The sequence below is a fragment of the Streptomyces sp. 147326 genome (genome assembly GCF_045000215.1).
In the GTDB taxonomy this organism is placed as follows: domain Bacteria; phylum Actinomycetota; class Actinomycetes; order Streptomycetales; family Streptomycetaceae; genus Streptomyces.
The window spans coordinates 3,181,866-3,237,142 of record NZ_CP134201.1 but is presented as its reverse complement, the minus strand read 5'-3'; the positions used below and the strand labels follow the sequence as shown (position 1 = coordinate 3,237,142).

The 55,277-nt window shown below is 71.2% G+C and carries 54 protein-coding genes, 2 tRNA genes, 2 pseudogenes and 1 riboswitch (1 of these 59 only partly in view); of the genes and pseudogenes, 31 read left to right on the top strand and 27 right to left on the bottom strand.

Translation table 11 applies throughout. The features are described from left to right. The first annotated feature begins 79 nt into the window (after nt 1-79). The 3 genes from RIU97_RS14110 (at nt 80) to RIU97_RS14100 (ending at nt 5,135) form a co-directional block, all read left to right on the top strand. Nucleotides 80-2,959 carry a UPF0182 family protein gene (locus tag RIU97_RS14110; protein ID WP_404962838.1) on the top strand — a complete coding sequence of 960 codons (2,880 nt, stop codon included), beginning with the start codon at nt 80-82 and terminating at the stop codon, nt 2,957-2,959. A 53-nt stretch (nt 2,960-3,012) separates the two neighbouring features. After that, nucleotides 3,013-3,086 (top strand) — tRNA-Met (locus tag RIU97_RS14105). 192 nt (nt 3,087-3,278) lie between these two features. Continuing rightward, nucleotides 3,279-5,135, top strand: a complete 1,857-nt coding sequence (locus RIU97_RS14100) for a tetratricopeptide repeat protein (protein WP_404956715.1) — start codon at nt 3,279-3,281, stop codon at nt 5,133-5,135. A gap of 178 nt (nt 5,136-5,313) precedes the next feature. On the opposite strand, the gene RIU97_RS14095 is transcribed toward RIU97_RS14100, so the two are convergent. Beyond that, on the bottom strand, nt 5,314-5,577 hold the full coding sequence (locus RIU97_RS14095) for a hypothetical protein (protein ID WP_404956713.1): 264 nt from the start codon (nt 5,575-5,577) through the stop codon (nt 5,314-5,316). A gap of 44 nt (nt 5,578-5,621) precedes the next feature. Between RIU97_RS14095 and RIU97_RS14090 the strand changes: the two are divergent. Next, nucleotides 5,622-5,804 (top strand): annotated as a pseudogene (locus RIU97_RS14090) (TetR family transcriptional regulator); the annotation flags it as partial. Between the two features lie 125 nt (nt 5,805-5,929). Continuing rightward, nucleotides 5,930-6,003, top strand: a tRNA-Met gene (locus tag RIU97_RS14085). A gap of 116 nt (nt 6,004-6,119) precedes the next feature. On the opposite strand, the gene RIU97_RS14080 is transcribed toward RIU97_RS14085, so the two are convergent. Then, nucleotides 6,120-6,536 (bottom strand): Fur family transcriptional regulator, encoded by a 417-nt coding sequence (locus tag RIU97_RS14080; protein WP_031144892.1) that lies wholly within the window; start codon nt 6,534-6,536, stop codon nt 6,120-6,122. A gap of 130 nt (nt 6,537-6,666) precedes the next feature. On the opposite strand from RIU97_RS14080, the gene RIU97_RS14075 reads away from it, so the two are divergent. Beyond that, entirely contained in the window at nt 6,667-8,136 is a 1,470-nt protein-coding gene (locus RIU97_RS14075; RefSeq protein ID WP_404956710.1) for a catalase, read from the top strand. 91 nt (nt 8,137-8,227) lie between these two features. On the opposite strand, the gene RIU97_RS14070 is transcribed toward RIU97_RS14075, so the two are convergent. Together RIU97_RS14070 and hisN are read right to left on the bottom strand one after the other, a co-directional pair. Further along, a complete protein-coding gene (locus RIU97_RS14070) occupies nt 8,228-8,620 on the bottom strand; it encodes a cyclic nucleotide-binding/CBS domain-containing protein (RefSeq protein WP_404956708.1) in 393 nt (130 codons plus the stop codon). A 237-nt stretch (nt 8,621-8,857) separates the two neighbouring features. Next, nucleotides 8,858-9,661 (bottom strand): histidinol-phosphatase, encoded by an 804-nt coding sequence (hisN, locus tag RIU97_RS14065; RefSeq protein WP_404956706.1) that lies wholly within the window; start codon nt 9,659-9,661, stop codon nt 8,858-8,860. Between the two features lie 124 nt (nt 9,662-9,785). Here hisN and RIU97_RS14060 point away from each other — a divergent pair, with 124 nt between their 5' ends. Beyond that, complete coding sequence (locus tag RIU97_RS14060; RefSeq protein WP_404956704.1) at nt 9,786-10,337, top strand: TetR/AcrR family transcriptional regulator; 552 nt, start codon at nt 9,786-9,788, stop codon at nt 10,335-10,337. Here the strand turns inward: RIU97_RS14060 and RIU97_RS14055 are convergent. The 4 genes from RIU97_RS14055 to RIU97_RS14040 form a co-directional block, all read right to left on the bottom strand. Then, complete coding sequence (locus RIU97_RS14055; protein WP_398561655.1) at nt 10,303-10,626, bottom strand: DMT family transporter; 324 nt, start codon at nt 10,624-10,626, stop codon at nt 10,303-10,305. The two genes, RIU97_RS14060 and RIU97_RS14055, sit on opposite strands and share 35 nt — an antisense overlap. Before the next feature lie 101 nt (nt 10,627-10,727). Further along, a complete protein-coding gene (rsgA, locus tag RIU97_RS14050; RefSeq protein WP_404956702.1) occupies nt 10,728-11,738 on the bottom strand; it encodes a ribosome small subunit-dependent GTPase A in 1,011 nt (336 codons plus the stop codon). Between the two features lie 8 nt (nt 11,739-11,746). After that, a complete protein-coding gene (gene aroA / locus RIU97_RS14045; protein ID WP_404956699.1) occupies nt 11,747-13,129 on the bottom strand; it encodes a 3-phosphoshikimate 1-carboxyvinyltransferase in 1,383 nt (460 codons plus the stop codon). A 64-nt stretch (nt 13,130-13,193) separates the two neighbouring features. Continuing rightward, nucleotides 13,194-13,907, bottom strand: a complete 714-nt coding sequence (locus RIU97_RS14040; protein WP_404956697.1) for a M50 family metallopeptidase — start codon at nt 13,905-13,907, stop codon at nt 13,194-13,196. A gap of 82 nt (nt 13,908-13,989) precedes the next feature. Here RIU97_RS14040 and RIU97_RS14035 point away from each other — a divergent pair, with 82 nt between their 5' ends. From RIU97_RS14035 to def, 8 genes are all read left to right on the top strand, one after another. Then, nucleotides 13,990-14,808, top strand: coding sequence for an SOS response-associated peptidase (locus RIU97_RS14035; protein ID WP_404956695.1), 819 nt, complete (start codon nt 13,990-13,992; stop codon nt 14,806-14,808). A gap of 26 nt (nt 14,809-14,834) precedes the next feature. Continuing rightward, entirely contained in the window at nt 14,835-15,479 is a 645-nt protein-coding gene (locus RIU97_RS14030) for an alpha/beta family hydrolase (RefSeq protein ID WP_404956693.1), read from the top strand. Nucleotides 15,480-15,765: 286 nt separating this feature from the next. Next, nucleotides 15,766-16,410, top strand: coding sequence for a sigma-70 family RNA polymerase sigma factor (locus RIU97_RS14025; protein ID WP_030709911.1), 645 nt, complete (start codon nt 15,766-15,768; stop codon nt 16,408-16,410). Then, the gene (gene rsrA, locus RIU97_RS14020) at nt 16,407-16,712 is read left to right on the top strand and encodes a mycothiol system anti-sigma-R factor (RefSeq protein ID WP_326588104.1); all 306 of its coding nucleotides are present in this window, start codon (nt 16,407-16,409) and stop codon (nt 16,710-16,712) included. The genes RIU97_RS14025 and rsrA overlap by 4 nt, the downstream gene beginning before the upstream one ends. A 191-nt stretch (nt 16,713-16,903) precedes the next feature. After that, nucleotides 16,904-18,547 (top strand): HD-GYP domain-containing protein, encoded by a 1,644-nt coding sequence (locus RIU97_RS14015; protein WP_404956690.1) that lies wholly within the window; start codon nt 16,904-16,906, stop codon nt 18,545-18,547. Beyond that, entirely contained in the window at nt 18,544-19,806 is a 1,263-nt protein-coding gene (locus tag RIU97_RS14010) for an HD-GYP domain-containing protein (protein WP_404956688.1), read from the top strand. Before RIU97_RS14015 ends, RIU97_RS14010 begins: the two co-directional genes overlap by 4 nt. A gap of 120 nt (nt 19,807-19,926) precedes the next feature. Continuing rightward, entirely contained in the window at nt 19,927-20,928 is a 1,002-nt protein-coding gene (locus RIU97_RS14005) for a tetratricopeptide repeat protein (RefSeq protein WP_404956686.1), read from the top strand. A gap of 82 nt (nt 20,929-21,010) precedes the next feature. After that, nucleotides 21,011-21,646, top strand: a complete 636-nt coding sequence (gene def / locus RIU97_RS14000) for a peptide deformylase (protein ID WP_319722992.1) — start codon at nt 21,011-21,013, stop codon at nt 21,644-21,646. Nucleotides 21,647-21,658: 12 nt separating this feature from the next. Here def and RIU97_RS13995 read toward each other — a convergent pair whose 3' ends face one another. Beyond that, nucleotides 21,659-22,624, bottom strand: coding sequence for a helix-turn-helix domain-containing protein (locus tag RIU97_RS13995; protein ID WP_319722991.1), 966 nt, complete (start codon nt 22,622-22,624; stop codon nt 21,659-21,661). An 81-nt stretch (nt 22,625-22,705) separates the two neighbouring features. Here RIU97_RS13995 and RIU97_RS13990 point away from each other — a divergent pair, with 81 nt between their 5' ends. Further along, nucleotides 22,706-22,930 (top strand): hypothetical protein, encoded by a 225-nt coding sequence (locus tag RIU97_RS13990; RefSeq protein WP_404956683.1) that lies wholly within the window; start codon nt 22,706-22,708, stop codon nt 22,928-22,930. A 138-nt stretch (nt 22,931-23,068) separates the two neighbouring features. Here the strand turns inward: RIU97_RS13990 and RIU97_RS13985 are convergent, their stop codons facing one another. The 3 genes from RIU97_RS13985 to RIU97_RS13975 all read right to left on the bottom strand — a co-directional run bounded on the left by RIU97_RS13985 (nt 23,069) and on the right by RIU97_RS13975 (nt 27,287). Continuing rightward, nucleotides 23,069-24,085: a ribonucleotide-diphosphate reductase subunit beta gene (locus RIU97_RS13985; protein WP_361753023.1), complete on the bottom strand. Its 1,017-nt coding sequence runs from the start codon at nt 24,083-24,085 to the stop codon at nt 23,069-23,071. Beyond that, nucleotides 24,085-26,472 (bottom strand): ribonucleoside-diphosphate reductase subunit alpha, encoded by a 2,388-nt coding sequence (locus tag RIU97_RS13980; RefSeq protein ID WP_404956680.1) that lies wholly within the window; start codon nt 26,470-26,472, stop codon nt 24,085-24,087. The genes RIU97_RS13985 and RIU97_RS13980 overlap by 1 nt, the downstream gene beginning before the upstream one ends. A gap of 144 nt (nt 26,473-26,616) precedes the next feature. Then, a riboswitch (cobalamin riboswitch) is annotated at nt 26,617-26,748 on the bottom strand. 41 nt (nt 26,749-26,789) lie between these two features. Next, nucleotides 26,790-27,287, bottom strand: a complete 498-nt coding sequence (locus RIU97_RS13975) for a GNAT family N-acetyltransferase (RefSeq protein WP_404956678.1) — start codon at nt 27,285-27,287, stop codon at nt 26,790-26,792. Nucleotides 27,288-27,364: 77 nt separating this feature from the next. Between RIU97_RS13975 and RIU97_RS13970 the strand changes: the two genes are divergently transcribed. Further along, a complete protein-coding gene (locus RIU97_RS13970; protein ID WP_404956676.1) occupies nt 27,365-27,949 on the top strand; it encodes a Uma2 family endonuclease in 585 nt (194 codons plus the stop codon). A 62-nt stretch (nt 27,950-28,011) separates the two neighbouring features. Here the strand turns inward: RIU97_RS13970 and RIU97_RS13965 are convergent, their stop codons facing one another. From RIU97_RS13965 to RIU97_RS13955, 3 genes are all read right to left on the bottom strand, one after another. Beyond that, nucleotides 28,012-28,209 carry a CstA-like transporter-associated (seleno)protein gene (locus RIU97_RS13965; RefSeq protein ID WP_397729155.1) on the bottom strand — a complete coding sequence of 66 codons (198 nt, stop codon included), beginning with the start codon at nt 28,207-28,209 and terminating at the stop codon, nt 28,012-28,014. Then, nucleotides 28,206-30,425, bottom strand: a complete 2,220-nt coding sequence (locus RIU97_RS13960; protein WP_404956674.1) for a carbon starvation CstA family protein — start codon at nt 30,423-30,425, stop codon at nt 28,206-28,208. The genes RIU97_RS13965 and RIU97_RS13960 overlap by 4 nt, the downstream gene beginning before the upstream one ends. A 163-nt stretch (nt 30,426-30,588) precedes the next feature. Then, the gene (locus RIU97_RS13955) at nt 30,589-31,353 is read right to left on the bottom strand and encodes a GntR family transcriptional regulator (RefSeq protein WP_030709888.1); all 765 of its coding nucleotides are present in this window, start codon (nt 31,351-31,353) and stop codon (nt 30,589-30,591) included. Nucleotides 31,354-31,642: 289 nt separating this feature from the next. On the opposite strand from RIU97_RS13955, the gene RIU97_RS13950 reads away from it, so the two are divergent. The 4 genes from RIU97_RS13950 to RIU97_RS13935 all read left to right on the top strand — a co-directional run bounded on the left by RIU97_RS13950 (nt 31,643) and on the right by RIU97_RS13935 (nt 36,457). Continuing rightward, entirely contained in the window at nt 31,643-32,926 is a 1,284-nt protein-coding gene (locus RIU97_RS13950; RefSeq protein WP_404956671.1) for an extracellular solute-binding protein, read from the top strand. Nucleotides 32,927-33,051: 125 nt separating this feature from the next. Beyond that, on the top strand, nt 33,052-34,071 hold the full coding sequence (locus RIU97_RS13945; protein ID WP_404956669.1) for a carbohydrate ABC transporter permease: 1,020 nt from the start codon (nt 33,052-33,054) through the stop codon (nt 34,069-34,071). Then, nucleotides 34,068-34,949, top strand: coding sequence for a carbohydrate ABC transporter permease (locus tag RIU97_RS13940; protein WP_404956667.1), 882 nt, complete (start codon nt 34,068-34,070; stop codon nt 34,947-34,949). The genes RIU97_RS13945 and RIU97_RS13940 overlap by 4 nt, the downstream gene beginning before the upstream one ends. A gap of 8 nt (nt 34,950-34,957) precedes the next feature. After that, entirely contained in the window at nt 34,958-36,457 is a 1,500-nt protein-coding gene (locus RIU97_RS13935) for a glycoside hydrolase family 3 protein (protein ID WP_404956665.1), read from the top strand. Between the two features lie 156 nt (nt 36,458-36,613). Here the strand turns inward: RIU97_RS13935 and nagB are convergent, their stop codons facing one another. Beyond that, nucleotides 36,614-37,399, bottom strand: coding sequence for a glucosamine-6-phosphate deaminase (gene nagB, locus RIU97_RS13930; RefSeq protein WP_404956663.1), 786 nt, complete (start codon nt 37,397-37,399; stop codon nt 36,614-36,616). Between the two features lie 197 nt (nt 37,400-37,596). Further along, complete coding sequence (locus RIU97_RS13925) at nt 37,597-38,358, bottom strand: SDR family oxidoreductase (RefSeq protein ID WP_404956661.1); 762 nt, start codon at nt 38,356-38,358, stop codon at nt 37,597-37,599. Between the two features lie 83 nt (nt 38,359-38,441). On the opposite strand from RIU97_RS13925, the gene RIU97_RS13920 reads away from it, so the two are divergent. Both RIU97_RS13920 and RIU97_RS13915 read left to right on the top strand, forming a co-directional pair. Next, on the top strand, nt 38,442-39,038 hold the full coding sequence (locus RIU97_RS13920) for a TetR/AcrR family transcriptional regulator (protein ID WP_404956659.1): 597 nt from the start codon (nt 38,442-38,444) through the stop codon (nt 39,036-39,038). Between the two features lie 383 nt (nt 39,039-39,421). Continuing rightward, on the top strand, nt 39,422-40,891 hold the full coding sequence (locus RIU97_RS13915) for a sensor histidine kinase (RefSeq protein WP_404962837.1): 1,470 nt from the start codon (nt 39,422-39,424) through the stop codon (nt 40,889-40,891). A gap of 180 nt (nt 40,892-41,071) precedes the next feature. On the opposite strand, the gene RIU97_RS13910 is transcribed toward RIU97_RS13915, so the two are convergent. Both RIU97_RS13910 and RIU97_RS13905 read right to left on the bottom strand, forming a co-directional pair. Further along, complete coding sequence (locus tag RIU97_RS13910; RefSeq protein WP_003953983.1) at nt 41,072-41,329, bottom strand: WhiB family transcriptional regulator; 258 nt, start codon at nt 41,327-41,329, stop codon at nt 41,072-41,074. Between the two features lie 324 nt (nt 41,330-41,653). Further along, nucleotides 41,654-42,619, bottom strand: a complete 966-nt coding sequence (locus RIU97_RS13905; RefSeq protein ID WP_404956657.1) for a diacylglycerol/lipid kinase family protein — start codon at nt 42,617-42,619, stop codon at nt 41,654-41,656. A gap of 84 nt (nt 42,620-42,703) precedes the next feature. Here RIU97_RS13905 and RIU97_RS13900 point away from each other — a divergent pair, with 84 nt between their 5' ends. Further along, a complete protein-coding gene (locus tag RIU97_RS13900) occupies nt 42,704-43,153 on the top strand; it encodes a hypothetical protein (RefSeq protein ID WP_404956655.1) in 450 nt (149 codons plus the stop codon). A 21-nt stretch (nt 43,154-43,174) separates the two neighbouring features. Here the strand turns inward: RIU97_RS13900 and RIU97_RS13895 are convergent, their stop codons facing one another. The 3 genes from RIU97_RS13895 to RIU97_RS13885 all read right to left on the bottom strand — a co-directional run bounded on the left by RIU97_RS13895 (nt 43,175) and on the right by RIU97_RS13885 (nt 45,061). Continuing rightward, nucleotides 43,175-44,173 (bottom strand): RNA polymerase sigma factor SigF, encoded by a 999-nt coding sequence (locus RIU97_RS13895; protein WP_404962836.1) that lies wholly within the window; start codon nt 44,171-44,173, stop codon nt 43,175-43,177. An 11-nt stretch (nt 44,174-44,184) separates the two neighbouring features. Then, a complete protein-coding gene (locus RIU97_RS13890; protein WP_030012703.1) occupies nt 44,185-44,598 on the bottom strand; it encodes an anti-sigma regulatory factor in 414 nt (137 codons plus the stop codon). A 202-nt stretch (nt 44,599-44,800) separates the two neighbouring features. Continuing rightward, nucleotides 44,801-45,061 carry a UBP-type zinc finger domain-containing protein gene (locus RIU97_RS13885; RefSeq protein ID WP_404956653.1) on the bottom strand — a complete coding sequence of 87 codons (261 nt, stop codon included), beginning with the start codon at nt 45,059-45,061 and terminating at the stop codon, nt 44,801-44,803. Between the two features lie 54 nt (nt 45,062-45,115). On the opposite strand from RIU97_RS13885, the gene RIU97_RS13880 reads away from it, so the two are divergent. Continuing rightward, nucleotides 45,116-46,696 carry a Na+/H+ antiporter gene (locus tag RIU97_RS13880; RefSeq protein ID WP_404956651.1) on the top strand — a complete coding sequence of 527 codons (1,581 nt, stop codon included), beginning with the start codon at nt 45,116-45,118 and terminating at the stop codon, nt 46,694-46,696. 163 nt (nt 46,697-46,859) lie between these two features. Here the strand turns inward: RIU97_RS13880 and RIU97_RS13875 are convergent. Continuing rightward, nucleotides 46,860-47,888, bottom strand: a pseudogene (locus RIU97_RS13875) (1-aminocyclopropane-1-carboxylate deaminase/D-cysteine desulfhydrase); the annotation flags it as partial. Nucleotides 47,889-47,912: 24 nt separating this feature from the next. On the opposite strand from RIU97_RS13875, the gene RIU97_RS13870 reads away from it, so the two are divergent. Next, nucleotides 47,913-48,107, top strand: coding sequence for a superinfection immunity protein (locus RIU97_RS13870; protein WP_404956649.1), 195 nt, complete (start codon nt 47,913-47,915; stop codon nt 48,105-48,107). Between the two features lie 60 nt (nt 48,108-48,167). Here the strand turns inward: RIU97_RS13870 and RIU97_RS13865 are convergent, their stop codons facing one another. The 3 genes from RIU97_RS13865 to RIU97_RS13855 form a co-directional block, all read right to left on the bottom strand. Continuing rightward, nucleotides 48,168-48,758 (bottom strand): N-acetylmuramoyl-L-alanine amidase, encoded by a 591-nt coding sequence (locus RIU97_RS13865; RefSeq protein WP_404956647.1) that lies wholly within the window; start codon nt 48,756-48,758, stop codon nt 48,168-48,170. A gap of 128 nt (nt 48,759-48,886) precedes the next feature. After that, complete coding sequence (locus tag RIU97_RS13860; RefSeq protein ID WP_404956644.1) at nt 48,887-50,083, bottom strand: globin domain-containing protein; 1,197 nt, start codon at nt 50,081-50,083, stop codon at nt 48,887-48,889. Between the two features lie 172 nt (nt 50,084-50,255). Next, on the bottom strand, nt 50,256-50,711 hold the full coding sequence (locus RIU97_RS13855) for an RrF2 family transcriptional regulator (protein WP_404956642.1): 456 nt from the start codon (nt 50,709-50,711) through the stop codon (nt 50,256-50,258). A 236-nt stretch (nt 50,712-50,947) separates the two neighbouring features. Here RIU97_RS13855 and RIU97_RS13850 point away from each other — a divergent pair, with 236 nt between their 5' ends. From RIU97_RS13850 to RIU97_RS13830, 5 genes are all read left to right on the top strand, one after another. After that, nucleotides 50,948-52,354 (top strand): family 2B encapsulin nanocompartment shell protein, encoded by a 1,407-nt coding sequence (locus RIU97_RS13850; protein ID WP_404956640.1) that lies wholly within the window; start codon nt 50,948-50,950, stop codon nt 52,352-52,354. Nucleotides 52,355-52,359: 5 nt separating this feature from the next. After that, nucleotides 52,360-53,403, top strand: a complete 1,044-nt coding sequence (locus tag RIU97_RS13845; protein ID WP_404956638.1) for a family 2 encapsulin nanocompartment cargo protein polyprenyl transferase — start codon at nt 52,360-52,362, stop codon at nt 53,401-53,403. A gap of 133 nt (nt 53,404-53,536) precedes the next feature. Next, the gene (locus RIU97_RS13840) at nt 53,537-54,130 is read left to right on the top strand and encodes a GNAT family N-acetyltransferase (protein WP_404956636.1); all 594 of its coding nucleotides are present in this window, start codon (nt 53,537-53,539) and stop codon (nt 54,128-54,130) included. Nucleotides 54,131-54,232: 102 nt separating this feature from the next. After that, the gene (locus RIU97_RS13835) at nt 54,233-54,817 is read left to right on the top strand and encodes a dihydrofolate reductase family protein (RefSeq protein WP_404956633.1); all 585 of its coding nucleotides are present in this window, start codon (nt 54,233-54,235) and stop codon (nt 54,815-54,817) included. Nucleotides 54,818-54,878: 61 nt separating this feature from the next. Then, nucleotides 54,879-55,082, top strand: a complete 204-nt coding sequence (locus tag RIU97_RS13830) for a hypothetical protein (protein WP_404956631.1) — start codon at nt 54,879-54,881, stop codon at nt 55,080-55,082. Between the two features lies 1 nt (nt 55,083). Here the strand turns inward: RIU97_RS13830 and snpA are convergent, their stop codons facing one another. After that, nucleotides 55,084-55,277 carry the 3' portion of a snapalysin gene (snpA, locus tag RIU97_RS13825; protein WP_404956629.1) on the bottom strand. Its footprint extends 475 nt past the window's final position, so only the last 194 of its 669 coding nucleotides appear in the window; the start codon falls outside the window, past its right edge; it ends in the stop codon at nt 55,084-55,086.

Below are 55,277 nucleotides of genomic sequence, written 5' to 3'. Positions count from 1 at the left end.
CATGAATGGGCTCTACGATCGGGGGTCCGTTCAATACCAGTACTCAGCGACTTTCGAGGTGCGCACCTTGGCTTTCCAGATGCCGGACCGTGGCGGAGGCCCGTCCGGGCCACGGATGAGAGTCGGCCGCCCTTCCCGGCGGGCCCGCACTCTCCTCATGACCCTGGGCGTGCTGGCCGTCCTAGCCATGCTCTTCATCATGTTCGCGGGGTTCTGGACGGACTGGCTCTGGTTCCGCTCCGTGAAGTACTCCACCGTCTTCACCACGACCCTGTGGACGAAGATCGGTCTCTTCGCCGTCTTCGGTCTGCTGATGGCCGGTGCCGTCGGGTTCAACATCTGGCTGGCCCACCGGCTGCGGCCGCCGCTCAGCGCCATGTCGATGGAGCAGCAGAGCCTCGACCGCTACCGGATGAGCATCGCCCCGTACAAGAAGTGGCTGCTCCTCGGTATCGCCGTGCTCGTCGGGCTGATCGCGGGCGCCTCGGCGGCCGGTCAGTGGAAGACCTGGCTCATGTACGTGAACGGGGTGACCTTCGGAACGAAGGACCCGCAGTTCCACATGGACGTGTCCTTCTACACCTTCGACCTGCCGTGGTACCGCTTCTTGCTCGGCTTCGGCTTCGCCGCGGTCGTGCTCTCGGTGATCGCCGCGGCCGTCGTGCACTACCTGTACGGCGGACTGCGCGTGACCAGCCCGGGCGCCCGGGCCACGGCCGCCGCCACTGGGCACCTGTCGGTGCTGCTCGGCCTCTTCGTCACGCTCAAGGCGGTCGCGTACTGGCTCGACCGGTACGGGCTCGCCGTGAAGTCCAGCGACTTCAAGGCAGCCGACAACTGGACGGGCCTGCGGTACGTCGACGCCAACGCCTACCTGCCGGCGAAGACGATCCTCGTCGCCATCGCCGCGATCTGCGCCGTGCTGTTCTTCGCGACGCTGTGGCGCCGCACCTGGCAGCTGCCCGTGATCGGTTTCGGCCTGATGGTGCTCTCGGCGATCCTGATCGGCGGGCTGTACCCGGCGATCGTGCAGAAGTTCCAGGTCCAGCCGAACGAGCAGGCCAAGGAATCGCCGTACGTCCAGAAGAACATCAAGGCCACGCGCGACGCCTACGGGATCGCCGGCTCCGAGGTCACGGACTATCCGGGATCCCCGCAGACGGCCGACCGGACCAAGCTGCGGACGCAGGCCGACACCACGGCCAGCATCCGGCTCCTGGACCCGAACATCGTCTCGCCCGCCTTCCAGCAGCTCCAGCAGGTCAAGGGCTACTACGCCTTCCCGTCCACGCTCGCCGTGGACCGGTACACCGGCCAGGACACGGTCATCGGGCTGCGCGAGCTGAACATCGGCGGCATCCCGAAGAACAACTGGATCAACGACCACTTCAAGTACACGCACGGCTACGGCGTGGTCGCGGCCAAGGGCACCACCGTCGGTGACCAGGGGGCCCCGGACTTCACCCAGTCCGACCTGCCCTCCAAGGGGATGTTCGGCACGGACTTCGAGCAGCGCATCTACTACGGCGAGCAGACGAAGCAGTACTCGATCGTCGGCGGGCCGCAGAAGGAGCTCGACTACTCGGACGACAAGGGCGAGAAGGAGACGAGCTACAAGGGCGACTCCGGCGTCAATCTCGACAACCCGGTCAACCGCGCCGCCTACGCGCTCTCCTTCAGCGAGCCGCAGATCCTCTACTCGGGCGCCATCGGCGAGGGCTCGCGGATCCTCTACAACCGCACGCCCAAGCAGCGCGTCGAGGCGGTCGCCCCGTGGCTGACCATCGACGGCGCGCCGTACCCGGCCGTGATCGGCAAGCGGGTCGTGTGGATCGTCGACGCCTACACGACGACCAACGGGTACCCCTACGCCTCGCGCACGACGCTGGGCCAGAGCACCGCAGACTCGCTGACCAACAGCCAGCGCGCGGTGGTGGCCCAGGAGAACCAGGTCAACTACATCCGCAACTCGGTGAAGGCTACCGTCGACGCGTACGACGGCTCGGTCAACCTGTACCAGTGGGACACCGAGGACCCGGTCCTGAAGACCTGGATGAAGGCGTTCCCCGGCACGGTGAAGCCCAAGAGCGACATCGCCAAGCCGCTCATGGACCACCTCCGCTACCCGCAGGACCTCTTCAAGGTCCAGCGCGAGCTGCTGACCCGGTACCACGTCACGGACCCGCAGACCTTCCTCAGCGGCAGTGAGGCCTGGGCGGTCCCGGACGACCCGACGACCAAGGCCGGCACGGCGGTTCCGCCGTACTACCTGTCGATGAAGATGCCGGGCCAGAAGGAGAAGGACCAGGTCTTCTCGCTCACCACGACGTTCACGCCGAACGAGCGGCCCAACCTGAGTGCCTTCATGGCGGTCAACGCCGATCCCGGGACCCCGGACTACGGCAAGATCAGAATCCTGAAGATGCCGACCAGCAAGCCGCCGGACGGCCCCGGTCAGGTGCAGAGCAAGTTCCAGTCCGAACCGAAGATCGCTGAGTCGATCCGCCTGCTGCGCGGTGGTGACTCGGAGATCGAGTACGGCAACCTGCTCGCGGTGCCGCTCGACGGCGGAATGCTCTACGTGGAGCCGGTCTACGTGCGCAGCTCCGGGCTGAAGTACCCGCTGCTGCGCAAGGTGCTGGTGACCTACGGCGGCCAGACGGCCTTCGAGGACACGCTGGAGAAGGCGCTGAACGTGGTCTTCGGGGCCGAGGCCCCGACCACACCGGTGCCTCCGGTCCAGCCTCCGGGCGAGGGCACCGTCACGCCCCCGGTCAACCAGGACCCGACGGTCAAGGCGGCCCTCGCCGACGCGCAGAAGGCCATCGAGGACGCCGAGAAGGCCAGGCAGTCCGGCGACTGGGCGGCCTTCGGCAAGGCCCAGGACGAGATCAAGGCGGCGCTGAAGCGGGCGATCGACGCGGAGGCGAAGGCGACGCCGCCCCCGCCGGGCGGCTGATGAATCAATGGGTAATGGCTCCGTCCCGTGTCGTGATACTGTGGTTTCACCGACGCGGGGTGGAGCAGCTCGGTAGCTCGCTGGGCTCATAACCCAGAGGTCGCAGGTTCAAATCCTGTCCCCGCTACTGAAGATGAAGGCCCGGATCCATGGGATCCGGGCCTTCGTCATGCCCGGGGCGGACACGCGTTAGCTGGGGCGGGTGAGTTGGGGTAGGAGCGTGTTTGACTTGACTCACTGTGGGCATGTCGACAAAACGCTGTAGTGACCTCACTGGCTGCGACATACCAGGTGTACGCGGGTAGCAGGTGATGCGACGATGGGATTTATGGGGGACAGGTCAACTCTGCTGGAGACAGGGCGGTTTGTGAGGGCGGAGACCGAATTGGGCGCAGAGGCCCAGGGGGCGGTTCCGGTAGCCGACGCGCAGACCGCGCTGACCGATGCGGATTTCGCGCAGGAACTGTTCGCCGAGACCGACGCGGCGAGCGACGCCGAGCTGGAGGCCCGGCACCGGGTGGCCGCCGACAAGGGCGACCCCGGCGCCATGAGCGTGCTCGGTGCGCTGCTGCTGCGCCGCGGTGACCTCGACGGAGCCGAGCCCTACCTGCGCGGGGCCACCGGTGAAGGGGACCGTGCCGCCGCGAACAACCTGGGCGTGCTCCTGCACCAGCGCGGCTACCCCGAAGAGGCCGCCGGCTGGTGGCGGGTCGCCGCCGTGGCCGGATCCGCGCCGGCCGCGCACGCCCTCGGCCGCCACTTCCGCGAGCGCGGGGACGAGCCCGCGGCCGAGTACTGGATGCGGCAGGCGGCGGAATCCGGCCATGCGCTCGGCGCGTACGGGCTGGCCGACCTGCTGGAGCACCGCGGGGACAAGGGCGTCGAGCGGTGGTTCCGCGCCGCCGCCGAACAGGGGCACCGCGAAGCCGCGTACCGGCTGGCGAGGCACCTGCGCAAGGGCGACCCCACCGAGGCCGAGCAGTGGTACCGGCAGGCCGCCGCGCGCGGGCACCGGCGCGCGGCCCTGCACCTGGGCGCGCTGCTGGAGGCGCGCGGGGAGCTCAAGGAGGCCGGGCGCTGGTACCTGACCTCCGCCAAGCAGGGGGAGGCCCGCGCCGCGTGCGCGCTCGGCTTCCTGCTGCGCGACGCCGGGGACGAGGAGAGCGCGGCGACCTGGTGGCACCGCGCCGCCCAGGACGGCGACGGCAACGCCGCGAACGCGCTGGGCGCCCTGCACGCCGCGCGCGGCGAGACCCAGACCGCGGAGCGCTGGTACCGGACCGCCATGGACGCGGGCGACCAGAACGGGGCGTACAACCTTGCTCTGCTGTGCGCCGCACAGGACCGGACCGCGCAGGCCGAGCAGTGGTACCGGCGGGCGGCCTACGCGGGACACCGCGAGGCGGCCAACGCGCTGGCCATCATGCTGCTGCAGGTCGGCGACGCGGCGGGCGCCGAGCCGTGGTTCTCGAAGGCCGCCGAGGCGGGCAGCGTCGACGCCGCGTTCAACCTCGGGATCCTCTTCGCCAGCCGGGACGAGGACCGCACGGCGCTGAAGTGGTACGAGCGTGCCGCGTCGGCCGGACACACGGACGCGGCGCTGCAGGTCGGCATCGCGCTGGTCCGCGACGGCGAGGAGCGGGCGGCCGAGCGCCACCTGCGCTGCGCGGCGGGCGGCGGCAGCGCGGAGGCCGCCTTCCGGCTGGCCGCGCTGCTGGAATCGCTGGCCCCGCCGCCGGAGCCGGTCGCGCTGGGCGAGCCGGTGGGCGGCGCCCCGCGCACCGAGAGCGAGGAGTGGTACGAGCGGGCCGCCGAGCTGGGGCACCGCCGGGCCCAGGTGCGGGTCGGCATGCTGGCCGCCGCCCGCGGTGACCTGGCGGTGGCCGCGCGGTGGTACCGGGAGGCGGCCGAGGCCGGGTCCCGCAACGGGGCGTTCAACCTGGGACTGCTGCTCGCCCGCGAGGGGAGCGAGCCGGAGGCCGCGCTGTGGTGGACGCGGGCTGCGGTGGCGGGCCATGGCCGTGCGGCGCTGCGGCTGGGGCTGCTGGCGGCCCGGCACGGGGACCTGGCGGAGGGGCAGAAGTGGTGCGTGCGGGCCATGGAGCTGGGGCCGGCGGAGGTTTCGGAGCGCGCGGCTCGGCTGCGGGAGGCTTTGGCGGAGGAACTCTCGGCCTGACCCTGGCCGGGGGCTCAGCCGTCTCCGTGGCTCCGGCCCCGCGTCCTGGGCTCTGCCCGGACCCGCGTCTCGAACGCCGGCGGGGCGCAAAGATCGGGGCTCCGCCGCGGACCCCGCGCCTCAAACGGGCGGGGCTGGATTGTTGCGGCGGGGCTGGGAATCGCGGGGCTGAACGGTGTCAGCGGTAGAGCCAGGTGGTGGCTCGCGGGTAGGCGTGGCGGAGGATCAGGGGCATCAGGAGGTCGTTGACGCGGCGTTGCACCGTGCCCGGTGTCTTCGCGTCGCGGTTCGACGCTGCCGCCTTGGTCATCCGGGCCACGCGGGGGCGGCGTAAGCGGCTGCATTCGGCCAGGGCGTTGCGGACTCCCGGCACCGCTGACACGCAGCGCGCCAGGGCCACCGCGTCCTCGATCGCCACCGACGCGCCCTGTCCGGCGCCCACGGGGTGGGCCGCGTCGCCGAGCAGGACGTTGACGGGTGGTCGCGGTGGGAGTGCGCAAGGAGCGGGCGGCCGGTACGGAGGCCGCGCTCAAGGAGGCCGCGCGGGCGCTCTTCCTGGAGCGCGGCTACGCGCAGACGAAGATCACCGACATCACCAAGGCCGCCGGCCGCTCCACCGGGTCCTTCTACGAGCACTTCGCCGGCAAGGACGAGCTGTACGCGGCCATGACCGGCGGGGCGGCGCCCGACGACGGTGAAGTGGTCGAGACGCTGACCGCTCTGCTGCACCGCGGACTGGCCGGTTAACCGATTTGCATCTGCCGGGGCGCCTCACGTAACGTTGGGTTTACCGACGCGGGGTGGAGCAGCTCGGTAGCTCGCTGGGCTCATAACCCAGAGGTCGCAGGTTCAAATCCTGTCCCCGCTACTGAAGGCCCAGGGCCCGGATCCAATGGATCCGGGCCCTGAGCCGTTTCCGGGAGTGAAGTGTAGGCAGAAGGGCCGGACCCCCGTGGGGTCCGGCCCTTCTCACGCTTTCCCGGGTCAGGCGGCCGCGCAGTTCGGGCAGACGCCGCGGTAGGTCACCTCGACCGCGGACACGACGAAGCCGAAGCGCTCCGTGTCCGGCAGGTCGGCCAGCGGGTTGCCCGCCGGGTGGACGTCGCGGATCGCGCCGCACTGGGCGCAGACCAGGTGCTGGTGGGGCCGGTGGGCGTTCGGGTCGTACCGCTTGGCGCGCCGGTCCGTGGAAACCTCCAGGACCTCGCCGAGGGTGACGAGCTCGCCCAGCGTGTTGTAGACGGTCGCCCGCGAGATCTCGGGAAGTTTGGCCACGGCGCGCGCGTGCACCTCGTCGGCCGTCAGGTGCACGTGGTCACCGTCGAGCACCTCGGCCACGACACGCCGCTGCGCCGTCATGCGCCAGCCGCGTCCGCGGAGTCGTTCCAGCAGGTCACTCATAGACATCAGCCTAACAGCGCGGGGATTCGGTGTAACTCCCGAACCGGTGCGGAATTGGATGCTTACTTGACTTAGACAAAGTCCATCGTAGGATCGGGTACGGCGAACGCCAAGGACAGGACATCCAGGAATGACGCAGGAGGCGCACGTGACGCAGGGACCGCTCACCACGGAGGCCGGGGCTCCGGTCGCCGACAACCAGAACAGCGAGACCGCCGGCCTCGGAGGTCCCGTTCTGGTCCAGGACCAGCTGCTGCTGGAGAAGCTCGCGCACTTCAACCGCGAGCGCATCCCGGAGCGCGTGGTGCACGCCCGCGGCGCCGGCGCCTACGGCACCTTCACGCTGACCCGTGACGTCTCCCAGTGGACCCGCGCCAAGTTCCTGTCCGAGGTCGGCAAGGAGACCGAGACCTTCCTGCGCTTCTCCACCGTCGCGGGCAACCTCGGCTCGGCCGACGCGGTGCGCGACCCCCGCGGCTGGGCGCTGAAGTTCTACACCGAAGAGGGCAACTACGACCTCGTCGGCAACAACACCCCGGTGTTCTTCATCAAGGACGCCATCAAGTTCCCCGACTTCATCCACACCCAGAAGCGCGACCCGTACACGGGCTCGCAGGAGGCGGACAACGTCTGGGACTTCTGGGGTCTGTCGCCCGAGTCGACCCACCAGGTGACCTGGCTGTTCGGCGACCGCGGCATCCCGGCGTCCTACCGCCACATGAACGGCTACGGCTCGCACACGTTCCAGTGGAACAACGAGGCCGGCGAGGTCTTCTGGGTCAAGTACCACTTCAAGACCGACCAGGGCATCAAGAACCTCACCCAGGCCGAGGCCAACCAGCTCGCCGGCGAGGACCCCGACTCCCACCAGCGCGACCTGCGCGAGTCCATCGAGCGCGGCGACTTCCCGACCTGGACCGTGCAGGTCCAGATCATGCCGGCGGCCGAGGCGGCGACCTACCGCTTCAACCCGTTCGACCTCACCAAGGTGTGGCCGCACGAGGACTACCCGCCGATCGAGATCGGCAAGCTGGAGCTCAACCGCAACCCGGAGAACGTCTTCGCCGAGGTCGAGCAGTCGATCTTCTCCCCGGCGCACTTCGTTCCCGGCATCGGTCCGTCCCCGGACAAGATGCTCCAGGGCCGCCTCTTCGGCTACGGCGACGCCCACCGCTACCGCGTCGGCATCAACGCCGACCACCTGCCGGTGAACCGTCCGCACGCCACCGAGGCGCGCACCAACTCCCGCGACGGCTACCTGTACGACGGCCGCCACAAGGGTGCGAAGAACTACGAGCCCAACAGCTTCGGCGGCCCGCACCAGACCGACCGCCCGCTGTGGCAGCCCATCGACGTGACCGGTGGCACGGGCAACCACGCCGCCGCCGTGCACAGCGAGGACAACGACTTCGTCCAGGCCGGCAACCTCTACCGCCTCTACTCGGAGGACGAGAAGGCCCGTCTGGTCGAGAACCTGTCCGGCTTCATCGCCAAGGTCTCGCGCGACGACATCGTCGAGCGCGCGATCAACAACTTCCGCCAGGCGGACGGCGACTTCGGCAAGCGGCTGGAGGCCGCGGTCCAGGCCCTTCGCGGCTGAAACGGATCGCTTGCCGTTGCGTGACGCCGGGCCGGAACCCTCCTCGGAGGGTTCCGGCCCGGCGCCGTTTCGTGAAGAGGTGCCTACGTGGCTACGCGGAGACCGTGCGCCGGGCCGGTACCCAGCAGCGGATGACGTCGCGCACGGACACGATGCCCACCGGGCCGCCGTTCTCCAGCACGATCAGGTGCCGGAAACCGCCGTGCGTCATCGCCTCGGCCGCCTCCTGCACGGTGGCGTCCGGAGTACAGAAGACGACGTTGTTGGTGGTGTGCGCGCCCACGGACTCCCGGTCGGGATCGTGACCCGCGCCGATCGAGTTGAGGATGTCGCGCTCGGTCAGGATGCCGATTCCGCTGTGGTCGGGGTCGAGGACGACGGCCGCGCCGACGCGCCGGCCGGACATCAGGCAGGCCGCCTGCCGGAGGGTGTGTGCGGGTCCGAGGGTGAGGATCACGGTGCTCATTGCGTCACGGACGAGCATGAAGAGAGCCACCTCCTGGGGTGAGCCCCCCGCTTGGGCGGGTGTGCCCGTGAAGCTCCCTTAGAGAAAGGCTTCACAAGCGCACAAGCGTGGGGAGTCTCAGATTCCCATGGACACGGAGGGTCAGCAAGAAGGCGTGCAAAGGAGCGTGCCGGCGCACACGTGCCCCCGGGTGCGGCCCCCGGGCCCCGGGCGCACAGGAGCCTCAGGGGCGCGGGGCCCCCGGGGCGCAGGACTTCACGTGCGCGGGCGCAGCAGGCCGAGCATCTCCTCGTGGAGCAGCCCGTTCGAGGCCGCCGCGTTCCCGCCGTGCACGCCGTCCACCCCGTCCAGGCTGGTGAACCGGCCGCCCGCCTCCTGGACCACGACCGCGATGGCGGCCATGTCCCAGAGGTTCAACTCGGGCTCGGCGCACAGGTCCAGCGAGCCCTCCGCGACCATCATGTACGGCCAGAAGTCCCCGTAGCCGCGGGTACGCCAGCACGCGCGGGTCAGGTCCAGGAACCCGGCGAGCCGGCCCTGCTCCTCCCAGCCGCTCAGCGAGGAGTACGCGAACGAGGCGTCGCCCAGCCCGGCCACCTTCGAGACGCCGATCGCGGTGGTCTCGCCGAGCGCGCCGCCCGCGTACGCCCCCTGCCCCTCGGCCGCCCACCAGCGGCGGCCCAGCGCCGGCGCGGACACCACGCCGACCACCGGCCGGAAGACGCCGTCGGCGCCCTCGGCCATCAGGGAGATCAGCGTCGCCCAGACGGGCACCCCGCGCACGTAGTTCTTCGTGCCGTCGATCGGGTCCACGACCCAGCGGCGCGGGCCGCTGCCCTGCAGGCCGTACTCCTCGCCCAGGATCGCGTCGCCGGGCCGCGCGGCCGCGATGCCCGCCCGGATGATCTCCTCGGCGGCCTGGTCCGCCTCGCTCACCGGGGTCATGTCCGGCTTCGTCTCGACCTTCAGGTCGAGGGCGCGGAACCGCTCCATCGTGGCGGCGTCCGCCGCGTCGGCGAGTTCGAGGGCAAGGCGCAGGTCATCGTCATACTCGGGCATGCCCGAACAGTATCGAGACTCCCGGACCCGGGCGAACGACGTCCACAGTGCGGCCCCGACGCGCCCTTGACAGGATCTGTCGGCCCGTCAACTCTGGCCGGAGAGCCGATCGGGGAGGCGAGGGATGCCGGCAGCCCGGGAGTCCTTACTGGAGGCGGCGGGGGCGGCGCTGTCCGCGCGCCCCTGGCCGTCCGTGCGCATGGTCGACGTGGCCGCGGCCGCCGGGGTGTCCCGGCAGACCCTCTACAACGAGTTCGGCGGCAAGGCGGGTCTGGGCAGCGCCCTGGTCCGGCGCGAGGCCGACCGGTACCTCGACGGTGTGGACCGGGCCCTGTCCGCCCCGGCGCAGGCCGCCGAACGGCTCGCCGCCGTCGCGGAGTGGACCGTACGCGCGGCCCGCGCCCATCCCCTCGTACGGGCCCTGCTCACCGGCAGCTGGGACGCGGGCCTGCCCGCCGCGGGACGCCGGGCGCCCGGTCCCGGTGAGCTGGCCCGGGCCGTCCGCGACCGGGCAACCGTCGCGCTCACGCCGGGGGAGGGCCCCCAGCGGTGCGAGCTCGCCGTGCGCCTCGCCCTCTCCTACGTGATCGCCCCGGGGGAGGAGCCGGGGGCGGCCGAGCTGCTCGGGCTGCTCCGGCAGCTCAGTGCGACGACCCGGACAGCTGCAGTCCGATGACCCCCAGGATGACCAGCGAGATCGAGACGAGCTTGAGGGTGGAGACCAGGTCGCCGAGGAAGACCATGCCGTAGATCGCGGTCCCGGCCGCGCCGATGCCCGTCCAGACCGCGTACGCCGGTCCCACGTCCAGCTTCTTGAGGGCCAGCGTCAGCAGACCGAAGCTGCCGAGCGCGAAGCACGCGAAGGCGACGGTCGGCCACAGCCGGGTGAATCCGTGGGAGAGCTTGAGGCAGACCGCGAATCCGGTCTCCAGGAGTCCCGCGACCACGACCAGCAGCCACGCCATGTCGAATGCCTCCCCGCATCACGTGACATCACGTCACTTGGTGGGATTATGCATTTATCCAGACTGGGCCCTCGACAAACACAGCGAACCCCGCCGGACGGTCAGTCGCCTTCGCGACGCTCCCGCGTCTCCAGCAGCCGCCGCAGCGAATACAGCCGCGCCGGGTCCGCGTGTCCGTCCTCCACCCACTTGTCGAGCGCGCAGTCCGGCTCGTCGTGGCTGCACGCGCGCGGGCACCCCTCCGTCCCCGGCACCAGCTCCGGGAAGGCCAGAATCACCCGGGACGGGTCCACGTGGTGCAGGCCGAAGGAGCGCACGCCCGGGGTGTCGATGACCCAGCCGTCGCCGCCCGGCAGCGGCAGCGCCAGCGCCGAGGTGGTGGTGTGCCGGCCGCGGCCGGTCACCGCGTTGACCACTCCGGTGGCGCGCTGGCGGCCCTCGGCGACCAGCGAGTTCACCAGCGTGGTCTTGCCGACGCCCGAGTGGCCGACGAAGGCGGTGATCCGGCCGTTGAGGTGCTCGCGCACCCGGTCGGCCGCGTCGCCCGCCGCCAGCTCCTCGCGGTTGGTCACCACGTACTTCAGCCCGAAGGTCGAGTAGATCTCCAGGATCTTGTCCGCGGAGGTCAGATCGGACTTGGTGAGCACCAGCAGCGGCTCCAGCCCGGCGTCGTACGCCGCCACCAGGCAGCGGTCGATCATCCGGGGCCGCGGCTCCGGGTCGGCCAGGGCCGTGACGATGGCCAGCTGGTCGGCGTTGGCGACGACCACCCGCTCGTACGGGTCGTCGTCGTCGGCGGTGCGCCGCAGGACGGACTTGCGCTCCTCGATCCGCACGATGCGGGCCAGGGTGTCCTTCTTGCCGGACAGATCACCGACGATCCAGACCCGGTCGCCGACGACCGCGGCCTTGCGGCCCAGCTCGCGGGCCTTCATCGCGTGCACGGAACGGCCCTCGACCAGGCAGGTCAGCCGGCCGCGGTCGACGGTCAGGACGAAGCCCTCGGCCGCGTCCTCGTGCTTGGGCCTGATGGTCGTCCGCGGCCGGTTGCCCTTGGGGTTCGGGCGCTGCCGGATGTCGTCCTCGTCGGTGTGCTTGCCGTACCTGCGCATGACGGGCCCTACGCTCCCGCACCCGCTCCGGGCGTCCCGGAACCACCGGCGTCCCCGGCGAGCATGTCCGTCCACATCTGGGGGAAGTCCGGCAGGGTCTTCGCGGTCGTCGCCACGTTCTCGATCTGTACGCCCTCCACCGCCAGGCCGATCACCGCGCCCGCGGTGGCCATCCGGTGGTCGTCGTACGTGTGGAACACGCCGCCGTGCATCCGGCGCGGCCGGATGCGCAGGCCGTCCGCGGTCTCGGTGACGTCGCCGCCGAGCGCGTTGATCTCCTCGGTCAGCGCGGCCAGCCGGTCCGTCTCGTGCAGCCGCAGGTGCGCGACCCCGCGCAGTACGGACTCGGAGTCGGCCAGGGCCGCCACCGCCGCGATGCCCGGGGTGAGCTCGCCGACCTCGCTCAGGTCCACGTCGATGCCGTGGATCTTGCCCGTGCCGGTGAAGACCAGGCCCGCGTCGGTCAGCTCGCAGGAGCCGCCCATCTCCGTGAAGATCCGGCGCAGCGCGTCACCGGGCTGGGTGGTGCGGCGCGGCCAGTCCGGGACGGTGACCGTGCCGCCGGTGATCAGGGCCGCGGCCAGGAAGGGCTGGGCGTTGGACAGGTCCGGCTCCACGACCATGTCGCGGCCGAGCAGCGCGCCGGGGGAGACCCGCCACACGTTCTTCTCTCCGCCGGCCTCGGGGGTGTCGACCTGGGCGCCCGCAGCGCGCAGCATCTCCACGGTCATCCGGATGTGCGGCATCGACGGCAGGGTGGCGCCCACGTGCCGGACCTCGACGCCCTGGTTGAAGCGCGGGGCGGAGAGCAGCAGCGCGGAGACGAACTGCGAGGAGTTGCTGGCGTCGATCTCGACCGTCCCGCCCTCCAGGGCCCCGCCGCCCTGGACGGTCATGGGCAGCGCGCCCCGGCCGTCGTCGTCGATCCGGGCGCCGAGCGTGCGCAGGGCGCTGATGACCTGGCCGAGCGGGCGCTCGTAGGAGCGGGGGTCGCCGTCGAAGCGGATGTCCCCGTCGGCGAGGGTGGCGACGGGCGGCAGGAAGCGCATGACGGTGCCGGCGTTGCCGACGTCCACGGTCGTCGGACCATGCAGGGCCGCCGGGATGATCCGCCAGGCCTCGCCGCCCACTGCGCCGTTGGTGGAACTGGCGGAACTGGAGGAGACGGTCTCCTCGATGCCGACGCCCAGCGCGCGCAGCGCGTCGGACATCAGCTGGGAGTCGCGCGAGCGCAGCGGGCGGCGCACCCAGCCCGGCTCGGCGGCGAGCGCGGCGAGCACGAGGGCACGGTTGGTGACCGATTTGGACCCCGGCACCGTGACGGTGGCGTGGACGGTCCCATCGGCGAGCGGAGCGGGCCAGAGGGCAGGGAGCGCGCGGGTCTCGGTCATGGCCCCCACTTTAGTGGCTCCCTCCGGTCCCAGATCTTGATCGCGGGCCGGTCTCACGGGGTGGTCACAGGGCGAGCAGCCAGCGGCCGCCGCCGACCAGTGAACACAGCGCGACGATGTGGAAGAACAGGAGCCACACCACCGGATGCAGGTGGGTGAGACGGCCCAGCTGGTCGGCGTCGGAATCCGGGGCTCCGCCGTTCCTGCGCTTGGCCCCCAGCTCGAAGACCGGCCGGACCCCGCCGAGCAGCAGGAACCACACCACCAGGTAGGCGAAGGCGGCCTGCACCTCGGCCGGCGTCAGCCAGGACACCAGCAGGAAGGCCCCGCCCGTCAGCACCACGGTCAGCGCCCCGTACGCGTTCCGGATCATCACCAGCATCACCAGCAGCAGGGCGGTGGCCGCCCACAGCAGCAGCGTGATCCGGTGCGCGGACAGCAGCGCGGCCCCGCCGAGCCCGAGCAGCGAGGGCGCCGTGTACCCGCCGGCAGCGGTCAGGATCATCCCGAGCCCGGTGGGCTTGCCCCGGCTGACGGTGACCCCGCTCGTGTCCGAGTGCAGCCGTATCCCGCTGAGGCGCCGCCCGGTCAGCAGCGCCAGCAGGCCGTGCCCGCCCTCGTGCGCGATGGTGATGGCGTTGCGCGAGAGCCGCCACAGCGGCCGGGGCCCCACGGCGGCCAGCGCGACCAGGCCGGTCACGATCACCAGCCACCGGTCGGGCGGGGTCTGTATGCCCGTGAGCCGGTCCCACAGGCCGGCCGTCGTGCTGCTGTCCATGAGGTGGCGGACTCCTTGCGTTGGTGGCGTGGGGGTACCTCCCAGCGGTAGCTGGGGGGAGTGACATGGCAGTGTGGCAGCCATGTGCGGACGGTATGCGGCGAGTCGTAGGCCCGAGGACCTCGTGGAGGCATTCGGCATCGAGAAGTGGGAGCCGGAGGAGGCCCTGGCCCCCGACTGGAACGTGGCCCCGACGAAGGAGGTCCACGTCGTCCTCGACCGTCCCCTGAAGGACGCTTCGCACCTGCGTCCGGTTCGCCAGCTGCGCACGCTGAAATGGGGCCTGGTCCCCTCCTGGGCGCAGAACCCCGAAGGCGCCGCCCGGATGATCAACGCCCGGTCCGAGACCCTGCACGAGAAGCCGTCCTTCCGCCGCCCCTTCGCGCAGCGCCGCTGCATCGTCCCCGCCGACGGCTACTACGAGTGGGTCACCGCCCACGACGAGCGCCAGCTGGAGGTGGAGGGGAAGAAGAAGAGGGCCCGCAAGCAGCCCTACTTCGTGCTGCCCTCCGACGGCTCCGTCTTCGCCATGGCCGGGATATACGAGTTCTGGCGCGACCGGACCCTGCCCGACGAGCACCCGCTCGCCTGGTGGGTCACCTGCTCGGTGATCACCACCGAGGCCGAGACGGCGCCCCTGGGCGTGCCCCCGGCCGAGGGGCCCCGCTCGCTGTCCGAGATCCACCCGCGGATGCCGCTGATGCTGACCCCGGACCGCTGGGACGCCTGGCTGGACCCCGCGAACACCGACACCGAGGGCTCCCTGCGGGAGCTGCTGGCGCCGCCGCCGGGCGGGCTGATGCGGGCCTACCCGGTGTCCACCGCGGTGAGCAACGTCCGCAACAACGGGCCGGAGCTGCTGGAAGAGCTGGCCGCGCCGGAAGAGGCGACCCTCTTCTAGGCCCCGCCCCGGGCAGGATGGGGCGCATGACCACGCGTACCGAGAGCGTAGACACCCCGGTGGGCGAGGCCCGCATCACCTGGCACACCGCCCGCGCGGCGAAGCTCGTGCTCGCCGTGAGCCACGGCGCCGGCGGCGGCATCGAGGCCCGCGACCTCCAGGCGCTGGCCGCCGCCCTGCCCGCCCGCGGGATCACGGTCGCGCTGGTCGAACAGCCCTGGCGGGTCGCCGGGAAGAAGGTCGCCGCCGCGCCCAAGGTGCTGGACGGGGGATGGCGCGCGCTGTGGCCCGCGCTCGCGAAGCCCGGGCTGCCGGTGGTCGCGGGCGGTCGCAGCGCCGGGGCCCGGGTGGCCTGCCGGACCGCCGTCGAGCTCGGCGCCGCCGGGGTACTGGCGCTGGCCTTCCCGCTACACCCGCCGGGCCGGCCGGAGAAGTCCCGCGCCGCGGAGCTCACCGGGGCCGGCCGGCCCACGCTCGTGGTCCAGGGCGGCCGGGACCCCTTCGGCCGGCCCGGGGAGTTCCCCGCGGGAGAGCACGCGCTGGTGGAGATCCCGTACGGCGATCACGGTTTCGCGGTCCCGAAGAAGGCGGACCTCACCCAGGACGAGGCCCTCGGGAAGATCACCGCGGCGGTCGCGGAATGGCTCCTGGCGCTCCCGGCCGGGAAGTAGCGGGAGCGGGGAGGAAGCGGATGGCCCGAAAACCCTTCCGGTACGCGGGAATGCGCCGCCCGGCCCTTCTGTTGTCTCGGATGTCGGTACGTACGGGAACTTGTCGGAGGAGAGGGAGCGCATGACCCAGGTCATCAGTCAGAACCGTCGGCAGGCCGCTGACCTGGACTGGACTGTTCTTCCTGCCCCCAAGCGCAGCACGCTTCGGGCGGCGGAGGGCCGGGATGGTCGACTATTCTCCGATTCGAGCGGATCCGCTTTCGGAGCCGCCACGCAGTCGGAGGAGGTGGGTCCTGTCGCTGGGACCGACGAAGGCCACGCGGAGGAGACGACCCCGGAGCGCAATGCGCGCTTCGAGCGGGACGCCCTCGGCTACCTCGACCAGATGTACTCGGCCGCGCTGCGCATGACGCGCAACCCGGCCGACGCCGAGGACCTGGTCCAGGAGACGTACGCGAAGGCATACGCGTCGTTCCACCAGTTCCGCGAGGGCACCAACCTGAAGGCGTGGCTGTACCGCATCCTGACCAACACGTTCATCAACTCCTACCGCAAGAAGCAGCGCGAGCCCCAGCGCAGCGCGGCGGAGGAGATCGAGGACTGGCAGCTGGCGCGCGCCGAGTCGCACATGTCGACCGGACTGCGCTCCGCCGAGTCGCAGGCGCTCGACCACCTGCCCGATTCGGACGTGAAGGAAGCGCTCCAGGCCATTCCCGAGGAGTTCCGCATCGCGGTCTACCTTGCCGACGTAGAGGGCTTTGCGTACAAGGAGATCGCGGACATCATGGGTACACCCATCGGTACGGTCATGTCACGACTGCACCGTGGCCGCCGTCAACTCCGCGGAATGCTGGAGGACTATGCCCGCGAGCGCGGGCTGGTTCCCGCGGGCGCGGGAGAGTCGAACGACCGGAAAGGCTCGGGCTCATGAGTTGCGGAGAGCCGCACGAGACAGAGTGCTCTGAGGTCCTGGACCACCTGTACGAGTTCCTCGACCATGAGATGCCCGACAGTGACTGCACCAAGTTCGAGACCCACTTCGGCGAGTGCAATCCCTGTCTGGAGAAGTACGGCCTGGAGAAGGCCGTGAAGAAGCTGGTCAAGCGCTGCTGCGGGTCGGACGACGTGCCGACCGACCTGCGGTCGAAGGTGATGGGCCGCATCGAGCTGATCCGGTCGGGGCAGGCGGTGCCCGATCACGACGTCACCGCCGACAACCCCGCCCCCGGCTGACCTGATCGGCGAAGCACGGAACAACCGCCCCCGGAAGGGCACTTCGTTCACCCGAATGTGCTAATCCGGGGGCGTCCGCATGGCGTAATACGAAAATGTGGCCCACCTCGCTCGGGGCCCCACTTATTCTCCCCATTCGGTACTGGTTTGATTCGGTACCCGGCTCTAACGGCCCACGGGAGGAGAGCGCCATGCGGGTACTTCCGCCGATGGCGCGCGGATACATCCTGTGCGCCGTCCTCGCGGCCGCGGCGTGCGTCACCCCGGCCCTCACGGATTCCGGTACGTCCTGGGCGGCCGTCGTCCTGCTCGCCCTGCTCTACCTCGGCTGCGAACTCGTCAAGATCTGCCCGCTGCTGGGCAGCCGGGTGCCCGAGGGCATCGGCCCCTTCTTCCCCGTGGTGCTCGCCGCCGTCTTCCTCCTGCCGCCCGCCGCCGCCGCGCTCGTGGCGCTGCCCGGCGGATTCGCGGGGACCGTGGCCGAGCGGCCCGCCCGGGTGCGCCGGGTGTGGCACGGCGCGCAGCAGGCCATGGCCGCCTGGGCCGCCTGCCAGGCGTACGGGCTGCTGCGCGGTCCGGCCGCCCTCGGCGGAGGCCCTTCCGTGGGGTCCGGTCCCCCCGGGTGGGTGGCGGACTTCCCCTACGTGATGCTCCCCGCGGCGGCCGCGGACGTGGTCTTCTGCCTGGTGCTCACCGCCCTCGACGGCGGCATCCTGGCCACCGCCGAACGCCGCCCCGCCGCCACCGCCTGGCGCGGACCGCTCACCCTCTCCCTCGCCCCGCACTGCGTCCACGGCCTCGCCGGACTGATGATGGCCGTCATGTGGCGCAGCCCGTACGGGCTCCCGGCGGCCCTGCTCGTGCTGCTGCCGATGTACATCTCCTGCTGGGTCTTCGCCCAGTACCACCGCGAGCGCGCCGCCCACCGGGCCACCATCCGCGCCCTCGTCCAGGCCGTCGACATCAAGGACCGCTACACCCGCGGCCACAGCGAACGGGTCGGCCAGGCCTCCGCGATGATCGCCCGCGAGCTGGGCATGGCCGACGACCGGATGGAAGTCGTGCGGATCGCCGGGATCCTCCACGACGTCGGCAAACTGGGCGTCCCCACCCGGCTGCTGCGCAAGGACGGGCCGCTCACCCCGGAGGAACGCCGGATCATCGAGCTGCACCCCGAGTACGGGCACGAGATGGTGCGCGGCATCGGCTTCCTCGGCGAGGCCCGGTCCGCGATCCTGCACCACCACGAGCGGGTCGACGGCTCCGGCTACCCGTACGGGCTGACCGGCGAGCAGATCCCGGTCCTGGCCCGGGTGGTGGCGGTGGCCGACGCCTTCGACGCGATGACCTCGACCCGTTCCTACAGCCGGGCCCGGCCGGTGCCGGTGGCCCTGGCCGAGCTGGACCGGTGTGCCGGGGCCCAGTTCGACCCGGCGATGGTACGGGCCCTGACGGGCGCCATCGGCCGGCACGGCTGGCACCCGGTGGTCACCTCGGACGAGGACCTCCAGGTGATCAGCGGAAACGCTCTCGCTGGGGTCGCGGGTGCCGGGGTGCCGGGGCCGGGGCTGTCCGTACCGCCGGGCCAGGACCCCTGCCCGGCCGCACCGGCTCCGCCCGCCGACGGGGTCCGGGCGGCTCCCGGCCCGGCCGACGGGAACGGCGGCCCCCTTCCCGAGGGTGCCCGCACCGCCCGATCGGCTGCGCGGACGGCGTTGCGCGCCCTGCCCGCGCAGGACGCGCCGCCCGCCGGGGGCGACGGCCCCGGGAGCGAGGCTCCGCCCGCCGCCGGGCGGCGCGGTCGCGGCGCGGACGGTGCCGGGGCGGGCGGATGAGGGCCGCGGCCGTGTGGACGGTGCGGGGGGCCGCGGCCGTGCTCACCGTCGTCGCCCTCGGGCACACCCTGTGGAACGGCGTCGTCGAACCCGGTGCCGCCCTGGCCTTCGGCGCGCTGATCGCCGTCGGCGAGCTCGCCCGCCGGGACCAACAGGACGGCTCCCCCGACCGGCTGCCCGCGCCCCTCGGCTCCGCCGGCGCCCTCGCCTACGCCCTGCTCGGCCAGAACGCCGGCCAGCCCACCCGCCACGGGGCGCTCCAGATCGTCGCGGTCGTCGTCGCGGCGGCCCTCGCCGGGATCGTCCCGCACATCGCCCGGGGCCGCGGCCCGGCCCTCGACCACCTGTCCCGCCGGGTGCTCACCGTCGGCTTCGCCGCCGTCTGTTTCCAGCCGCTCTACAACTCCGGCCGGCTGGAGGAACGGGTGGGCCAGGGCCCGTACCTCGTCGTCTTCCTGCTCGGCCTGCTCGGCCTCACCGCCCTGTGCGACGCCGTCCTCGCCGCCGCGCTGGCCGGGGCGCGCACCGGCTGGCCGTACGGGCCCCTGCTGCGCGACGAGCTGGGCGCCCAGCTCGGCATCGGTGCGGCGATCTGCGCCACCGGGGTCGTGATGGCGCTCGGCGCGGCCGTCGCGGGCCTGTGGGCCATACCCGTCTTCAGCGTGCCCCTGCTGCTGACCCAGCTGTCCTTCCACCGGATCACCGCGATCCGCACCACCTACCGCCAGACCATCACCTCCCTGGCCCGCGCCACCGAGATCGCCGGCTACACCCGGCCGGGCCACTCCCGCCGGGTCGCCGCCCTGAGCTGCGCCGTCGGCCGGGAGCTGGGCCTGTCGGAGCGGGAGCTCACGGTGCTGGAGTACGCCGCCCTGATGCACGACATCGGCCAGCTCTCCCTCGTCGACCCGGTTCCGGACGGGGCCACCGCCGGGCTGCCCGCCTACGAGGCCCGCCGGATCGCCGGGCTGGGCGGCGAGGTGGCCCGGCAGACCGGGGTGCCCGCCGAGGTCGCCGTGGTGGTGGAGCGGCAGGCGGACCCCTACCGGCAGCAGCCCGTCCTGGCCCGCATCGTGCGTACGGTGAACGCGTACGACGACCTGGGCGGCGGGAGCCGTCACCCGGGCGGCTCACTGGCCGCCCTGGAACAGCTCCGCCTGGGCACCGGGCACGATTACCAGCCGGAGGTCGTGGAGTGTCTGGCGAGGGTTCTGGCCAGGGGTGGACGTGACAGAGTTGTTCCTGTCCGACCGGGGTAACCCATGGGTAATGAGCGGCCGTCCGAGTGGGCATGGTTGGATGCCAGTAAGAGTGTCCGCAAGGCTGCACCGTTGTCCCCCAGCCACCGCTGGGAGGGTGCCCCCAGGCAGGCGGGAATCGTGAGGATCTTCGGGAAGGTACGGCATCGGCCCTCCGCCTCGTGGCGGCAGGCCACCGACCGCGCGTTCACGCTGATCGGCGACGGGCGGTACGAGGACGCGGGCGCGCTCCTGACCAGAGCCGCGGACCTGGAGCCCTGGCTGTCCGAGTCCTGGTTCAATCTGGCCCTGCTGCACAAGTTCCGGCACGACTGGGAGCAGGCACGGGCCGCCGGACTGCGCGCCGTGGCCCTGCTGGACCGTGAGACCGGCGCCCCGGACTGGTGGAACGTCGGCATCGCCGCGACCGCGCTGCAGGACTGGCCGCTGGCCCGGCGGGCCTGGCAGGCGTACGGGCTGAAGGTGCCCGGCGACGCGCACGGCGCGGGCGGCAAGGGCAGTGGCGAACCGGTCGGCATGGAGCTCGGCAGCGCCGCCGTGCGGCTCTCGCCGGAGGGCGAGGCCGAGGTGGTCTGGGGCCGCCGGCTGGACCCGGCCCGGATGGAGGTCCTGTCGATCCCGCTGCCCTCCTCGGGGCGGCGCTGGGGCGAGGTCGTGCTCCACGACGGGGTCCCGCACGGCGAGCGGGTCACCGCGGCCGGCCCCTCGTACCCCGTCTTCGACGAGATCGAGCTGTGGGCGCCGTCGCCGGTGCCGACCTGGGTGGTGCTGCTGGAGGCGGCCACCGAGGCGGACCGCGACGCGCTGGAGCAGCTGGCCTCGGACGCGGGCTTCGCCGCCGAGGACTGGTCCTCGTCGGTGCGGCTGCTGTGCCGGACCTGCTCGGAGAGCGAGATGCCCAGCGACGAGGGCGACGGCGAGCACCTGGATCCGCACGACCACAGCGAGCCGGGGCACCCCGGACCGCTGGGGCACCGTACGGCCGGCTCCGGCTCCCTGTGGGTGCCCGAGCGCGAATGCGGTATCGCGGCGCCGGCCGGTCTGGTGCGCGGACTGCTCGACGGCTGGGTCGCGGACAGCCCGGGCACCCGTGAGTGGCGGGATCTCGAAGAAGTCTGCTGAGCCGGGCCGTAGGCTGTACGGGCACATCGGTGGCCATTGGCGACCACCGGTGACTTGGACTTACGGAAGGCGTACGGCGGACATGTCGCAGCAGGAGAACGAGGTTGTCGAGGTCGTGAACGACGGGTACGTAGTGGACACGGAGGACTGTGCGGAGCGCGAGCTCGCCCACCGTGAGCGCGGCACCGCCCGCCCGATCACCGTCGTCGGCAACCCGGTCCTGCACAGCGAGTGCAAGGACGTCACCGAGTTCGGCGACGAGCTGGCCCAGCTGATCGACGACATGTTCGCCAGCCAGAAGGCCGCCGAGGGCGTGGGCCTCGCCGCGAACCAGATCGGCGTGGACGCGAAGGTCTTCGTCTACGACTGCCCGGACGACGACGGCGTGCGGCACACCGGTGTCGTCGTCAACCCGAAGCTCGTCGAGCTGCCCGCGGGCACCCGGGTGCTGGACGACTCGAACGAGGGCTGCCTGTCGGTCCCGACGGCGTACGCCTCGCTGGCCCGCCCGGACTATGCCGAGGTCGAGGGCCAGGACGCCCAGGGCAACCCGATCAAGGTGCGCGGCACCGGCTACTTCGCCCGCTGCCTCCAGCACGAGACCGACCACCTGTACGGCTACCTCTACATCGACCGCCTCTCGAAGCGGGACCGCAAGGACGCCCTGCGGCAGATGGAAGAGGGCACCCCGCGCTACGAGACCGTCCCGAACGCGTAGCCCCTCGGCCGGCTAGGCGGCCTGCGGGCCCCGGAAGGCGCGCCGGAAGGAATTCGGCGTGGTGCCCAGGGTCCGCAGGAAGTGGTGGCGCAGGGCGGCCGCGTTGCCGAAGCCGGAGCGGCCGGCGATCGCGTCCACCGTCTCGTCGGTCGACTCCAGCAGTTCCTGGGCCAGCAGGACCCGCTGCCGCAGCACCCACTTGTACGGGGTGGTGCCGGTCTCCTGGAGGAAGCGGCGGGCGAAGGTGCGCGGTGACATGTGCGCGCGCTCCGCGAGCTGCTCGACGGTGATCTCCTCCTCCAGGTGGCGGGCCATCCACTCGATCACCTCGCCCACGGTGTCGCAGGAGGTGCGCGGCAGCGGCCGCTCGATGTACTGGGCCTGCCCGCCGTCCCGGTGGGGCGGTACGACCATCCGCCGCGCGATGGTGTTGGCCACCTCGGCCCCGTGCTCCTGGCGGACGAGGTGCAGGCAGGCGTCGATGCCGGAGGCGGTGCCGGCGGAGGTGATCACTGGGCCCGCGTCGACGTACAGCACGTCCGGGTCGACCAGCGCCCGCGGGAAGCGCCGGGCCAGCGTCGCGGCGTGCATCCAGTGCGTGGTGCAGTGCCGGCCGTCCAGCAGCCCCGCCGCCCCGAGCACGTACGCGCCGCTGCACACACTGACCACCCGCGCTCCCCGGTCCACCCCGCGGCGCAGCGCCTCCAGCAGCGGTTCCGGGAACGTGCGCTCGCCCGCGTCACGGAAGGCGGGCACGCAGATCAGGTCGGCGCTCTCCAGCCGCTCCAGCCCGTGCTCGGGGGAGACCGTGAATCCGGTGCCGGACATGGCCAGCGGACCTTCCTGCGCCGCGCACACGGCGAAGTCGTACACCGGCAGTCCGTGATCGCTGCGGTCGATTCCGAAGACTTCGCAGAAGATCCCGAACTCGAAGGGGGCGATCTCGTCGAGGAGGGCCACGGCCACGTTGGTCAGCATGGCTCCAGTGTGGCAGTAATTCGCTCTTTCATGACAGTCCTGCCACTGTGCGAGTTTTCCCCACGGGAGGAGAGTGGAGACATGAACACCTTCCTGAGCTACCTCACCGTCCTTGCCGTCGCCGCCCTGGTGCTCGCCCCCAGCCTGTACGGGGTCCTGCGCGACCGTCGGATCGACCGGCAGCTGCGGGCCGTCGAGACCCGGCTCGTGTGGCTGCCGCGCCAGAAGGCCGGCGGCCTGCCGCCCACCGTCCGCCGGCCCCGCCCCCGGCACAGCGGGATGCACTGGGGCCCCGTCGCCCACTGAGCCGGGGGCGACCGTGCACACGGGCAGCCGGACGATCGGGCGCCGGAAACGCGAGAAGCCGGGACGCGGTGGTGATACCGCATCCCGGCTTCGCGGCGTTACCGCGTCCCGGCCGGGGGCCCTGGAAGACCGGGGACCCTAGAAGTCCTCGTCCAGGTCGACCGTGCCCTCGACCGCGACCTGGTAGGCCGACGGACGGCGCTCGAAGAAGTTGGTCAGCTCCTGGACGCCCTGCAGCTCCATGAAGGAGAACGGGTTCTGCGAGCCGTACACCGGGGCGAAGCCGAGGCGGACCAGACGCTGGTCCGCGACGCACTCCAGGTACTCGCGCATCGACTCGGTGTTCATGCCCGGCAGGCCGTCGCCGCACAGGTCGCGGCCGAACTGCAGCTCCGCCTCCACGGCCTCCTTGAGCATGTCGGTGACCTGCTGCTGGAGGGCGTCGTCGAAGAGCTCCGGCTCCTCCTTGCGGACCGTGTCCACGACCTCGAAGGCGAAGTTCATGTGCATGGTCTCGTCACGGAACACCCAGTTGGTGCCGGTGGCCAGGCCGTGCAGCAGGCCGCGCGAGCGGAACCAGTACACGTACGCGAAGGCGCCGTAGAAGAACAGGCCCTCGATGCACGCGGCGAAGCAGATCAGGTTCAGCAGGAAGCGGCGGCGGTCGGCCTTCGACTCCAGCCGGTCGATCTTCTCGACCGAGTCCATCCACTTGAAGCAGAACTGCGCCTTCTCGCGGATGGACGGGATCTCCTCGACCGCGTCGAACGCGGCCGCGCGGTCGTCCGGATCGGGCAGGTAGGTGTCGAGCAGCGTCAGGTAGAACTGGACGTGCACGGCCTCCTCGAACAGCTGGCGCGACAGGTACAGGCGCGCCTCCGGGGAGTTGATGTGCTTGTAGAGCGTCAGCACCAGGTTGTTCGAGACGATCGAGTCACCCGTCGCGAAGAACGCGACCAGGCGGCCGATCATGTGCTGCTCGGCCGGCGTCAGCTTCGCGAGGTCCGCGACGTCCGAGTGGAGGTCGACCTCCTCCACCGTCCACGTGTTCTTGATCGCGTCCCGGTAGCGCTCGTAGAAGTCCGGGTAGCGCATCGGGCGGAGCGTGAGCTCGAAGCCCGGGTCCAGGAGGTTCTTGTTGTCGGTGGAGCTCATTACTGGCAGGCCTCGCAGGACTCGGGGTTCTCAAGGGAGCAGGCCAGAGCGTCGGCGTCGACGGCCTGCGGGAGCGGGGTGGCGGCGGCCGGAACGGCGGACGCGGACGCGGCGCGGGCGATCTTCGTCGCGGGGCGCGAGCGCAGGTAGTAGGTGGTCTTCAGACCCTGCTTCCAGGCGTACGCGTACATCGAGCTGAGCTTGCCGATGGTGGGCGTCTCCAGGAACAGGTTCAGCGACTGCGACTGGTCCAGGAACGGCGTACGGGCCGCCGCCATGTCGATCAGGCCGCGCTGCGGGATCTCCCACGCCGTGCGGTACAGCTCGCGGACCTCGGCCGGGATCCAGCCGAACCCCTGGACCGAGCCGGAGGATTCGCGCAGCGCCTCGCGGGTCTGGGCGTCCCACACGCCGAGCGCCTTCAGCTCCTCCACCAGGTAGCCGTTCACCTGGAGGAACTCACCGCTGAGCGTCTCGCGCTTGAAGAGGTTGGAGACCTGCGGCTCGATGCACTCGTACACGCCGGCGATCGAGGCGATGGTGGCCGTCGGGGCGATGGCGAGGAGCAGGGAGTTGCGCATGCCGGACTTCGCGACCCGGGTGCGCAGTGCGTCCCAGCGCTCCGGCCAGTTCAGCTCCACGTCGTAGTGGTCCGGGTGCAGGACGCCGCGCGCGGTGCGGGTCTGCTCCCAGGCCGGCAGCGGGCCGCTGCGCTCGGCCAGGTCGCACGAGGCCTCGTACGCCGCGAGCATGATGCGCTCGGAGAGCTTGGTGGAGAGGGCCTTCGCCTCGGGGGAGTCGAAGGGGAGCTTCATCTTGAAGAAGACGTCCTGGAGGCCCATCGCGCCCAGGCCCACCGGGCGCCAGCGGGCGTTGGAACGGCCGGCCTGCTCGGTCGGGTAGAAGTTGATGTCCACCACGCGGTCGAGGAAGGTCACGGCGGTGCGGACGGTCTCGTCCATCCGCTCCCAGTCGATCTCGCCGTCGACGACGAAGGCGCCGAGGTTGACCGAGCCGAGGTTGCAGACGGCCGTCTCGCCGTCGTTGGTGACCTCGATGATCTCGGTGCACAGGTTCGAGGAGTGCACGACCGTGCCCGGCTCGGCGGTCTGGTTCGCCGTGCGGTTGGAGGCGTCCTTGAAGGTCATCCAGCCCTGGCCGGTCTGCGCGAGGGTGCGCATCATCCGGCCGTACAGGTCGCGGGCGGGCATGGTCTTGCGGGCCAGGCCCTCCGCCTCGGCCTTGCGGTAGGCGGCGTCGAACTCGTCGCCCCACAGGTCGACCAGCTCGGGCACGTCGGCCGGGGAGAACAGCGACCACTCGGCGTCCGCGTTCACGCGGCGCATGAACTCGTCGGGGACCCAGTGGGCGAGGTTCAGGTTGTGCGTACGGCGCTGGTCCTCACCGGTGTTGTCGCGGAGCTCCAGGAACTCCTCGATGTCCGCGTGCCAGGTCTCCAGGTAGACGGCGGCGGCGCCCTTGCGGCGGCCACCCTGGTTCACGGCGGCGACGGAGGCGTCGAGGGTCTTCAGGAACGGCACGATGCCGTTGGAGTGGCCGTTGGTGCCGCGGATCAGGGAACCGCGGGCGCGGATGCGGGAGTACGACAGGCCGATGCCGCCGGCGTGCTTCGACAGGCGCGCCACCTGGTGGTAGCGGTCGTAGATCGAGTCGAGCTCGTCCAGCGGGGAATCCAGCAGGTAGCAGGAGGACATCTGCGGGTGCCGGGTGCCGGAGTTGAAGAGGGTGGGGGAGGAGGGCAGGTAGTCGAGGCGGCTCATCAGCCGGTACAGCGAGGTCACTTCCTCGAGGGCCTGGACGCTCTCGTCCGCGGCGAGGCCGCAGGCCACGCGCAGCATGAAGTACTGCGGGGTCTCGATGACCTGACGGGTGATCGGGTGGCGCAGCAGGTAGCGGCTGTGCAGGGTGCGCAGGCCGAAGAAGCCGAAGCGGTCGTCGGCGCCCTCGGCGAGGGTGTGCTCGACCAGCGCGTCCAGCCGGTTCGCGTGCGTGCGCACGAACTCGGCGGTGCGGTCGGCGATCAGGCCCTCGCGGTGACCGACCTCGACCGAGGCCGAGAAGGAGGTGGAGCCCTGACTCGCGGCCTCGTCGCGCACGGCCAGCGTCAGCAGCCGGGCGGCGAGCTTCGAGTAGGCGGGGTCCTCGGAGATCAGACCGGCGGCGCCCTCGGTGGCGAGACCGCGGAGTTCGGCCTCGTCGGCGGCGGAGCTGCGGCCGCGGAGCGCGGCGGCGGCGACGCGCCCGGGGTCGGTGTCGGGGAGGTCCGCCGTCAGTTCGGTGAGGGTACGCAGCAGCGTGGCCCCCGGGCCCTCGGTGTTGTCGCCAGAAACGGACTCGGCGCGCGGTGCGGAAGGCGCGATGGTCACGGCGGGAGCTCTCCCTCGCTCGGCCCGGTCATCGGCGGAGCGGGGCGCGAGCGGGCGCATGCGGGCGTGGTAGGAACGCGTACACACCGCATGGCGTCCACCGGCCCAACCGCGAGGCCCGGACGTGTCGGCACCCGGTTCGGTCGAGCCGGGCGCGCTGTCGGCAGGTCATCGGACTTGGTGTCCGGTAGGCGGACACTTCATACCGTTGCGGGACAGTTCCGGATTCACACCGGATTCCCCTGCGCGACAGCAGCCTTGAGCATACATGTGGGGGCGGCCGTATGCGGCAACCCCCACATGTAGTGTCGGCGCGGCTACAGCTTGAGCCGATACGCGAGGAGTGTCAGGCCCGGGATCGGCGCCCAGTCCCGCTCGGGAACGCGTACGAAGCCCAGTTGCGCGTAGATCCGGTGGGCGCCGGCCATGCTGCGCTGGGTGGAGAGCACGACGCCCGTCACCCCCTCGATGGCCCGCGCCCGCTCGACGCACGCCCGCACCAGAGCCTCACCGGCGCCCTGGCCGCGCGCCGCCCGGGCCACCGCGAGCATCCGGAACTCCGCCTCGTCGGGGGCGGCGATGTCGGCGAGCGGGCTGCCGGGGGCGGCGAAGGTCACCCCGCCCAGGATCCGCCCGTCCCGCTCGGCGACGAGCACCTCGGCCCGGGCGGCCCGGCCGGCCACGTCGCGCAGCACGTTCAGGTAGCCGTCGTCCTCGTTGAAGTCCAGGTGCCCGTCGGCGAGGTAGGCCTGCGCCGTGATCTCACCCAGTTCCGCGTATTCGGCGGGCAGCGCCGTTCTGATCACCATGTCCATGCGGTCGAGTGTGCAGGACGGGTGTCGGCGGGCGGCGCTATGGTCGAAGAAGCACCGTCGAGGAAGGCGAGCGAGGCATGACCGTGATGACCGACAGGCCCCACATGACGATCGCAGAGTTCGAGCACCTGGCCCGGATAGCGGCCCGCGAGGCGGAGGGGCTGCGACTGGAGTTCATCGGTGGGGTGCTGAGGAGCAAGGCCATGCCAGACGGGGACCACGGGCGGATCATTCTGTGGCTGACACGGATCTGCATGCAGCACCACCCGGATTTCTGGCTGCACCCAGGGCAGGGGATCAAGGCGGAACAGTACCGGGAGGGCCGTGCTATTCCGGACGGGGTTCTGGCGCACGAGGACGCGTTCGTGGGACAGGGCGACTGGGTGGATCCGAGCCCGATCCTGATGGCTGTCGAGGTGACCTCGTGGGACTCCGACACCGAGCGGCGCGACCGGATCGAGAAGCCGCGCGCTTATGCGCAGACCGGTATTCCCGTGTACCTGCTCATCGACCGGCTCAAGTGCCAGGTTCTCGTCCACAGCGACCCGGATGGCGACCGCTACGAAACTGTGCGCACCGTTCCCTTCGGCAAGGAAGTCAAGCTTCCCGACCCCGTCGGCATCACGCTCCAGACAGAGGTCCTCAAGGACTGGGTGCGCTGACCCCGTCCAGGCCGAAGGCCCCGCCGGAAGCATCCGGCGGGGCCTTCGGGGTGCGGGGCGGCTCAGCAGCAGCGGAAGCCCTCGCGGGGGTCCGCCTCGCGGGCGTCCGTACGGGCGCGTTCGAAGGCGCGGCGGGTGAGGACCTCCGCGTCCGGGTCGTGGGAGCGGGCGTGGGCCACGTAGCGGTCGTACGCGGCCTCCCCCGAGAACTCCCGGACGTAGAACCGGGCCCTGGCCAGCGCGCTCCGTACGGTGCTCACGCCACGGGCTCCTTGACGTGTCCGCCGCCCGCCTCCGGGCCCGCCGCGGCGAGCTCCGCCCGCTCCTCGGCGGTCGCGATCAGTCCGGCCGGGGCGACGATCTTCGACTCGGTCCACGGGACCTCGGAGAGGGTCGCCGACTCCGGGTTGCGGACGGCCCTGAGGCAGGTCCGGGCCGCGTCCGCGAGGACCACGATGATCAGGACGGCGAAGAAGGCGCACAGCACGCCGTCGACCGTGGCGTTGGTGACGACGGTGTGCATGTCGTCCATGTTCTTCGCCGGCGGCAGGACCTTGTCGGCGTCGATTCCGGCCTGGTACTTGTCGCGCTGGGCGAAGAAGCCGACCTTCACGTCCTCGGAGAAGATCTTCTGGTAGCTCGCGGTGAGGGTCACCGTGGCGTCCCAGACCAGCGGAACGCCCGTCACCCAGGCCCACTTGAGCCGTCCGGACTTGACCAGCAGGGTGGTGCAGACGGCCAGCGCGACCGCGGCGAGCAGCTGGTTGGCGATGCCGAAGAGCGGGAAGAGCTGGTTGATGCCGCCGAGCGGGTCCTTGATGCCGACCCACAGGAAGTAGCCCCAGCCGCCGACGACGATCGCGCTCGCGAACCACACGCCGGGCTTCCAGCTGACGTCCTTGAAGGACTTGTGCACGTTGCCGAGGGTGTCCTGGAGCATGAACCGGCCCACGCGGGTGCCCGCGTCGAGCGTCGTCAGGATGAACAGCGCCTCGAACATGATCGCGAAGTGGTACCAGAACGCCTTCATGCCGGCGCCGCCGACCACGGCGGAGAAGATCTCCGACATTCCGAGTGCGAAGGTCGGCGCGCCGCCCGTGCGGGAGAGCAGGCTGGCTTCCTCGACGTCCTTGGCGGCCTGGGTGAGCGCCTCGGGGGAGATGGCGAAGCCGAAGTTCGTCACCGCCTGGGAGGCGGACTCGACGGTGGTGCCGATGACCCCGCCGGGGGAGTTGACCGCGAAGAAGAGGCCGGGCTCGATGATGCAGGCCGCGATGATCGCCATGACGGCGACGAAGGACTCGGTCAGCATCGCGCCGTAGCCGATCATGCGGACCTGGGTCTCCTTCTGGATCATCTTCGGGGTGGTTCCCGAGGAGACCAGGGCGTGGAAGCCGGAGAGCGCGCCGCAGGCGATGGTGATGAAGACGAAGGGGAACATCGACCCGGCGAAGACGGGGCCGTCGCCGCTCGCCGCGAAGTCGGTGACCGAGGGCATCTTCAGGGTGGGCATCGCGATGACCACGCCGAGCGCGAGGAGCGCGATGGTGCCGACCTTCATGAAGGTGGAGAGGTAGTCGCGGGGCGCGAGCAGCATCCACACCGGCAGGACCGATGCCAGGAAGCCGTACACGACCATCCAGATGACCAGCGTCTCCTTCTCCAGGGTGAACGTGCCGGCGAAGGAGGACTCGGCGACCCAGCCGCCCGCGACGATGGCGAGCAGGAGCAGCGCGACGCCGATGACGGAGACCTCGGTGACCCGGCCCGGCCGCAGGACGCGCAGGTAGAAGCCCATGAAGACGGCGATCGGGATGGTCATGCCGATGGAGAAGACGCCCCAGGGCGAGTGCGCCAGGGCGTTGACGATGACCAGGGCCAGCACCGCCAGCAGGATGATCATGATGGCGAACACGGCGACCAGGGCGGCGGCCCCGCCGACGGGGCCGATCTCGTCCCGGGCCATCTGGCCGAGCGAACGCCCGTCGCGGCGGGTGGAGAAGAAGAGGGTGACCATGTCCTGGACGGCGCCGGCGAAGATGACGCCCGCGACGATCCAGATGGTGCCCGGCAGGTAGCCCATCTGCGCGGCGAGCACGGGTCCGACGAGCGGGCCCGCGCCGGCGACGGCGGCGAAGTGGTGGCCGAAGAGCACCCGGCGGTCGGTGGGATGGAAGTCGACACCGTTGTCAAGACGTTCGGCGGGGGTGGCCCGGGTGGCGTCGACCTTCAGTACGCGGTCCGCGATGAAGCGCGCGTAGAAGCGGTAGGCGATGGCGTACGAGCCCAGTGCGGCGGCGAGCAGCCACGCCGCGGAGATCTCCTCGCCGCGGGAGAGCGCGAGCACGCCCCAGCCGATGGCGCCGACGAGTCCGACGAGCACCCACACGGCGATGGACTTGGGAGAGGGCGAGCCGGGCGTCGTGCCCGGACTCGCCGCGTCCCGTTCTGTCCCTGTTGCTTCCGGTTCAGGCATGACCTCGTCCCCTCGTCGATCATCTGCGTAAGGGCAGGGAATCTACGGGGGATCGCCCGGTGAGCGTAAGGGTCCGTCCGTATTCCGGTATGTGAAGGAATTCGGTAGGCCGGGGTCCGGCGGGCGGGGCTGGACGGGCTCGGACGGGGCTGAACGTACGAGGTCAGACGGCGGGGCGCTTGAGCCGGGCGACGAACTTGTACCGGTCGCCGCGGTACACCGACCGCACCCACTCCACCGGTTCCCCGTCGGCGTCCAGGGAGTGCCGCGACAGCATCAGCATCGGCAGGCCGACGTCCGTGCCGAGCAGCCCGGCCTCGCGCGGGGTGGCCAGCGAGGTCTCGATCGTCTCCTCGGCCTCGGCCAGGTGGACGTCGTAGACCTCGGCGAGGGCCGTGTAGAGGGAGGTGTACTTGGCGAGCGAACGGCGCAGCGCGGGGAAGCGCTTGGCCGACAGGTGCGTGGTCTCGATGGCCATCGGCTCGCCGCTGGCCAGGCGCAGTCGCTCGATGCGCAGCACCCGTCCGCCGGTGGTGATCTTGAGCAGTCCCGCGAGGGTGTCGTCGGCCGTCACGTAGCCGATGTCGAGGAGCTGGGAGGTGGGTTCCAGTCCCTGGGCCCGCATGTCCTCGGTGTACGAGGTGAGTTGGAGCGCCTGGGAGACCTTGGGCTTGGCGACGAAGGTGCCTTTGCCCTGGATCCGCTCCAGTCGTCCCTCTACGACCAGTTCCTGGAGGGCCTGCCGGACGGTGGTCCGCGAGGTGTCGAATTCGGCCGCGAGCGTGCGCTCCGGCGGCACCGGGGTGCCGGGCGGCAGCGTCTCGGTCATGTCGAGCAAGTGCCGCTTGAGTCGGTAGTACTTGGGAACACGTGCCGTGCGGGTGGCTGCCCCGCCGTCCGGCTCCGTGGTCGCCCCTTCGGTGGCCATCGCCGCCCGCCTTCCCGACTCCAGTTTCGCTGCCGTCACCGGCTCCTCCGATATGTGCGGTCACATCGTGACACGAGTGGGGGGACAGGCCTTCTCTCTCCCCAGGTGTCGGTCCGATAACGGACCGGGCACCCGCTCATTAGACCCTTGACACCCCTAAAGGTCTAGGCCAAGCTCCAGCTACTGGTCTAAACCAATATGGATCAGATCCCGGCCCCACGGCAGTACTTCGCGTATGTCACCGCGGCGGGCGAGGGAAGTGCAGGCAGGCATCCCTGAGGAGGGTGGCGTGAAGCGCAAGCTCATCGCGGCGGTCAGTGTCGCGGGCATGATGGTCGGAGTCGCGGCGTGCGGCAACGGCGGCGACGACAAGGCGAAGACCGACGCGGGTGGCGCCAGGGAGATCACCGTCTGGGTGATGGACGGCTCCGCTCCCAAGGCCTGGATCGACGAGGTCAACAAGGAGTTCTCGGCCAAGCACCCCGGTGTCACGGTCAAGATCGAAGAGCAGAAGTGGACCGGCATCCAGGAGAAGGTCACCACGGCCCTCTCCGAGAACAACCCGCCGGACGTCCTTGAGCTCGGCAACACGCAGACCGCCGGCTACGCGGTCACCGGCGGGCTCGCCGACCTGACGAAGGACAAGGCCAAGCTCGGCGCCGACGCCTGGCAGAAGAGCATGCTCGCCTCGGCCGAGATCGACGGCAAGCTCTACTCCGCTCCGTGGTACGCCGCCAACCGCGTGGTCATCTACGACAAGAAGGCCTACGAGAAGGCCGGCGTCACCCCGCCGAAGACCCGCGACGAGTGGATCGCCGGTCTGGAGAAGCTGAAGGCGGCCGACCCGGCCTCGCAGCCGATCTACCTGCCCGGCCAGAGCTGGTACGTCCTCGCCGGCTTCGTCTGGGACGAGGGCGGCGACCTCGCCGTCAAGGACGGCGCCAAGTGGAAGGGCGGACTGGGAACCCCGCAGGCCGCTTCCGCCGTCGAGTTCTACAAGAAGCTCCAGTCCTTCTCCACCGCCCCCAAGGACAAGGACGAGGCCAACCCGCAGCAGTCCACCGACATCGTTCCCAAGGGCGGCGTCGCCTCCTGGATCGGTCTCGGCTGGGAGGCCGGCGGCGCCGAGAAGGCCCTGAAGGACGCGGGCAAGGAGGCCGACTTCGGCTACTTCCCGATCCCGGGCAAGACCGCGGACAAGACCAGCACCGTCTTCCTCGGCGGCTCGAACCTCGCGATCGCCGAGCGCTCCAAGAACAAGGAGCTCGCCAAGGAGTGGCTGGCCCTCGCCGCAGGCAAGGACCAGATGACCAAGTACGCCGCCGAGACCAAGGGCGCCCTGCTGCCGAACCAGGCCGGCGCGAACTTCACCCCGGCCGCCGGCTCCTTCGCCGAGGCCATGGGCAAGGCCGGCGTCAACGGCAAGATCACTCCGGTCACCGCGGGCTGGGCGAACGTCGAGACCGAGCCGAACCCCATCAAGGAGTTCATGACCAAGGTCCTGAACGGTGAGGACGCCGCCAAGGCGGGCGCGGACGCGGACAAGGAAATCGCGAACCGCATCAACAAGTAGTCCCACCCCGCAGTTCCCGCACCACCCAGCAGTGTGATCGCACCGGGGGCACGGCAGGCGCCACGCCGCCTGCCGTGCCCCCGGTGCGCATTTGACTCCACAGTCAACCGCGAGGAAGCCACGCCATGACCGTGCACTCCCAGGGAGCGATGACCGCCGCTCCACAGGACGCACCACAGAAGTCCGCCGGACGGCCCGAGAAGTCCGCGTCCCCGACCGGTCCCGGTCCCACGTCTCCTCGCGGGGGCAGAAAGTCGCTCCCCTCGGGGTGGCTGCCCTACCTGTTGGTCGCACCGGCGGTGCTCGCCCTCGCGACACTGCTGCTGTACCCGCTGATCAAGAACGTGATCCTGTCCTTCCAGGACATCAACAAGATCGAGTTCATCCAGCGGAAGTACCCCTTCGCGGGGTTCTCCAACTACACCGAGCTGATCGGTGACGCGGACTTCTGGACCGTGGTCGTCCGCAGCTTCGCCTTCACCGCCGCCAACGTCGCACTGATCATGGTGCTCGGCAGCCTCATCGGCATCCTGCTGAACCGGCTCGGCAAGAAGATGCGGCTGGTCCTGTCGATGGCGCTGGTGATGGCCTGGGCCATGCCGATCGTCGCCTCCGTGCAGGTCTTCAAGTGGCTGTTCGACGAGCAGTTCGGCGTCATGAACTGGGTGATGCGCACCGCCGGCTTCGCCGGATACGAGCAGCACAACTGGATGCAGACGGGCCTCTCGACCCTGACGATCGTCACCGTCCTGGTGGTCTGGGGCTCCATCCCCTTCGTCGCCCTCAACATGTACGCCGGACTCACCACGGTCGGCGCCGAGCTGTACGAGGCCGCCCGGATGGACGGCGCCAACGGCTGGCAGACCTTCTGGAAGATCGTCTTCCCGAACCTCAAGCCGTTCTTCCTCATCACCACCTTCCTCGAGGTGATCTGGGTGTTCAAGGCCTTCACCCAGGTCTACGCCATGAACAAGGGCGGCCCCGACCGCGCCTCCGAGATCCTCCCGGTCTTCGCCTACGTCGAGGGCCAGAGCCAGGCCCACTACGGCCTCGCCGCCGCGATCTCCGTCCTGACGATCCTCATCCTCGTGGTCGTCATGTCCTTCTACTTCCGCCTGATCCTGAAGCAGGAGGAGGAGCAGTGAGCAGCACCACGACCACCACCGCGCCGAAGCCCGCGCAGCAGCTCCGCAAGCGCCGCCCGGTCCGCCCCGCCGCCGTCGCCAAGAACCTCGGCGCGCTCCTCCTCGCCCTGGTCTTCGTCTTCCCCGTGTACTGGATGTTCTCCTCGGCCCTCAAGCCGTCGAGCCAGATGCTCACGAAGGACCCGGTCTTCGTCTTCACCCCGACGCTCGACAACTTCACCAAGGCCACCGGGGTCTCCAACTTCTGGACGTACGTCACCAACAGCGTCCTGGTCACCGTCGGAGCCGTCGCGCTGGCCCTGCTCGTCGCCCTCGCCGCGAGCTTCGCGATCGCCCGGATGAGGTTCAAGGGCCGCAAGGGCCTCGTCCTCACCGTGATGATGGCCCAGATGGCCCCCTGGGAGGTCATGGTCATCGCGATGTACATGATCGCCCGCGACGGCGAGATGCTGAACAGCCTGCCGCTGCTCACCGCGATCTACTTCGTGATGATCCTCCCCTTCACCATCTGGACCCTGCGCGGCTTCATCGCCGCCGTCCCGGTGACCCTGGAGGAGGCGGCCCAGATCGACGGCTGCACCCGCGGGCAGGCCTTCCGCAAGGTGATCTTCCCGCTGCTGGCCCCCGGCCTGATGTCCACCTCGCTCTTCGGCTTCATCACGGCCTGGAACGAGTTCGCCATGGTCCTGATCCTGAACAAGGACAAGAGCGCGCAGACCCTGCCGCTCTGGCTCACCGAGTTCATGTCGGCCTTCGGCAACGACTGGGGCGCCACCATGGCCGCGTCCTCGCTCTTCGCGGTCCCGGTCCTGCTCATCTTCATCTTCCTCCAGCGCAAGGCCGTCGGCGGCATGACCGCCGGCGCCGTGAAGGGATAACGGCCGCCATGACTGTCCTTGCGCACCGCACCACGGCGTCCGACGGGAAGGACGGCCTCACCCGGGACGCCCTCGCGGTCCTCCAGCCCGGCTTCGAGGGCACCACCGCCCCCGCCTGGCTGCTCCGCCGGATCGGCGAAGGCCTCACCGCGGTCGGCCTGTTCGGCCGCAACATCGCCTCGCCCGAGCAGCTCGCCGCGCTGACCGCGCAGCTGCGCACCGAGCGGGACGACGTCCTGGTCGCCATCGACGAGGAGGGTGGCGACGTCACCCGCCTGGAGGTCCGCGGCGGTTCGTCCTTCCCCGGCAACCTGGCCCTCGGCGCCGTCGACGACACCGGCCTCACCCGGGACGTCGCCCGCGAGCTGGGCCGCCGCCTCGCCGAGTGCGGGGTCAACCTCAACTGGGCCCCGTCCGCGGACGTCAACTCCAACCCGGACAACCCCGTCATCGGCGTACGGTCCTTCGGCGCCGACACCGGGCTCGCCGCCCGGCACACCGCCGCCTACGTCGAGGGACTGCAGGCCGCCGGCGTCGCCGCCTGCACCAAGCACTTCCCGGGCCACGGCGACACCAACGTCGACTCGCACCACGCCCTGCCGCGCATCGACGTGGACCTGGACACCCTCCAGGCCCGCGAGCTCGTCCCCTTCAAGGCGGCCATCGAGGCCGGCACCAAGGCCGTGATGAGCGCGCACATCCTGGTGCCCGCCCTCGACCCGACCCGCCCGGCCACGCTCAGCCCGCAGATCCTGACCGGCCTGCTGCGCAAGGAGCTCGGCTACGAGGGCCTCATCGTCACCGACGGCATGGAGATGAACGCCATCGCCGGGACGTACGGGATCGAGCGCGGCTCGGTCCTCGCCATCGCGGCGGGCGCCGACGCCATCTGCGTCGGCGGCGGTCTCGCCGACGAGGCCACCGTCCTGCGGCTGCGCGACGCGCTGGTCGCGGCCGTCCGCGAGGGCACGCTCCCCGAGGAGCGCCTCGCCGACGCCGCCGCCCGGGTCCGCGAGCTCGCCGTATGGACCCGCGGAGCCCGGCCGGACGCGCGGCCGGAGGGGAGCCGCGCGTCCGGCATCGGCCTGACGGCGGCCCGCCGCGCCCTGGCCGTCACCGGTTCGGCGCGGCCGCTCTCCGCCCCGTACGTGGCCACCCTCGCGCCCGTCGCGAACATCGCGGTGGGGGACGAGACCCCCTGGGGCGTGGCCGCGGAGCTGGCCTCGCTGCTCCCCGGCACGGAGGCGGGCGCCTACCCGGAGGGCGCCGCGGCCGCGGACATCCTGACGGCGGCGGGGGACCGTACGGTCGTCGCGGTGGTCCGCGACGCGCACCGGCACCCGTGGATGACGGAGGCCCTGGACGCGCTGGTCGCTGCGCGGCCGGACACGGTGGTGGTGGAGATGGGCCTGCCGATGGCTGCGCCGCGGGGTTCGGTGTACATCGCCACCCATGGCGCGTCGCGCGTCTGCGGGCGGGCTGCGGCGGAAGTCATCGCGGGGGCGTAGCCCTGCGGCTGCCGCTGCGCGGGGCCGTCTCCCCGCCCCGCCCCGCCCCGAAACCGGGCAGCGCCCGGAAGGCACCGTGCAGCGCTCCGCACCCGCACACGACACGAAGGGCCTGGTCCCCCAGGGGAGTCCAGGCCCTTCGGCGTGCACGTGCGGCTACAGGCCCTGCCAGGCGGGCTTGTTGGCGTACGTGTGGCGGAAGTAGTCCGCCAGCTTCAGCTTCGACGCGGCGGCCTCGTCCACGACCACGGTCGCGTGCCGGTGCAGCTGCAGCGCGGACGCCGGGACCAGCGCGGACAGCGGGCCCTCGACGGTCTGCGCGACCGCCTCGGCCTTGCCCTCGCCGGTGGCCAGGAGGACCAGGTGGCGGGCGTCGAGGATGGTGCCGATGCCCTGGGTGATGACGTGGTGCGGCACCTGGTCCAGGTCGTCGTCGAAGAAGCGCGCGTTGTCCACGCGGGTCTGCTCGGTCAGCGTCTTGATGCGGGTGCGGGAGGCGAGGGAGGAGCACGGCTCGTTGAAGCCGATGTGGCCGTCCGTGCCGATGCCGAGCAGCTGGAGGTCGACGCCGCCGGCCGCGGCGAGGGCCCGGTCATAGGCCTCGCACGCGCCGACGAGGTCCTCGGCCGAGCCGTCGGGGCCCATGAAGGAGGCCTCGGACAGGCCGAGGGGCTCGACGACCTCGCGCAGCACGACGGCGCGGTAGGACTCCGGGTGTCCGGCCGGCAGGCCGACGTACTCGTCGAGCTGGCAGATGCGGGCCTTGGAGGCGTCGACCCGACCATCCTTGACCTTGGCGGCGAGGGCTTCGTAGATGGGCAGCGGGGTAGAGCCGGTCGCCACGCCGAGCAGGGCGTCGGGCTTGCGGCGTACCAGGGCGGCCATGGCCTCCGCGATGAGCTCGCCGCCTGCCTTGGCGTCCGGGACGATGACAACTTCCACGCGGGGCCTGCCGATCTGGAGTGGTGGTGTGGTATAGACCAATCTAGCAGAGGCCGGCGCGGTCGGCGGGGGTCTCGACGTAATCCATGGTGATCCGGATCCGGGCGCCCGGCCCGCCGGACGGCCGCCCGGCGGAGCGCGGTGCGAGGGCGTCCACGGGACCCCGGGGAGGCGGGTCCCGCTCCCGGGGGCACCCCCTAGATCAGCGCGAGCTGCAGCCCGCCCGTCGCGTCCAGGTGCTGGCCCGTGACCCAGCGGGAGTCGGCCGAGGCCAGGAAGGCCACCACGTCCGCGACCTCCTCCGCCGTGCCCACCCGGTGGAACACGGAGCGGGCGGCCAGGTGGGCCCGGGTCGCGGGGTCCGCGAGCAGGCCCGCGTTCAGGTCCGTCTCGGTGATTCCGGGGCCCACCGAGTTCACGGTGATCCCGCGCGGGGCCAGCTCGGCGGCGAGCGAGCGGGTCATCGCGTTCGCCGCGCCCTTCGCCATGACCGTCGCCAGGATCGCCGGCAGGGCGATCTCGGGGGTGCCGGTCACGTTCACGATCCGGCCCCCGTCCCGCAGCCGCGCCAGCCCGTGCTTGATCACGAAGAACGGCGCCTTGGCGTTGAGGGCGTGCGCGCGGTCGTACGTCTCCTCGTCCGTCCCCTCGATCCCCGCGAAGGTCGCCCCGCCCGCGTTGTTGACCAGGATGTCCACGCCCTCGGTGTGTGCGGGATGGGCCTCGTACGCGGCCCACAGGGCCTGTGCGTCGCCGGGGACCCCGAGTTCGGCCCCGATGGCGAAGGCCCTCCCGCCGGCCGCCCCGATCGCCGCCACCGTCTCCTTCGCCGCCGCCTCGTTGCGCCCGTAGTGCACGGCGACCAGTGCGCCGTCCCGCGCCAGCCGCTCGGCCACGGCCCGCCCGATGCCCCGGCTGCCGCCCGTGACCAGTGCCGTCTTCCCCTTGAGCACGCCCATGACGCGCCCCCCTCCGAAATCGATAGTGGTCGCTACAGAAAGGACCGTACCAGATTCCCTAGCGCCCGCTATAGAATGCGGGCATGGTGACCGGACAGCGCGGCAGACCCCGTTCCTTCGACCGCGACGCCGCCCTCGACAAGGCGATGACCGCCTTCTGGGAGCGCGGCTACGAGGCGACCTCCATCTCCGACCTGACCGCCCTGCTCGGCATCAGCGCGCCCAGCCTGTACGCGGCCTTCGGCGACAAGCGCAAGCTCTTCGACGAGGTCGTGACCGTGTACGGGGGCCGGTACGGGGACTTCGCGAGCGTGGCGCTCGCCGAGGAGCCCACCGCCCGGGCCGCCGTCGAACGCATCCTGCGCGAGGCGGCCGAGGTCTACACCGACCCGGCCCACCCGCGCGGCTGCATGGTGATCAGCGCCGCGATCAACACCACCGCGGACGAGGTGGCGGCGGCCCTGCGCGACCGGCGCAACGCCAACCTGGAGATGTTCGAGAGCCGGATCCGGGCCGACATGGCCACCGGCGTGCTGCCCGCGGACACGGACGCGCGGGCGCTGGCCCGGTACGCGGGGGCCGTGCTTCAGGGGATGTCCCAGCAGTCGCGCGACGGGGCGAGCCGGGAGGAGCTGGAGGCGGTCGCGGCGCGGGCCCTGCTGGCCTGGCCGCCGGCGTAGTCGCCGCGGCCGGGGCGCCGGCCCGGAAATCCGCCCTGAAATTCCTCTGGGCCACGGTGCAGGACGGGACCCTCAGCCCATCCGGCACCGTAGCCCGGAGTACTTACGGCCGACAGGTGTGCGGTTCCCGACGGCCGGTGGGAGGTGCCTGCGCGGTCAGGGCAGAGCGCGCGGCTTACCTCGATCCGTCCTCCTGTGCGGGGAGGGCGGAAGCTTAGTCAATTGTGGACTAGACCATTCTGTTCTGTCCATCCAATGACGGGACGTGGAAACCCGTCGCTTCCTCCAACAGTACGCGGCCCGCGGCCCTCCTGGATACTCCTGAGTACCGTCGTGCGGAAAGTCATCACGCGTACCCGGGGTACGCTCGCAACGTGCCCTCCATGAACGACCTCGTACGCCAGCACACCGCTCTCAGTGAAACCGAACTGGAGTGGCTCCACCTGCTGGTCTCGGAGTGGCAACTGCTCTCCGACCTGTCCTTCGCCGACCTCGTGCTGTGGGTGCCCACCCTCGACGGCACGCGGTACGTCTCGGTCGCCCAGATGCGCCCGAACACCGGCCCGACCTCGTACCAGGACGACATGGTCGGCCACCTGGTCCCGCGCGGCCGCCGTCCGCTGCTGGACGCCGCCCTCGACGAGGGCCGGATCGTGCGCGAGGGCGACCCGGAGTGGCGCGAGGAGGTGCCGGTCCGCGTCGAGTCCATCCCCGTCCGCCGCGAGGGGCGGGTACTGGGAGTGATCGCGCGCAACACCAACCTGCTCACCGTGCGTACACCGAGCCGGCTGGAGCTGACCTACCTCCAGTCCGCCTCCGACCTGGCCCAGATGATCGCCGCGGGCTCCTTCCCCTTCCCCGGCCAGCAGGTCGACATGGACGCCTCCCCGCGCGTCGGCGACGGCCTGATCCGCCTCGACGCCGACGGCGTGGTCACCTACGCGTCCCCGAACGCCCTCTCCGCCTACCACCGGCTCGGCCTCGCCTCCGACCTGGTCGGGCAGCACCTCGGCAACACCACCGCCGAACTGGCCCCCTCCCGCGGACCGGTGGACGAGGCCCTGGTCAAACTCGCCAGCGGCTGGGCCCCCAGGGAGACCGAGATCGAGGGGAACGGCGGGGTCATCCAGCTGCGCGCGATCCCGCTCAAGCCGAAGGGGACCCGGATCGGCTCCCTGGTGCTCTGCCGCGACGTCACCGAACTGCGCCGTCGCGAACGTGAACTCATCACCAAGGACGCGACCATCCGGGAAATCCACCACCGGGTGAAGAACAACCTCCAGACGGTGGCGGCGCTGCTGCGGCTCCAGGCCCGCCGAATGGATTCTCCGCAGGGCCGCGAGGCGCTCAACGAGGCCGTGCGCCGCGTCGGTTCGATCGCGATCGTGCACGAGACGCTCTCTCAGAACCTGGACGAGCGGGTCGAGTTCGACGAGATCGCCGACCGCGTGATCGCGATGGTCTCGGAGATCTCCCCGGGCAAGGTCGACTGCCGGCGCACCGGCCGGTTCGGGATCCTGGACGCGGAGGTCGCCACCCCGCTGTCCATGGTGCTCACCGAGATCCTGCAGAACGCCCTGGAGCACGCCTTCACCCAGGGCGAGCGGGGCACCGTGGAGGTGGCCGCGACCCGCACCGGAACCGGCCGGGCCGACGGGCGACTGCTGATCACCGTGCTCGACGACGGCAGCGGCCTGCCGGAGGGATTCGATCCGCAGCGGGCCGGCAATCTCGGGCTGCAGATCGTACGGACCCTCGTGGAGGGGGAGCTCGGCGGAACGTTCGACATGGTCCGGTCGCAGCCGCGCGGGACCAAGGTCGTCCTCGACCTGCCGTCGAGCCCGCAGAAGTAGCCGTGGCGGTAACGCTCCGTCACCCGAGGTGAGGTGCGGGGGGCCGCACGAATATCACTCGGCGTGACCGGGAAAGCACTGAGCCCCGGACCGAATGGTGATCGGTCCGGGGCTCAAGAGCACGTTGCTGAGCGCTTATTCGGGTACTACGCGCTGCGCGTCGAGGCTCGAAAGTCGTTGTCAGGCGCTGGCGTTGCGCGCCCGGTTGCGAGCGGCGCGGCGCTTCATCGCGCGGCGCTCGTCCTCGCTGAGACCGCCCCAGACGCCGGAGTCCTGACCGGACTCGAGCGCCCACTGCAGGCACTGCTCCATGACGGGGCAACGGCGGCAGACGGCCTTGGCTTCCTCGATCTGCAGCAGCGCAGGACCGGTGTTGCCGATGGGGAAGAAGAGTTCCGGGTCTTCCTCGCGGCAAACGGCGTTGTGACGCCAGTCCATGGCTGCTCCATCTCCTTGTATTGCGGGCACTTTGCTTGTGAATGTGAACGCTTTCACGAATCCCCCCGTGAGGGAAGGGCGGCCGCCCGGTTTCACGCGGGAGACCAGTCTGAGATTCGTGGAGGGGTTCTGGCGATCTGTGCGGGTGCCGGGTTGTGCGGGCTGTCCCGATCGCCATGAAGAGATTCGCAAACCTCGGACGGGGATACAACCCCTTCCGGAAAGTTTTTTTTGATTCGTCGGTGTCTACTAGGTCACACCCCTACATCGTGAGGGTGGACCGGCGTGTAAACGTTCGAGTGAAAGGCCTTCAGGCCCTTCTACTCACACAATCACACGCAGTGCACGGCGTACGCCTGTGAACCGAACGCTGGTCCGCAGTCCGAGGTGGTCTCCGTCCATCTGGAACGGAAGTGGCACCTTCGAATGCAAGGTGAAGTCGGTCAGATCGTGCAGAGACACCGCGTGCTTGCCGTGCGGACCCCGCTCAGGAGTGGAGGTCAGGAGCTGTGTCGCGTAGCGCGCGACGGCCGGAGTTGACAAACGGTCGAGCGCCAATACGTCAAGCGCGGTATCGAACGACGCCTCCGGAGAGGCGTAAAGCGGACGATTGCCCAGATACGTCCACGGTGAGGTGTTGCACACTATCGACAGCACCAGATCCGTCACCGGATCGGCGCCCGGGCGCTCCAGGGTGACCGTGCCGTGCCGCCGGTTCGGCTCCTCCCAGAACTGGCGCACCAGCTGTCGTACGTACAGGGCGTGCGTCGAACGCTTGCCGCGCTCCCGCTGCTGCTCGACCCGCCCCACCACACCCGCGTCGAAGCCGAAGCCCGCGCAGAAGGTGAACCAGCGCGCCGGGACCGACTCGTCCTCCGTGCCGGGGGTGCCGGCCGCCAGGCCCAGCCCCACCGTCCGCTCCCGTTGCTCGCGCAGCGCGTCCAGCAGGGCGCCGGTCGCCTCGACCGCATCGTTGGGCAGCCCCAGGGCGCGCGCGAACACGTTGGTGGAGCCGCCGGGCACCACGGCCAGCCGGGGCAGCCGGTCCGGATCGGGCCCGTTGTGCAGGAGCCCGTTGACCACCTCGTTGACCGTGCCGTCGCCGCCGAGGGCGACGACGAGGTCGAGCCCCTCGTGTGCGGCCTTGCGACCCAGGTCCCGGGCGTGCCCGCGGTACTCGGTGGTCACCGCCTCCAGCTTCATCTCGCTGGCCAGGGCATGGGTCAGGACGTCGCGCGTGCGCGCACTGGTGGTCGTCGCTGCTGGGTTGGCCACGAGAAGTGCACGCATGAGCGCCAGACTACCCACCCCTTCTCGTGCCGACCCTACTGCCCGTCCCCTCCGGGGTCCGGGGCCCGCCGCTACCCTGCTGGAGTGAGTAAGAAGCAGCCTGCGCAGGCCCCCGCCCCCACCGCCGCACCGCCCGCCGGGCTGCCCGGCCGGCTCACCGCCGCCGCCGCGCTCACCGCGCTGGAAGGCCTGGCACTGGCCGGCCTCGGTGTCTACATGCTGTTCGTGGGCATCGCCGGCGACCCGGACTCCCCGCAGCAGGCCGAGACGGGCGGGCTCACCCTGCTGGCCCTCGCCGCGCTGCCGCTGGTCGCCGCCCGCGGGCTGCGCCTGGGTCGCCGCTGGAGCCGCGGCCCGGCGCTGATCACCCAGCTGATGGCGCTGCCGGTGGCCTGGACCCTCTACAGCACCGGCGGCGCGATGATCGCCGCCGCGGTGGCGCTGGCCGTGGCCGCGGTGGCCGTCGTGGCGCTCCTGGTCAATCCGACGGCGACCGAGGCGCTCGGTATCGGGCCCGGCGAACAGGCCCGATAACCGGACGTCCGGCGTCTGGTCCTACTCCTCCACCAGCAGCTTCTCGCGGAGCTGGGCCAGGGTGCGGGCCAGTAGCCGGGAGACGTGCATCTGGGAGATGCCGACCTCCTGGGCGATCTGCGACTGGGTCATGTTTCCGAAGAACCGGAGCAGCAGGATCCGCTTCTCTCGCGGCGGCAGCCCCTCCAGCAGCGGTTTGAGCGACTCGCGGTACTCGACGCCCTCCAGGGCCTCGTCCTCCGAGCCCAGGGTGTCCGCGACCGCCGGCGACTCGTCGTCGGTGTCCGGGACGTCCAGCGAGAGCGTGCTGTAGGCATTGGCCGATTCCAGCCCCTCCAGCACCTCCTCCTCGGAGATCCCCAGCCGTTCGGCCAGTTCGTGCACCGTGGGGGAACGGCCGTGCTGCTGGGAGAGCTCGGCCGTGGCCGTCGTCAGCGAGAGCCGCAGCTCCTGCAGGCGCCGGGGTACCCGAACCGCCCAGCCCTTGTCACGGAAGTGGCGCTTGATCTCGCCGACCACCGTGGGCGTGGCGTACGTGGAGAACTCGACCCCGCGGTCGGGGTCGAACCGGTCCACCGATTTGATGAGGCCGATCGTGGCGACCTGGGTCAGGTCGTCCAGCGGCTCGCCGCGGTTGCGGAAGCGCCTGGCCAGGTGTTCGACCAGCGGCAGGTGCATCCGTACGAGCCGGTTGCGCAGCTCCGCCTTCTCCGCCGACCCGTCGGGCAGCGCCCGCAGTTCGATGAAGAGGGCCCGCGCGCCGCTGCGGTCGCGCGGATCCGGCAGCGCCGGGGTCACCGGGAACACCGGCGCCGCCGGCGCCACGGGGGCCGCGGCCGCCGGTGGCTGTGGTTGGTCGTGCTGGTTCTCGCTCATAGGGCCCGCCCGTCGCTCCGCCGAGTCCAAAAAGCCGTCTTCCGCATCCGCGTCAGCCGGGTGCGGCCGGGCGTGCTGCTGCTCCGGGATGCCGCCGTCGACCTCGTGCCGTACCCGGGGCCGATCCCCGCCCCGCACCGGGATCTCCCCGCCGCTCACGCCGGGCCTGGTCCCGCGCCGCGCTGTTTGTAGAGGCTGATGCTCACCGTCCGGTTCTCCTCGACCGTGGCCTCGACCTTGCCGGCCAGCGCCGACAGGACCGTCCACGCGAACGTGTCACGCTCCGGTGCGCGCCCGTCGGTGGTCGGCGCCGAGACGGTCACCTCCAGCGAATCGTCGATCAGCCGGAACACGCAGCTGAGGACGGAGCCCGGCACGGCCTGCTGGAGCAGGATCGCGCAAGCCTCGTCCACCGCGATGCGGAGGTCCTCGATCTCGTCGAGGGTGAAGTCCAAACGTGCTGCGAGACCGGCCGTGGCCGTGCGCAACACCGACAGGTAGGCACCCGCAGCGGGCAGCCGGACTTCCACGAAGTCCTGAGTCCCGGGCTCGCCTGCGATCTGGGACACCCTCACCTCCAAGGTGGTACGAGCTCTGTTCGCCGGTGACGCTATCGCGATCCGGGCGATCGTGTCGCGGCACCCCTCTTGGCGCCCGCTTGGACACCCGCCTACGGCCAGTGACTGATGGTAAGCCCATGGGTACGCACAGTGGCTAGGGGTCTGCGGGGCCCAAATCGGGGGAACCAGCGGAGGGTTGACCTACCCCGCCTCAGACGATCGAACCGTCGACAAAACACCATCGCCAGGTCTCACCCGGTTCGAAGCTCCGCATCACCGGATGACCGGTCTCCTGATGGTGCGCGGTGGCGTGCCGGAAGGGGGAGGAGTCGCAGCAGGCCACGTGCCCGCACGCGAGGCACATCCGCAGTTGCACGGGATGGCTGCCGAGCGCCAGACATTCGGGACAGGTCTGCGCAGAGGGGATCGGCTCGGGGCGCGGCAGTTCGGCAACATGGGTGCACTCGCTCATGATGACCAGCGTAGAGCCGCGGTGCGGGCACGCGACGGATGAGGTGGATCTTCGATGGAGGTATTGCCGCTGGTGGCGCTCGTCGCGGGCAGCGCGGCCGTCGCGGGGCTGGCCCGCCGTACGCCCGTGCCCGCGCCGCTGCTGCTCGTCGCCGCGGGTCTGCTGGCCGGGTACCTCCCGGGCGTGCCCTCGTACACCCTCGATCCGCACATCGTGCTGCCGCTGCTGCTGCCGCCCCTGCTGCACACGGCCGCCGTGGACAGCTCGTACCTGGACCTGCGGGCCAACATCCGGCCGATCGCGATGCTCTCGGTGGGCTACGTGCTCTTCGCGACGCTCGCCGTCGGCTACGCGGCGTACCTGCTGGTGCCGGGGCTGTCCGTGCCGGTGGCCCTCGTGCTGGGCGCGGTGATCGCGCCGCCCGACGCGGTCGCCGCGACCGCGATCGCCCGCAAGCTCCGGCTGCCGAACCGGATCACGACGATCCTGCAGGGCGAGTCCCTGGTGAACGACGCCACCGCGATCACGGCCTACAAGGTGGCGCTGGCCGCGGCGGTCGGGGTGGGCGCCGGCTGGGCGGGCGGGATCGCGGAGTTCCTGCTGGCATCGGTGGGCGGGATCGGCGTGGGCCTGCTGCTGATGGTGCCGATCCACCACCTGCGCACGCGGCTCAGGGAACCGCTGCTCCAGAACACCCTCTCGCTGCTGATCCCCTTCGTGGCGTACGCGGCGGCCGAGCGGGTGCACGCCTCCGGGGTGCTGGCCGTGGTCGTGGTCGCGCTGTACCTCGGACACCGGAACTGGCAGGTCGACTTCGCCACCCGGCTCCAGGAGGAGGCCGTGTGGAGGGTGGTCGCCTTCGTGCTGGAGTCGGTGGTCTTCGCGCTGATCGGGCTCCAGCTGCCGGTGGTCCTTAAGGGACTGGGGGAGTACGAGGGCCTGCACGCGGCCTGGTACGCGATCGCCGTGTTCCTCGCGGTGGTGGTGGCCCGGTTCGTGTGGGTGTTCCCGGCGACCTTCGTGCCGCGCTGGATCTCCCCGCGGATCCGGGCGCGGGAGCCGGATACCGACTGGAAGTCCCCGGTGATCGTGGGATGGGCCGGGATGCGCGGAGTGGTCTCGCTCGCCATCGCCTTCTCCGTGCCGATGTCGGTGCCGCACCGGAACCTGATCCTCTTCCTGACCTTCACCACCGTCATCGGGACCCTGGTGGTGCAGGGGCTGACGCTGCCGCCCCTGATCAGGGCGCTGAAGCTGCCGCCCAAGGACGTGCAGGCCGAGACGCTGGCGGAGGCGCAGGCCCAGAGCGAGGCCTCGCGGGCGGCGGAGGAGCGGCTGGCGGAGCTGCTGGAGGAACCGGAGAACAGCACTCTGCCGCCGCCGCTGGCGGAGCGGCTGCGGACGGTGCTGGAGCGGCGGCGCAACGCGGTGTGGGAACGGCTGGGCGAGGTCAACCCGCTCACGGGGGAGTCGGCGGACGACGTCTACCGCAGGCTCGCGCGGGACATGATCGAGGCGGAGCGGGAGGTCTTCGTCACGCTGCGGGACCAGCGGCGGATCGACGACGAGATGCTGCGGGCCCTGCTGCGCAGGCTGGACCTGGAGGAGGCGGCGGCGTACCGCGAGTCGACGTAGCCCCTGCGGGTTGCTCGGCAGGCCCCCCGGCGCGGCCATACGGGCGCCACCGCGCAAAGGGTGCGGCGCCGTTGCCCGGGGCTCCCGGCGACCGCTGGGGGTGCCCCCGCGCCTCAGGCTCCCCGGCTACCGCCGGGAGGGGCCCGGGCGAGGCCGAGATGCCCGGCTCCGGGCGGCCGGTGATCACCGCGGCCAGGGTGGTGCCGTGCGGGAAGGCGCCGGAGGCGGTGAGGGTGGTGAGGGCAAACAGGAGCTTGGCCACGTAGATCCGCTCCACCGGGAGGCCGTGCCGGGACTCGAAGTCGGCGGCGAAGGCCTCCAGGGAAGCCGGGACGCGCGCGTAGCCGCCGTGGTGGAACTCCTCGGCCAGGGACCAGTCACCGACCGTGCCGCCGTACGCCTCGGTCTGGAGGGAACGTATCTCCTCAGACAGGAAGCCGCCCGCCAGGACGGGGACGCCCAGCGCCCGCTGCCCGGGGGCGAGGCCGGCGGCCAGGCCCGCCAGGGTCCCGCCGGTGCCGCAGGCCACGGCCACCACGTCGGCCGCACCCCGCAGCTCGTGGCCCAGCCCCGCGCAGCCCGCCAGGGCGAGGGCGTTGCTGCCGCCCTCCGGGACGACGTACGCCCCGCTCGCGGCCGCCTCGTCCAGCAGCAGCGCCAGCGCCTGCGGGTCGGCCTTGGCGCGGTAGCGCGACCGGGACACGAAGTGCAGCCGCATGCCGTCCGCCGCGCAGCGGGCGAGGGAGTCGTTCAGGGGCCGGCCGGCGAGCTCGTCGCCGCGCACGACGCCGACGGTCCGCAGGCCCAGCAGCCGCCCGGCGGCCGCGGTGGCCCGCAGGTGGTTCGAGTACGCCCCGCCGAAGGTGACCAGCGTGTCCTGTCCCGCCTCCACCGCGGCCCGGAGGTTCGGCGCGAGCTTGCGCCACTTGTTGCCGGGCAGCTCCGGATGGACGAGGTCGTCCCGCTTCAGCAGCAGCCGTACGCCGTGCGCCGCGAACCGCTCGTCCGCCGCCTCGACGAGCGGGGACGGCGGGCGCGGCTGCAGGAGCACGTCAAGGTTCGCGGGCCGGTTCACCCGTCCATTGTGGGGCGCCCCTCCCCGGGCCGCCGCATGCCACGGCACGACCGGGCGCGGTCCGGTGCCGAGAGGTTCTTCACGCGCCGGGGGCCATCGGTGATGATGGGGCGTCATATCCGTGTTGACAGTGGGGGATTCATGGGTGGCAGTGATGCAATTCCGTTCGGCGTGGTGGGGCTGTTAGTCATCGTCCTGGCCTATTTCATTCCGACTGCTGTCGCATTCGGCCGAGGGGTGCCCAACAAGGGCTCTGTTCTGGTGGTCAACCTGTTCTTCGGCTGGTCCGTGGTGGGATGGGTGATCGCGCTCGCCATGGCCGCGCGCAGCAGGTAGCAACGCTGCGTCGTCGTCCCCGGCGCGGCGCCGGGGGCGACGGTCTGGAGTCGCGGCCGGTTACTTCAGGCGCTCGCCGATGCGTTCGCGGAGGGAAACCATCGTGAATCCCCTGGGGTCGATCTTGCCCGGCTGCCATTCGAGGTGGCCGATCACCGAGCGGGCGGTCCACCCGTGCGCCCGGCAGAGGGCCGCCGCCGCGCGGGTGACGGCTTCCAGCTGGACCGCCGGCCAGGGGTCCTCGCCGTCGCCGAGGTTCTCGCACTCGAAGCCGTAGAAGTGGCGGTTGCCGTCGGTGTTCGCCTGGTTGTCCGGCGGGAGCCGCTTCTCCGCGATCACCGCCGCCAGGACGTCGGAGTCGCCGAGGCCGGCGTGGTTGGCGCGGCCGTAGCCGACCAGGTGGACCCGGCCGTCCTTGGCGATCACGCCGTGGCAGAGCGGGCCCGGCAGGGCGCTGTGGCCCTCCCGGCAGAGCTGGACGGTGTACGGGGTGCCGCGCGTGACGGTGTGGTGGATCATCACGCCGTGCACCGGGCCCCAGGGCCCCCTGTGGTTGCGGTTGTGGGTGCGCCAGGCGCCGACCTCGACGACGGTCAGACCCTCGCGCCGCAGTGCGTCGATGAACCGGTCCGCGGACATGGGTGCGGCCATGGCCGCCTCCTTCGTTGCGGTGCGCGACGGACACCCTGCGTGTCCGTCTCATCACGCTACGGTTTAGTGGAGGCGACCCTTCCGCGGCTAGTGTTTTCGTACGGCGAGCGAGCCGATCCGGACACGGCTCACGCGGAGGCGAGCCACAGGTCGGGGCCGAACACCTCGTAGTGGATGTCGGCGGCCCGCACGCCTCTGAAGATCAGCTGCTCGCGCACGGAGCGCATGAAGGGCAGCGGCCCGCACAGGTAGGCGTGGGTGCCGGGGGCGACGGGGAGGGCCGAGAGGTCCATGCGGCCCTCCCCGTCGCCCGGCTCCGCCGCCTCCTCGTACCAGAACCGGGCCGAGGCGTCGGCCAGTTTGTGCGTCAGGGCGCGGTGGTCGTCCCGCAGCGGGTGGTCGGCGGGGGAGCGGTCGGCGTGCAGCACCGTCACCGGAGCGGCGTGCCCGGTATCGGCCAGGTGCTCCAGCATGGAGAGCATCGGGGTGCAGCCGATCCCGGCCGAGGCGAGCAGGACCGGAGCGGTCGAGTCCCGCAGGACCAGGTCGCCGTAGGGCGCCGAGACCCGCAGGGTGTCACCGGTGCGGACGCGGGCGTGCAGGTGGTTGGAGACCTCGCCGTCGGGGCCCGCGGCGGCCGGGCCGTGGACCCGCTTGACGGTGATCGCGCGGACCGGGGAGCCGGGCGGGGAGGAGAGGCTGTACTGGCGGATCTGGCGGGCACCGTCCGGGAGCTCGACCTGGACCGAGACGTACTGCCCGGGCTTGAACCCGGGCGCGGGGGCGCCGTCCGCGGGGGTCAGCCGGAAGGTGGCGCAGTCGGCCGTCTCCTCCACCCGGCCGGTGACGGTCCATTCGCGCCACACGTCCCCGGCGGTGACCTGCTGTTCGGCGTAGAGGCGCTCCTCGATGGCGACGAGGGCGCCCGCCATCAGCCAGTAGACCTCGTCCCAGGCCTGGGCGACCTCGGGGGTGACGGCCTCGCCGAGGATCTCCGCGATGGCCGCGAAGAGGTGCTCGTGGACGACCGCGTACTGCTCGCGGGTGACGCCGAGGCTGGCGTGCTTGTGGGCGATGCGGCCGAGCATCACGTCGGGGCGGGTGTCCGGGTGCTCCACGAGGTGGACGGCGAAGGCGGCGACGGACCCGGCCAGGGCCTGCTTCTGGAGACCGGCGTTCTGGTTGCCGCGGTTGAAGAGGTCCCGGATCAGCGCCGGGTGGGCCGCGAAGAGCTTCGTGTAGAAGAGCTCCGTGATCTCGCCCATCGCCGCCCCGACGGCGGGCAGGGTGGCGCGTACGGTCGCGGTCGACTTCTCGGAAAGCATCGTGACTCCTCGCGTGAGCTGAGTAATTGGTATGTGAGATGCGTATTTTTATGGTCGCGGAAATGTGCGTCCGGTGGCGGCCGGGGGTCGTACGGACTTCTGTTCGGAAGCCTTGGCGGGGCTGGTCCGGCGGGGGCGTCGGGGGGTGGGAACCGGCCATCCGGCCCGGAGGTCAGGGCCCGTCGGCCCCCGTGGGCGCCCGCCCGGAAATGCCCAGCAGGAGCGGTCCGGTCGGGGCCGCCACCAGGTCGTTCACCGTCAGGGGGTCCAGCGCGGCGAAGAAGGCCTCCTGGGCCCTGCGCAGGGCCCCGCGCAGCAGGCAGGCGCCGCGCAGCGGGCAGGGGGTGGTGCCGTCGCAGTCCACGACGTCGCCCGCGCCCTCCAGCTCGCGCACCACCCCGCCCACCGAGGCGGTCCGCCCGGCGGAGGTCAGGGTGAGCCCGCCGCCGCGGCCGCGCCGCGCCTCGACCAGCCCGAGGTGCTGCAGCCTGGCGACCACTTTGGCCGTGTGGGTGTACGGGACCTCCATGGTCGCCGCCACGTCACGGGTGGTCGGGAGTTCGGTCTCCTCGACCGCCAGGCGCATCAGGACGCGCAGCGCCAGGTCGGTGAATCGGGTCAGCCGCATGGGCCCACGGTAGGAAACTTGCATCTCATCTGCAACTTAAGGCGATGTGCACCGGGCCGTCTGGCCGAAATCGATGGGGTGCGAGGGGCTCGCGGGGCGCCTGGGGGAGGAGGGGAGCCCGAAAGGGTGCCCCGCACCCCGGCGGAGTAGTCCCACCCTTTTGTGTAATGGTCCCATCACGTTCTGTACTGAAAGGCTGACCCCGCAGATCCATGGAGTGATCGAAAGGGAAATACATGTCGGTCCAGGCAGGTTCCGAACCCGAGGCCCAGGCACCACAGCGCAGTCTCGGGACGACGGCCGCGCGGAACTTGGCAACCACCACCAAGTCCGCGCCGCAGATGCAGGAGATCACCTCGCGGTGGCTCCTGAAGATGCTGCCGTGGGTGTCGGTGCAGGGCGGCACGTACCGGGTCAACCGCCGGCTGAGCTACTCGGTGGGCAACGGCGTCGTCGAGTTCGTCAAGACCGGTACCCAGGTCCAGGTGATCCCCGCCGAGCTCGGTGAGCTCCCGCTGCTGCGCGACTACGAGGACCTCGACGCCCTCGGTGAACTGGCCCAGCGGTGCCGCCAGATCGACTTCGAGGCCGGCCAGGAGCTGACCGCCTTCGGCAGCCCCGCCGACCAGGTGTTCCTGCTCGCCCACGGCCGCATCGACCAGATCGGCCCCGGCCCCTACGGCGACGACGCGGTCCTGCAGACCGTGGCCGACGGCGCGTACTTCGGCGAGGACTCCCTCGTCGATGAAGAATCGATTTGGGAGTACACCGCCCGCGCCGCCACCGCCGGCACCGCGCTGGTCCTGACCCGCCAGGACTTCCAGCTGCTCGCCGACCGGGTCGACTCGCTGCGCGAGCACCTGGAGAACGTACGGACGCTGCCCGCCCAGCGCACCAACAAGTACGGCGAGGCCGTGATCGACCTCTCCGCCGGCCACCAGGGCGAGGCCGTCCTCCCCGGCACCTTCGTGGACTACGAGGCGCGCCCGCGCGAGTACGAGCTCTCCATTGCACAAACGGTCCTGCGGGTGCACAGCCGCGTCGCGGACCTCTACAACCACCCGATGAACCAGACCGAGCAGCAGTTGCGGCTCACGGTCGAGGCGCTGCGCGAGCGCCAGGAGCACGAGATGCTCAACAACCGCGACTTCGGCCTGCTCCACAACGCCGACTACGACCAGCGCATCCAGCCCCACGACGGCGCGCCCAGCCCCGACGACATGGACCAGCTGCTCAGCATGCGGCGGGGCTCCAAGCTCTTCCTGGCCCACCCCAAGGCGATCGCCGCCTTCGGCCGCGAGTGCAACAAGCGGGGGCTCTACCCGGAGTCGGTGGAGATCAACGGCAACCGGGTGCCGTCCTGGCGCGGGGTGCCGATCTTCCCGAGCAACAAGATCCCGATCAGCGACGCCCTGACCACGTCCATCCTGTGCATGCGCACCGGCGAGGACGAGCAGGGCGTGATCGGCCTGCACCAGCCGGGCATCCCGGACGAGATCGAGCCGAGCCTGTCGGTCCGCTTCATGGGGATCAGCGAGCAGGCGATCATCTCGTACCTGGTCACCGCCTACTTCTCCGCCGCCGTGCTGGTGCCGGACGCGCTCGGCGTGCTGGAGAACGTCGAGATCGGCCGCTGGCGCTGAGTACGGTGAACGCCACCGCGACCGGTGAGGGCCAGGAGGCCGCCGCCCTCCTGGAACGGACGAGGGAAACGGTCAATCCGGAGCTGCGCCGGACGGTCGAGAGCCTGCCCGGGGGGATGCGCCGCGTGGCGATGTACCACTTCGGCTGGGAGTGCGAGGACGGCACTCCGGCCGAGGGCAACGCCGGCAAGGCCATCCGGCCGGCCCTGGTCCTGGCCGCGGCCCAGGCCCTTGCCGGGCCGGGGGCGGGCAAGGGCGACGAAGCCGTACGGGCGGCGGTGGCCGTGGAGCTGGCGCACAACTTCACGCTGCTGCACGACGATGTCATCGACAAGGACGTCCGGCGGCGCGGCCGTGCCACCGCCTGGACCGTCTTCGGCATTCCGGACGCGATCATCACGGGCGACGCCATGATGGCGCTCGCGCTGCGGCAGCTCGCGGAGGATCCGCATCCGGCCTCGGCGGCGGCCTCGTCCCGCCTCGCCGCGTGCGTCATCGAGCTGTGCGCCGGCCAGCAGGCGGACTGCGCCTTCGAGCAGCGTCCGGACGTCTCGCTCGACGAGTGCCTGGCCATGGCCACGGCCAAGACGGGGGCGCTGCTGGGCTGCGCGTGCGCGCTCGGCGCGCTGTACGCGGGGGCCGGGCCGGACGAGGTCGACGCCATGGACGCCTTCGGGCGCGAGGCCGGGCTGGCCTTCCAGCTGATCGACGACCTGATCGGCATCTGGGGGGATCCGGGGCACACAGGCAAGCCCGCCGGGGCCGATCTGATCGCCCGCAAGAAGTCCCTCCCGGTCGTGGCCGCCCTCACCTCGGGCACCGCGGCGGGCGAGGAGCTGGCCGCCCTCTACGCGGGTCCCATGACCGGGGACGACGTGCGCGCCGCGGCGGACGCGGTGGACCGGGCCGGCGGGCGCGACTGGGCGCAGGCCCATGCCGCGGACCGGATGGGGCGGGCGGTCCAGCAGCTGTCCCGCGCCGTACCGGACCTCGCGGCGGCGGGCGGGCTGCTGGCACTCGCGGAGTTCGTGACGCGCCGCACGCGGTGAGCCCGGCGCGATCGGCAGGACACGGCCGAGGCCCGTTCCGGCACGGCACGGTGCCGGAACGGGCCTTACCGCGGCTCCGCGTCAACTCTAGGATCGCTCAAGGTTGTTGACGCGTGAGCGAAGGGTGTGACCAGTGGTGCTGGAGATACGTCAGGCGGATCAGTCGGACCGGGACGCGGTGGCACGGCTGCTCGACGAGGCCTTCCGCACGGACCCGGTGAGCAGCTGGGTCTTCCCGGACCCGGAGCACCGGGCCGCGGTGCACGGGAAGTTCCTCGGCGTCTTCGTGGACGTGGCGCTGGCCGAGGGGCGGATCGACTACGCGGTGGACGGCTCGGCGGCCGCGCTGTGGCTGCGGATCCCGGCGGGCGAGCCCGAGGGGGAGGACGAGGTCCCGGCGCGGATGCGCGCGGTGGCCGACCCGGACAACGAGCGGTGCGAGCTGGTCGGCCGGCTGACGGGCGCGGTGCACCCGACGGCCGAGGAGCACGAGTACCTGCTGATGATCGCGGTGGCCCCGGGCCGGCAGGGGCAGGGGCTGGGCAGCGAGCTGATGCGGCCGGTGCTGGAGCGCTGCGACCGCGAGGGCGTGCCGGCGTACCTGGAGGCGAGCAGCGAGCGGAGCAAGGGGCTGTACGAGCGGCTCGGGTGGGAGTTCACGGGTGACGCAGTGCGGCTGCCGGAGGGGCCGCTGATGTGGCCGATGTGGCGCAAGCCGCGCGGGTAGGCGGGCCGGGGCGCGCGTGAGGGCTTGCGTAACCACTTCAGGTGAAGTACTTTCCTCGACGTGCCTTCGACGCGGGGGCACTGTCGAACGGAAGAGAATCGCTTGCGCAAGCTCACGTACTTCATCGCCACGTCGGTCGACGGCTTCATCGGGGCCCCGGACGGCGACGGCGCATTCTTCTACGCCCACGTCGACGCGGAGTTCACCGAGTTCCTCAAGGCCGAGTACCCGGAGACCATCGCGGCCCAGGGACGTGCGGCCCTCGGGATCGCCGACGCCGAGCCGAAGCGCTTCGACGCGGTGCTCATGGGCCGGAACACCTACGAGCCGGGCCTCAAGGCGGGCATGACCAGCCCCTACGGCCACCTGCCCGGGCAGTACGTCGTCTCCCGCACGCTCACCACGTCGCCGGACCCGCAGGTCGAGCTGATCTCCGGGGACATCGCGGCCGAGGTCCGTGAGCTCAAGGCCCGGGACGGCCTGGACATCTGGCTCTGCGGCGGAGCCGACCTCGCGGCCCAGCTGATCGACGAGATCGACGAGTTCGTCGTCAAGACCTACCCGATCTTCCTGGGCACCGGCATGCCGATGTCGCGGGCCGGGTTCGGGGTGCGCCCCCTGGAGCTCACCGGGGTCAAGGTCCTCGGCGGCGGCCAGACCGTCACCTCGTACGCCGTCAAGCGCTGATCCCGCCGGCCCCCGGGGCCTTTCCGGCCCCAAAAGCGCCGGACCGGCCTACCGTGGAGGTATGGCCGGTGAACAGCAGCAGCGCGCACACGAGACGGTCGCCCCGCAGGCCGGGCACGAACAGCAGACGTGCCCGGCGTGCGGGCGCCGCGTCGACACGGTGGTCAGACGGCGCAAGTCGCTCGGGATCTTCATTCCGGTGTGGGGCCGCGGCCCCTGCCGGAATCCGGGATGCCCCGATTACGCGGATCCCGAGGAGCGGTGACTCAGCCCTTGGCGGCGAGTTCCTTCGTGCCCAGGCCGGAGGCGAAGCCGTTGGCCCAGAGCTGGTTGACGCGCGCCCGCTCGGCCGAGTTCGGGTTGGCGTTCTGGCACGAGGTGCCCGGTCCGCCGCCCGACATCAGCTCGGAGCACGGGCCCGAGTAGTGGTCGGGCAGGCCCAGCACGTGGCCGGTCTCGT

Coding starts and splice junctions, on each gene's coding strand:
- RIU97_RS13905 (WP_404956657.1), bottom strand. CDS start 42,619: ATGCGTGCACTTCTCGTGGCCAACCCAGCAGCGACGACCACCAGTGCG.
- def (WP_319722992.1), top strand. CDS start 21,011: ATGTCGCAGCAGGAGAACGAGGTTGTCGAGGTCGTGAACGACGGGTAC.
- RIU97_RS13910 (WP_003953983.1), bottom strand. CDS start 41,329: ATGGACTGGCGTCACAACGCCGTTTGCCGCGAGGAAGACCCGGAACTC.
- RIU97_RS13860 (WP_404956644.1), bottom strand. CDS start 50,083: ATGCTTTCCGAGAAGTCGACCGCGACCGTACGCGCCACCCTGCCCGCC.
- RIU97_RS14030 (WP_404956693.1), top strand. CDS start 14,835: ATGACCACGCGTACCGAGAGCGTAGACACCCCGGTGGGCGAGGCCCGC.
- RIU97_RS13855 (WP_404956642.1), bottom strand. CDS start 50,711: ATGCGGCTGACCCGATTCACCGACCTGGCGCTGCGCGTCCTGATGCGC.
- RIU97_RS13865 (WP_404956647.1), bottom strand. CDS start 48,758: ATGGCCGCACCCATGTCCGCGGACCGGTTCATCGACGCACTGCGGCGC.
- rsgA (WP_404956702.1), bottom strand. CDS start 11,738: ATGCGCAGGTACGGCAAGCACACCGACGAGGACGACATCCGGCAGCGC.
- RIU97_RS13995 (WP_319722991.1), bottom strand. CDS start 22,624: ATGCTGACCAACGTGGCCGTGGCCCTCCTCGACGAGATCGCCCCCTTC.
- RIU97_RS13925 (WP_404956661.1), bottom strand. CDS start 38,358: ATGGGCGTGCTCAAGGGGAAGACGGCACTGGTCACGGGCGGCAGCCGG.
- RIU97_RS14055 (WP_398561655.1), bottom strand. CDS start 10,626: ATGGCGTGGCTGCTGGTCGTGGTCGCGGGACTCCTGGAGACCGGATTC.
- RIU97_RS13960 (WP_404956674.1), bottom strand. CDS start 30,425: ATGCCTGAACCGGAAGCAACAGGGACAGAACGGGACGCGGCGAGTCCG.
- RIU97_RS14060 (WP_404956704.1), top strand. CDS start 9,786: ATGCCGGCAGCCCGGGAGTCCTTACTGGAGGCGGCGGGGGCGGCGCTG.
- RIU97_RS14110 (WP_404962838.1), top strand. CDS start 80: ATGCCGGACCGTGGCGGAGGCCCGTCCGGGCCACGGATGAGAGTCGGC.
- RIU97_RS14100 (WP_404956715.1), top strand. CDS start 3,279: ATGGGATTTATGGGGGACAGGTCAACTCTGCTGGAGACAGGGCGGTTT.
- RIU97_RS13885 (WP_404956653.1), bottom strand. CDS start 45,061: ATGAGCGAGTGCACCCATGTTGCCGAACTGCCGCGCCCCGAGCCGATC.
- RIU97_RS14075 (WP_404956710.1), top strand. CDS start 6,667: ATGACGCAGGAGGCGCACGTGACGCAGGGACCGCTCACCACGGAGGCC.
- RIU97_RS13945 (WP_404956669.1), top strand. CDS start 33,052: ATGACCGTGCACTCCCAGGGAGCGATGACCGCCGCTCCACAGGACGCA.
- rsrA (WP_326588104.1), top strand. CDS start 16,407: ATGAGTTGCGGAGAGCCGCACGAGACAGAGTGCTCTGAGGTCCTGGAC.
- RIU97_RS13870 (WP_404956649.1), top strand. CDS start 47,913: ATGGGTGGCAGTGATGCAATTCCGTTCGGCGTGGTGGGGCTGTTAGTC.
- RIU97_RS14040 (WP_404956697.1), bottom strand. CDS start 13,907: ATGGACAGCAGCACGACGGCCGGCCTGTGGGACCGGCTCACGGGCATA.
- RIU97_RS13915 (WP_404962837.1), top strand. CDS start 39,422: ATGAACGACCTCGTACGCCAGCACACCGCTCTCAGTGAAACCGAACTG.
- RIU97_RS14010 (WP_404956688.1), top strand. CDS start 18,544: ATGAGGGCCGCGGCCGTGTGGACGGTGCGGGGGGCCGCGGCCGTGCTC.
- RIU97_RS14035 (WP_404956695.1), top strand. CDS start 13,990: ATGTGCGGACGGTATGCGGCGAGTCGTAGGCCCGAGGACCTCGTGGAG.
- RIU97_RS13830 (WP_404956631.1), top strand. CDS start 54,879: ATGGCCGGTGAACAGCAGCAGCGCGCACACGAGACGGTCGCCCCGCAG.
- RIU97_RS14015 (WP_404956690.1), top strand. CDS start 16,904: ATGCGGGTACTTCCGCCGATGGCGCGCGGATACATCCTGTGCGCCGTC.
- hisN (WP_404956706.1), bottom strand. CDS start 9,661: ATGCCCGAGTATGACGATGACCTGCGCCTTGCCCTCGAACTCGCCGAC.
- RIU97_RS13850 (WP_404956640.1), top strand. CDS start 50,948: ATGTCGGTCCAGGCAGGTTCCGAACCCGAGGCCCAGGCACCACAGCGC.
- RIU97_RS13985 (WP_361753023.1), bottom strand. CDS start 24,085: ATGAGCTCCACCGACAACAAGAACCTCCTGGACCCGGGCTTCGAGCTC.
- RIU97_RS13990 (WP_404956683.1), top strand. CDS start 22,706: ATGAACACCTTCCTGAGCTACCTCACCGTCCTTGCCGTCGCCGCCCTG.
- RIU97_RS13955 (WP_030709888.1), bottom strand. CDS start 31,353: ATGGCCACCGAAGGGGCGACCACGGAGCCGGACGGCGGGGCAGCCACC.
- aroA (WP_404956699.1), bottom strand. CDS start 13,129: ATGACCGAGACCCGCGCGCTCCCTGCCCTCTGGCCCGCTCCGCTCGCC.
- RIU97_RS13880 (WP_404956651.1), top strand. CDS start 45,116: ATGGAGGTATTGCCGCTGGTGGCGCTCGTCGCGGGCAGCGCGGCCGTC.
- RIU97_RS14070 (WP_404956708.1), bottom strand. CDS start 8,620: ATGCTCGTCCGTGACGCAATGAGCACCGTGATCCTCACCCTCGGACCC.
- RIU97_RS13970 (WP_404956676.1), top strand. CDS start 27,365: ATGACCGTGATGACCGACAGGCCCCACATGACGATCGCAGAGTTCGAG.
- RIU97_RS13920 (WP_404956659.1), top strand. CDS start 38,442: ATGGTGACCGGACAGCGCGGCAGACCCCGTTCCTTCGACCGCGACGCC.
- RIU97_RS13975 (WP_404956678.1), bottom strand. CDS start 27,287: ATGGACATGGTGATCAGAACGGCGCTGCCCGCCGAATACGCGGAACTG.
- RIU97_RS13935 (WP_404956665.1), top strand. CDS start 34,958: ATGACTGTCCTTGCGCACCGCACCACGGCGTCCGACGGGAAGGACGGC.
- RIU97_RS14080 (WP_031144892.1), bottom strand. CDS start 6,536: ATGAGTGACCTGCTGGAACGACTCCGCGGACGCGGCTGGCGCATGACG.